The 55,092-nt window shown below is 65.8% G+C and carries 57 protein-coding genes (2 of these 57 cut by a window edge); 36 read left to right on the forward strand and 21 right to left on the reverse strand.

Annotation, left to right across the window (positions count from 1 at the left end; genetic code table 11):
• Positions 1-582, forward strand: the 3' portion of a protein-coding gene (locus FHW83_RS03735) for a nitrate/sulfonate/bicarbonate ABC transporter ATP-binding protein (protein WP_176645029.1). The gene continues 738 nt to the left of window position 1, outside the view; the window shows 582 of its 1,320 coding nt (coding positions 739-1,320); its start codon lies off the left edge, out of view; its stop codon occupies positions 580-582.
• A gap of 73 nt (positions 583-655) precedes the next feature.
• Here FHW83_RS03735 and hemL read toward each other — a convergent pair whose 3' ends face one another.
• Positions 656-1,939, reverse strand: coding sequence for a glutamate-1-semialdehyde 2,1-aminomutase (gene hemL, locus FHW83_RS03740; protein ID WP_176645030.1), 1,284 nt, complete (start codon positions 1,937-1,939; stop codon positions 656-658).
• Positions 1,940-1,958: 19 nt separating this feature from the next.
• A complete protein-coding gene (locus tag FHW83_RS03745; protein ID WP_176645031.1) occupies positions 1,959-2,798 on the reverse strand; it encodes a bifunctional hydroxymethylpyrimidine kinase/phosphomethylpyrimidine kinase in 840 nt (279 codons plus the stop codon).
• Between the two features lie 95 nt (positions 2,799-2,893).
• Here FHW83_RS03745 and FHW83_RS03750 point away from each other — a divergent pair, with 95 nt between their 5' ends.
• Genes FHW83_RS03750 through FHW83_RS03775 form a run of 6 tightly spaced genes read left to right on the forward strand, consistent with a single transcriptional unit; the run spans position 2,894 to position 12,223 of the window.
• On the forward strand, positions 2,894-3,046 hold the full coding sequence (locus tag FHW83_RS03750) for a rubredoxin (protein WP_092275808.1): 153 nt from the start codon (positions 2,894-2,896) through the stop codon (positions 3,044-3,046).
• 26 nt (positions 3,047-3,072) lie between these two features.
• Complete coding sequence (locus FHW83_RS03755; protein ID WP_176645032.1) at positions 3,073-3,468, forward strand: PleD family two-component system response regulator; 396 nt, start codon at positions 3,073-3,075, stop codon at positions 3,466-3,468.
• Positions 3,469-3,487: 19 nt separating this feature from the next.
• Positions 3,488-3,853, forward strand: a complete 366-nt coding sequence (locus FHW83_RS03760) for a response regulator transcription factor (protein ID WP_176645033.1) — start codon at positions 3,488-3,490, stop codon at positions 3,851-3,853.
• On the forward strand, positions 3,853-4,365 hold the full coding sequence (locus FHW83_RS03765; protein ID WP_176645034.1) for a chemotaxis protein CheW: 513 nt from the start codon (positions 3,853-3,855) through the stop codon (positions 4,363-4,365). Before FHW83_RS03760 ends, FHW83_RS03765 begins: the two co-directional genes overlap by 1 nt.
• Positions 4,366-4,390: 25 nt before the next feature.
• Entirely contained in the window at positions 4,391-6,700 is a 2,310-nt protein-coding gene (locus FHW83_RS03770) for a methyl-accepting chemotaxis protein (RefSeq protein WP_176645035.1), read from the forward strand.
• 18 nt (positions 6,701-6,718) lie between these two features.
• Positions 6,719-12,223, forward strand: a complete 5,505-nt coding sequence (locus FHW83_RS03775; protein ID WP_176645036.1) for an Hpt domain-containing protein — start codon at positions 6,719-6,721, stop codon at positions 12,221-12,223.
• Here FHW83_RS03775 and FHW83_RS03780 read toward each other — a convergent pair.
• Entirely contained in the window at positions 12,207-13,643 is a 1,437-nt protein-coding gene (locus FHW83_RS03780) for a deoxyribodipyrimidine photo-lyase (protein ID WP_176645037.1), read from the reverse strand. The genes FHW83_RS03775 and FHW83_RS03780 overlap by 17 nt on opposite strands.
• 152 nt (positions 13,644-13,795) lie before the next feature.
• Between FHW83_RS03780 and FHW83_RS03785 the strand changes: the two genes are divergently transcribed.
• From FHW83_RS03785 to FHW83_RS03810, 6 genes are read left to right on the forward strand one after another with little or no spacing between them, the layout of a single operon-like run.
• A complete protein-coding gene (locus FHW83_RS03785) occupies positions 13,796-14,449 on the forward strand; it encodes a YqgE/AlgH family protein (protein WP_176645038.1) in 654 nt (217 codons plus the stop codon).
• Complete coding sequence (gene ruvX, locus FHW83_RS03790) at positions 14,450-14,839, forward strand: Holliday junction resolvase RuvX (RefSeq protein ID WP_176645039.1); 390 nt, start codon at positions 14,450-14,452, stop codon at positions 14,837-14,839.
• Positions 14,836-15,345 (forward strand): bifunctional pyr operon transcriptional regulator/uracil phosphoribosyltransferase PyrR, encoded by a 510-nt coding sequence (gene pyrR / locus FHW83_RS03795; protein WP_176645040.1) that lies wholly within the window; start codon positions 14,836-14,838, stop codon positions 15,343-15,345. The genes ruvX and pyrR overlap by 4 nt, the downstream gene beginning before the upstream one ends.
• 4 nt (positions 15,346-15,349) lie before the next feature.
• On the forward strand, positions 15,350-16,315 hold the full coding sequence (locus tag FHW83_RS03800; RefSeq protein ID WP_176645041.1) for an aspartate carbamoyltransferase catalytic subunit: 966 nt from the start codon (positions 15,350-15,352) through the stop codon (positions 16,313-16,315).
• Positions 16,312-17,616: a dihydroorotase gene (locus tag FHW83_RS03805; RefSeq protein ID WP_176645042.1), complete on the forward strand. Its 1,305-nt coding sequence runs from the start codon at positions 16,312-16,314 to the stop codon at positions 17,614-17,616. The genes FHW83_RS03800 and FHW83_RS03805 overlap by 4 nt, the downstream gene beginning before the upstream one ends.
• A gap of 10 nt (positions 17,617-17,626) precedes the next feature.
• The gene (locus FHW83_RS03810; protein ID WP_176645043.1) at positions 17,627-18,364 is read left to right on the forward strand and encodes a 1-acyl-sn-glycerol-3-phosphate acyltransferase; all 738 of its coding nucleotides are present in this window, start codon (positions 17,627-17,629) and stop codon (positions 18,362-18,364) included.
• Positions 18,365-18,450: 86 nt separating this feature from the next.
• Here FHW83_RS03810 and FHW83_RS03815 read toward each other — a convergent pair whose 3' ends face one another.
• Positions 18,451-19,308 carry a symmetrical bis(5'-nucleosyl)-tetraphosphatase gene (locus tag FHW83_RS03815; protein ID WP_176645044.1) on the reverse strand — a complete coding sequence of 286 codons (858 nt, stop codon included), beginning with the start codon at positions 19,306-19,308 and terminating at the stop codon, positions 18,451-18,453.
• 120 nt (positions 19,309-19,428) lie between these two features.
• On the opposite strand from FHW83_RS03815, the gene rfbB reads away from it, so the two are divergent.
• The 9 genes from rfbB to FHW83_RS31260 all read left to right on the forward strand — a co-directional run bounded on the left by rfbB (position 19,429) and on the right by FHW83_RS31260 (position 28,239).
• Positions 19,429-20,496: a dTDP-glucose 4,6-dehydratase gene (gene rfbB / locus FHW83_RS03820; RefSeq protein WP_176645045.1), complete on the forward strand. Its 1,068-nt coding sequence runs from the start codon at positions 19,429-19,431 to the stop codon at positions 20,494-20,496.
• Entirely contained in the window at positions 20,496-21,389 is an 894-nt protein-coding gene (rfbA, locus tag FHW83_RS03825) for a glucose-1-phosphate thymidylyltransferase RfbA (protein WP_176645046.1), read from the forward strand. The genes rfbB and rfbA overlap by 1 nt, the downstream gene beginning before the upstream one ends.
• On the forward strand, positions 21,386-21,934 hold the full coding sequence (gene rfbC / locus FHW83_RS03830) for a dTDP-4-dehydrorhamnose 3,5-epimerase (RefSeq protein ID WP_176645047.1): 549 nt from the start codon (positions 21,386-21,388) through the stop codon (positions 21,932-21,934). The genes rfbA and rfbC overlap by 4 nt, the downstream gene beginning before the upstream one ends.
• The gene (gene rfbD, locus FHW83_RS03835; protein WP_176645048.1) at positions 21,931-22,788 is read left to right on the forward strand and encodes a dTDP-4-dehydrorhamnose reductase; all 858 of its coding nucleotides are present in this window, start codon (positions 21,931-21,933) and stop codon (positions 22,786-22,788) included. The genes rfbC and rfbD overlap by 4 nt, the downstream gene beginning before the upstream one ends.
• A 217-nt stretch (positions 22,789-23,005) precedes the next feature.
• Positions 23,006-24,100, forward strand: a complete 1,095-nt coding sequence (locus FHW83_RS03840; RefSeq protein WP_176645049.1) for a glycosyltransferase family 4 protein — start codon at positions 23,006-23,008, stop codon at positions 24,098-24,100.
• Between the two features lie 29 nt (positions 24,101-24,129).
• A complete protein-coding gene (locus tag FHW83_RS03845; RefSeq protein ID WP_176645050.1) occupies positions 24,130-25,512 on the forward strand; it encodes a phosphomannomutase/phosphoglucomutase in 1,383 nt (460 codons plus the stop codon).
• A 4-nt stretch (positions 25,513-25,516) separates the two neighbouring features.
• Positions 25,517-26,503, forward strand: coding sequence for a lipopolysaccharide heptosyltransferase I (waaC, locus tag FHW83_RS03850; protein ID WP_176645051.1), 987 nt, complete (start codon positions 25,517-25,519; stop codon positions 26,501-26,503).
• Positions 26,504-26,505: 2 nt separating this feature from the next.
• Positions 26,506-27,780: a lipid IV(A) 3-deoxy-D-manno-octulosonic acid transferase gene (waaA, locus tag FHW83_RS03855; RefSeq protein WP_176645052.1), complete on the forward strand. Its 1,275-nt coding sequence runs from the start codon at positions 26,506-26,508 to the stop codon at positions 27,778-27,780.
• Positions 27,781-28,071: 291 nt separating this feature from the next.
• Positions 28,072-28,239 carry a hypothetical protein gene (locus tag FHW83_RS31260; protein WP_373997161.1) on the forward strand — a complete coding sequence of 56 codons (168 nt, stop codon included), beginning with the start codon at positions 28,072-28,074 and terminating at the stop codon, positions 28,237-28,239.
• A gap of 192 nt (positions 28,240-28,431) precedes the next feature.
• Here the strand turns inward: FHW83_RS31260 and FHW83_RS03860 are convergent, their stop codons facing one another.
• From FHW83_RS03860 to FHW83_RS03890, 7 genes are all read right to left on the reverse strand, one after another.
• Positions 28,432-29,367: a YgjP-like metallopeptidase domain-containing protein gene (locus FHW83_RS03860; protein ID WP_176645053.1), complete on the reverse strand. Its 936-nt coding sequence runs from the start codon at positions 29,365-29,367 to the stop codon at positions 28,432-28,434.
• Positions 29,368-29,384: 17 nt separating this feature from the next.
• Positions 29,385-30,077, reverse strand: coding sequence for a lysophospholipid acyltransferase family protein (locus tag FHW83_RS03865; RefSeq protein WP_373997170.1), 693 nt, complete (start codon positions 30,075-30,077; stop codon positions 29,385-29,387).
• A 68-nt stretch (positions 30,078-30,145) separates the two neighbouring features.
• Complete coding sequence (gmhB, locus tag FHW83_RS03870; RefSeq protein ID WP_176645055.1) at positions 30,146-30,712, reverse strand: D-glycero-beta-D-manno-heptose 1,7-bisphosphate 7-phosphatase; 567 nt, start codon at positions 30,710-30,712, stop codon at positions 30,146-30,148.
• Positions 30,713-30,727: 15 nt separating this feature from the next.
• Positions 30,728-32,836: a glycine--tRNA ligase subunit beta gene (gene glyS, locus FHW83_RS03875; protein WP_176645056.1), complete on the reverse strand. Its 2,109-nt coding sequence runs from the start codon at positions 32,834-32,836 to the stop codon at positions 30,728-30,730.
• Between the two features lie 14 nt (positions 32,837-32,850).
• Complete coding sequence (gene glyQ / locus FHW83_RS03880) at positions 32,851-33,756, reverse strand: glycine--tRNA ligase subunit alpha (protein ID WP_176645057.1); 906 nt, start codon at positions 33,754-33,756, stop codon at positions 32,851-32,853.
• Positions 33,757-33,837: 81 nt separating this feature from the next.
• Entirely contained in the window at positions 33,838-35,409 is a 1,572-nt protein-coding gene (lnt, locus tag FHW83_RS03885; protein WP_176645058.1) for an apolipoprotein N-acyltransferase, read from the reverse strand.
• A complete protein-coding gene (locus FHW83_RS03890) occupies positions 35,409-36,293 on the reverse strand; it encodes an HlyC/CorC family transporter (protein WP_176645059.1) in 885 nt (294 codons plus the stop codon). Before FHW83_RS03890 ends, lnt begins: the two co-directional genes overlap by 1 nt.
• Before the next feature lie 170 nt (positions 36,294-36,463).
• Here FHW83_RS03890 and FHW83_RS03895 point away from each other — a divergent pair, with 170 nt between their 5' ends.
• Entirely contained in the window at positions 36,464-36,841 is a 378-nt protein-coding gene (locus FHW83_RS03895) for a toxin glutamine deamidase domain-containing protein (RefSeq protein WP_176645060.1), read from the forward strand.
• Entirely contained in the window at positions 36,841-37,143 is a 303-nt protein-coding gene (locus FHW83_RS03900; RefSeq protein WP_176645061.1) for a YrhB domain-containing protein, read from the forward strand. Before FHW83_RS03895 ends, FHW83_RS03900 begins: the two co-directional genes overlap by 1 nt.
• A 2-nt stretch (positions 37,144-37,145) precedes the next feature.
• Here the strand turns inward: FHW83_RS03900 and ybeY are convergent, their stop codons facing one another.
• Both ybeY and FHW83_RS03910 read right to left on the reverse strand, forming a co-directional pair.
• Positions 37,146-37,613: an rRNA maturation RNase YbeY gene (gene ybeY / locus FHW83_RS03905; RefSeq protein WP_176645062.1), complete on the reverse strand. Its 468-nt coding sequence runs from the start codon at positions 37,611-37,613 to the stop codon at positions 37,146-37,148.
• Positions 37,597-38,703, reverse strand: coding sequence for a PhoH family protein (locus tag FHW83_RS03910; RefSeq protein ID WP_176645063.1), 1,107 nt, complete (start codon positions 38,701-38,703; stop codon positions 37,597-37,599). The genes ybeY and FHW83_RS03910 overlap by 17 nt, the downstream gene beginning before the upstream one ends.
• Before the next feature lie 92 nt (positions 38,704-38,795).
• Here FHW83_RS03910 and FHW83_RS03915 point away from each other — a divergent pair, with 92 nt between their 5' ends.
• Positions 38,796-39,119: a hypothetical protein gene (locus FHW83_RS03915; RefSeq protein ID WP_176645064.1), complete on the forward strand. Its 324-nt coding sequence runs from the start codon at positions 38,796-38,798 to the stop codon at positions 39,117-39,119.
• 217 nt (positions 39,120-39,336) lie between these two features.
• Complete coding sequence (locus tag FHW83_RS03920; RefSeq protein WP_176645065.1) at positions 39,337-39,675, forward strand: hypothetical protein; 339 nt, start codon at positions 39,337-39,339, stop codon at positions 39,673-39,675.
• A 60-nt stretch (positions 39,676-39,735) separates the two neighbouring features.
• Here FHW83_RS03920 and FHW83_RS03925 read toward each other — a convergent pair whose 3' ends face one another.
• Positions 39,736-40,581 carry an HDOD domain-containing protein gene (locus FHW83_RS03925; RefSeq protein ID WP_176645066.1) on the reverse strand — a complete coding sequence of 282 codons (846 nt, stop codon included), beginning with the start codon at positions 40,579-40,581 and terminating at the stop codon, positions 39,736-39,738.
• A complete protein-coding gene (locus FHW83_RS03930) occupies positions 40,574-40,921 on the reverse strand; it encodes a hypothetical protein (protein ID WP_176645067.1) in 348 nt (115 codons plus the stop codon). Before FHW83_RS03930 ends, FHW83_RS03925 begins: the two co-directional genes overlap by 8 nt.
• A gap of 120 nt (positions 40,922-41,041) precedes the next feature.
• On the opposite strand from FHW83_RS03930, the gene FHW83_RS03935 reads away from it, so the two are divergent.
• From FHW83_RS03935 to FHW83_RS03945, 3 genes are read left to right on the forward strand one after another with little or no spacing between them, the layout of a single operon-like run.
• Positions 41,042-42,622: a sensor histidine kinase gene (locus FHW83_RS03935; RefSeq protein WP_176645068.1), complete on the forward strand. Its 1,581-nt coding sequence runs from the start codon at positions 41,042-41,044 to the stop codon at positions 42,620-42,622.
• Positions 42,623-42,646: 24 nt separating this feature from the next.
• Positions 42,647-43,051: a DUF3224 domain-containing protein gene (locus FHW83_RS03940; RefSeq protein ID WP_176645069.1), complete on the forward strand. Its 405-nt coding sequence runs from the start codon at positions 42,647-42,649 to the stop codon at positions 43,049-43,051.
• The gene (locus FHW83_RS03945; RefSeq protein ID WP_176645070.1) at positions 43,044-43,211 is read left to right on the forward strand and encodes a hypothetical protein; all 168 of its coding nucleotides are present in this window, start codon (positions 43,044-43,046) and stop codon (positions 43,209-43,211) included. Before FHW83_RS03940 ends, FHW83_RS03945 begins: the two co-directional genes overlap by 8 nt.
• Before the next feature lie 48 nt (positions 43,212-43,259).
• Here FHW83_RS03945 and FHW83_RS03950 read toward each other — a convergent pair whose 3' ends face one another.
• Positions 43,260-43,610, reverse strand: a complete 351-nt coding sequence (locus FHW83_RS03950) for a PEP-CTERM sorting domain-containing protein (RefSeq protein WP_176645071.1) — start codon at positions 43,608-43,610, stop codon at positions 43,260-43,262.
• 283 nt (positions 43,611-43,893) lie between these two features.
• Here FHW83_RS03950 and FHW83_RS03955 point away from each other — a divergent pair, with 283 nt between their 5' ends.
• The 6 genes from FHW83_RS03955 (at position 43,894) to FHW83_RS03980 (ending at position 50,034) form a co-directional block, all read left to right on the forward strand.
• Positions 43,894-44,712, forward strand: a complete 819-nt coding sequence (locus FHW83_RS03955; RefSeq protein ID WP_229224010.1) for a ChaN family lipoprotein — start codon at positions 43,894-43,896, stop codon at positions 44,710-44,712.
• Positions 44,709-45,029 (forward strand): thioredoxin family protein, encoded by a 321-nt coding sequence (locus FHW83_RS03960; RefSeq protein ID WP_176645073.1) that lies wholly within the window; start codon positions 44,709-44,711, stop codon positions 45,027-45,029. The genes FHW83_RS03955 and FHW83_RS03960 overlap by 4 nt, the downstream gene beginning before the upstream one ends.
• 70 nt (positions 45,030-45,099) lie before the next feature.
• Positions 45,100-46,359, forward strand: a complete 1,260-nt coding sequence (locus tag FHW83_RS03965; protein WP_176645074.1) for an MFS transporter — start codon at positions 45,100-45,102, stop codon at positions 46,357-46,359.
• Positions 46,360-46,498: 139 nt separating this feature from the next.
• Positions 46,499-47,884 carry an MFS transporter gene (locus FHW83_RS03970; RefSeq protein ID WP_176645075.1) on the forward strand — a complete coding sequence of 462 codons (1,386 nt, stop codon included), beginning with the start codon at positions 46,499-46,501 and terminating at the stop codon, positions 47,882-47,884.
• The gene (locus FHW83_RS03975) at positions 47,884-48,972 is read left to right on the forward strand and encodes an aldose epimerase family protein (RefSeq protein ID WP_176645076.1); all 1,089 of its coding nucleotides are present in this window, start codon (positions 47,884-47,886) and stop codon (positions 48,970-48,972) included. The genes FHW83_RS03970 and FHW83_RS03975 overlap by 1 nt, the downstream gene beginning before the upstream one ends.
• Positions 48,973-49,041: 69 nt before the next feature.
• Positions 49,042-50,034: a LacI family DNA-binding transcriptional regulator gene (locus tag FHW83_RS03980; protein ID WP_176645077.1), complete on the forward strand. Its 993-nt coding sequence runs from the start codon at positions 49,042-49,044 to the stop codon at positions 50,032-50,034.
• On the opposite strand, the gene FHW83_RS03985 is transcribed toward FHW83_RS03980, so the two are convergent.
• From FHW83_RS03985 to FHW83_RS04000, 4 genes are read right to left on the reverse strand one after another with little or no spacing between them, the layout of a single operon-like run.
• The gene (locus FHW83_RS03985; RefSeq protein WP_176645078.1) at positions 50,031-51,296 is read right to left on the reverse strand and encodes an FAD/NAD(P)-binding oxidoreductase; all 1,266 of its coding nucleotides are present in this window, start codon (positions 51,294-51,296) and stop codon (positions 50,031-50,033) included. The genes FHW83_RS03980 and FHW83_RS03985 overlap by 4 nt on opposite strands.
• A complete protein-coding gene (locus tag FHW83_RS03990; RefSeq protein ID WP_176645079.1) occupies positions 51,293-51,556 on the reverse strand; it encodes a 2Fe-2S iron-sulfur cluster-binding protein in 264 nt (87 codons plus the stop codon). Before FHW83_RS03990 ends, FHW83_RS03985 begins: the two co-directional genes overlap by 4 nt.
• Positions 51,549-52,655, reverse strand: coding sequence for an FAD-binding oxidoreductase (locus FHW83_RS03995; RefSeq protein ID WP_176645080.1), 1,107 nt, complete (start codon positions 52,653-52,655; stop codon positions 51,549-51,551). Before FHW83_RS03995 ends, FHW83_RS03990 begins: the two co-directional genes overlap by 8 nt.
• Positions 52,652-53,584: a 4-hydroxyproline epimerase gene (locus FHW83_RS04000; RefSeq protein WP_218106087.1), complete on the reverse strand. Its 933-nt coding sequence runs from the start codon at positions 53,582-53,584 to the stop codon at positions 52,652-52,654. The genes FHW83_RS03995 and FHW83_RS04000 overlap by 4 nt, the downstream gene beginning before the upstream one ends.
• A gap of 92 nt (positions 53,585-53,676) precedes the next feature.
• Between FHW83_RS04000 and FHW83_RS04005 the strand changes: the two genes are divergently transcribed.
• Positions 53,677-54,438, forward strand: coding sequence for an AraC family transcriptional regulator (locus FHW83_RS04005; protein ID WP_229224011.1), 762 nt, complete (start codon positions 53,677-53,679; stop codon positions 54,436-54,438).
• Here the strand turns inward: FHW83_RS04005 and FHW83_RS04010 are convergent.
• A protein-coding gene (locus FHW83_RS04010) for a beta-galactosidase (RefSeq protein ID WP_176645082.1) crosses the window boundary here: on the reverse strand, positions 54,435-55,092 show its end. It continues 1,703 nt past the right edge of the window; the window shows 658 of its 2,361 coding nt (coding positions 1,704-2,361); its start codon lies off the right edge, out of view; it ends in the stop codon at positions 54,435-54,437. The genes FHW83_RS04005 and FHW83_RS04010 overlap by 4 nt on opposite strands.

Below are 55,092 nucleotides of genomic sequence, written 5' to 3' on the forward strand. Positions count from 1 at the left end.
GTGTATGAGCTGATGACCGCCAGTTCGGGACGGCGCGGCGCAGGCGGCGGGGGCTTGATCAGCGAGCGTGAGGTCAAGCTGCAGCTGGGCGACCGTCTGCCGCAGGCCGACATCGCGCACATGGAGGGCATCCTGGAGCTGCTGGCCGAGGAGCCGTTCCACGGCCGCGCCGATCTGCCCAAGCTGGCCGAGGAGACCGAGCTGACCGACGCCGAACTGCTGGAGGTGCTGAACGCCTTGATCCTGCTGGGCTTCGCCTACCTGACCAACGGCGACATCTTGCTGACCGAGCTGGGTGGGCGCTATGTGAAATCGGGCGAGCGGCAGCAAATGTTCGCCCGGCAGCTGCTGGAGCATGTGCCGCTGATCGCCTACATCTGCCACGGCCTGGCGCAGGACAAGTCGGGCGATTTGCCGGAAGACCTGTTCCTCAAGCTGCTGCGCTTCACGCTCAGCGAGGAGGAGGCCGAGCGCGCGCTGCGCGTGGCCATCGAGTGGGGCCGCTACGGCGACCTGTTCGAATACAACTTCAACACCGGCGTGATCCAGCGCTCCGAGGAGGACAAACAGGACGCCAGCTAACCGTCATTCCGGCGAAAGCCGGAATCCATGCTGAGCATGCGTTCCATAGATTCCCGCCTACGCGGGAATGACGTCAGAGTTTGGCGAACACGCGGCGGGCGGCGGCGATGGTTTCGTCGATGACGTCGTCGCTGTGCTGCGCCGAAACGAATCCCGCCTCGAACGCCGCCGGCGCGAAATACACGCCTTCATCCAGCATGGCATGGAAGAAGACGTTGAAGCGCTCGCGGTTCCCCGCCATCATCTCGGCGTAGTTGTTCGGCGGCGTCTCGCTGAAGTACAGACCGAACATGCCGCCCACCGCATCGGCGCAGAACGGAATGCCGGCTTCCTTGGCCGCCGCCGTCAGCCCGTCCGCCAGGCGTCTGGCCGATGCGGCCAACTTGTCGTAGAAGCCCGGCTGCTGGATCAGCTTCAACGTAGTCATGCCGGCCGCCACCGCCACCGGATTGCCCGACAGCGTGCCAGCCTGATACACCGCGCCCACCGGCGACATCTTGCTCATCAACGCCGTGCTGCCGCCGAACGCCGCCACCGGCAGGCCGCCGCCTATCACCTTGCCCAGCGCCGTCAGATCCGGCCTGATGCCATACAGCTCCTGCGCGCCGCCCAGCGCCACGCGGAAGCCGCACATCACCTCATCGAAGATCAGCAACGCGCCGTGTTGGGTGCACAGGTCGCGCAGCGCCTGCAGGAACTCGCGCGTGCCCTTGATCAGGTTCATATTGCCGGCCACCGGCTCCACGATCACGCAGGCGATCTCGCTGCCGAAGTTGGCGAAGGCCTCTTCGATCTGCGCCACGTTGTTATAGTCCAGCACCAGCGTGTGCTTGACGAAGTCCTCCGGCACGCCGGCCGACGTCGGATTGCCGAAGGTGAGCAGGCCGCTGCCCGCCTTCACCAGCAGCGAGTCGGCGTGGCCGTGATAGCAGCCTTCGAACTTGACGATCTTGTCACGGCCGGTGGCGCCGCGCGCCAGGCGCAGGGCGCTCATGGTGGCCTCGGTGCCGGACGATACCAGGCGCACCTGCTCCAGCGACGGCACCAGCTTGACGATTTCCTCCGCCATCTCGATCTCGCCCTCGGTCGGCGCGCCGAACGACAGGCCGCGCGCGGCCGCTTCCTGCACCGCCTTCACCACTTCCGGATGCGCGTGGCCGACGATCGCCGGCCCCCAGGAGCCGATGTAGTCGATGTAGCGCTTGCCGTCCGCGTCCCAGAAGTACGGGCCTTCGGCGCGGGTGATGAAGCGCGGCGTGCCGCCCACCGAACGGAAGGCGCGCACCGGCGAGTTGACGCCGCCCGGGGTGGTTTTCTGGGCGCGTTCGAACAGCTGGTCGTTCTTGGAAGTAGTCATGATGGCATCTTCAGTATTTTTATTGCATGTCCTGTGCGGACTGCAGATGGAAAAATCGGTTCGGCACGAACTTGCCCATGCCGTAGCGCTGCGCATGCGCCAGCGCGCCGACAGTGTACTCCTGCGCCGCCGCCACCGCCTCAGGCACGTCGGCGCCGCGCGCCATGAAGGCCGTCAGCGCCGCCGACAGGGTGTTGCCGGCGCCGATGAACGGCCCGGCCAGATGCTGCCAGGCGTCGTGGCTGATGACGCCATCGGCCCCATACAGGGTGTTGGCCAGCGCGCCGCTGGACGAGGCGGTGCCGGTCACCAACACGAATTCGCAGCCCAGGGCCAGCAGATGCTCGACGTCCGATTGCAGCATGTCCTCGCCCTCGCTGCCGTCGCCGCTCTCGCGCCAGGTCTCGGCCATGCGGCCCAGCTCCACCTGCGACAGCATCAGCAGCGTGGCCTGCGGCACCAGCAGCTGGCGGATCGCGGTCATCAGCTCCTCGGCATCGTCATCAGGCAGCGCCGGCAGGCGGGAGCTGAAGGGATCGAGGATCAGCGGCGCGTCCGGGTAGTCGGACAGGATCTCGGCCACCGCCGCCACCTGCTCAAGGTTGGTGATGGCGCCGACCTTGAAGGCGGCCATGGTCATGTCTTCCAGGATCACGCGGGCCTGGTCGGCCACCCAGTCAGGGTCGATGTCCTGCAGGTCTTCGACGCGGGCGCTGTCGCTGATCAGCAACGCGGTGGTGACGGCCAGTCCGGTACAGGAGAGGGCCGAAAAAGCCGCCAGGTCGGCCTGGACGCCGGTGGCGCCAGCCGGATCGGCAGCGCCGAAGCTCAATATAAGTGGAGAAGTTTGGTTTTGCACGGCGGGTAGATTAAGATACCTAATTCGGCATTTTACTAGATTGAGGGTGGCAAAACGTGAGTAGCAACGAAACAACGCAGGAGTTCCAGACCTGGATGTGCCTGATCTGCGGCTGGATTTACGATGAAGAAGCCGGTTTGCCGGACGAAGGCATCGCTCCGGGCACGCGCTGGGCCGACGTCCCGATGAACTGGAGCTGCCCGGAATGCGGCGCCCGCAAGGACGATTTCGAGATGGTAGCGATTTAAATCAGGCGCCAAACCGGCCAGCGACTATGACGACAACTGCTCTGAAAATCATGGTGATCGACGACAGCAGCACCATACGTCGCTCGGCCGAGATCTTTTTGTCGCAGGCCGGCTACCAGGTGGTGCTGGCCGAAGACGGCTTCGACGCCCTCGCCAAGATCAACGACCACCATCCGGCGCTGATCTTCTGCGACATCCTGATGCCGCGCCTGGACGGCTATCAAACCTGCGCCCTGATCAAAAAAAGCGCAAAATTCCATGCCACGCCGGTGTTGATGCTGTCCTCCAAGGACGGTCTGTTCGACCGCGCACGTGGCGGCATGGTGGGCGCCGTTGCCTATCTGACCAAACCTTTTACCAAGGACAGCCTGCTGGCCGCCGTTCGCGAGCACACCGGCGGCGCTGTCGCCACACCAGAATAAGCGAGCCGCAGGGGGAAATATGGCCATACAAAGAATTCTCATCGTCGACGATTCGGCCACGGAGCGCTACTATCTGAGCGACATCCTGACCCGCGGCGGCTACAGCGTGTCGGTGGCCGAAAGCGGCGAGGAGGCGCTGGTCAAGCTCAAGGAGAGCAAGCCGGAACTGATCCTGATGGATGTGGTGATGCCGGGCGCGAACGGCTTCCAGGTCACGCGCTCGATCGCCCGCGACCCGGAGCTGAAGGACGTCCCGATCATCATCTGCTCCAGCAAGAGCCAGGAGACCGACCGTATCTGGGCGCTGCGCCAGGGCGCCAGGGATTACCTGGTCAAGCCGGTGGATCCGGCCGAACTGCTGGCCAAGATCGCGGCCCTCGGCTGATGAGCGGCACGGCGCCCACCGAACGCCGCAGCCGCCTGCGCCAGTATCAGGTGCAGCTGCTGGAGCGCATGCAGGCCGCCAAGAGCGGCGCCACCGAGAGCGGGCGTGAGCTGGGCGTGTTGATCGGCGGGCGTCCGTGCCTGCTGGACCTGACCCAGATCAGCGAGATCGTGCCGCCGCAGCCGGTCACGCCGGTGCCGCTGACGCACGACTGGTATCTGGGGCTGGCCAATATCCGCGGCCACCTGACCGGCGTCATCGACCTGGCGCGCTACCGCCAGCAGGCGCCCGGCGACGCCGCGCCGTCCGAGCGCCGCCTGATCACCTTCGCGCCGGGTCTGGGCTTTAACTGCGCGCTGCGGGTCGAGCGTGTGCTGGGTCTGCGCAAGCTGGCCGGCATGGAGGCCGTGGCGGGCGACGAATTCCGCGACGGCGAAGGACAATCATGGCTGCGCCTCGACCTGGCGCAGCTGGTGCGGGAACCCCGTTTCGTGCAGGTAGGGCTGGTATAGCAAACACTTAATCCGGAGAGGGTGTATGGCTTTTAAGATTTTCTCGCGCGGCAGCCGGAATGCCGCACCAGACGCGGCGTCCAATTCAGAGTTTGGCGACTCGCAGTTTCTGGGCGCCGCCGAAGGCACGCCCGCCGCCGCGTCATCGCCCGCCGTCGCCGATGATGCCGATGCCGCCCCGCTGCGCCTGCGCGACGCGCTGGGCGGCCGTCGCGCCGGCGCCGATGCCGCCGATGCCGGCCCCGGTTTCAAACTGCCCCTGATCGGCCATTTGCCGCCGCAGCGCCAACTGAGCGTGTTGTCGACCGCGCTGGCGGTCAGCATCGGCATGAGCGTGGTGTTCGTGGCGATGAATAACATCCACAGCGCCAACCGCTCGGCCCAAACCCAGGTGGCCAGCGACGCGCTGATGCACTCGCAGCGCATCGGCAAGGCCGCGCCCAACGCGGTGCAGGGCAGCGCCGAGGGCTTCCGCCAGCTGGAGGAAAGCCGCAAGGAACTCAATAACGACATCAAGCTGATGACCAGCGGCGGCCAGTATCAGGGCCGCGCGATTGGCGAGCCGCCGTCGGACATCGCCACCGTGGTGGCGGCGGCGCGCAAGCAGTGGAGCGCGACCGACCTCGCGGCCGGCACCATCCTGCAGCTGAAGGCGGACCTGAGCGGCATGGACAAGACGCTGCAAAAGCTGAACGAGATGTCGCCCGACCTGCTGGTCCGCACCGAGGACATCATCGGCCTGAAGGTGCAGCGCGGCGCCCCGGCGCGCGAGATCGCGGCGCTCGGCAAGCTCACCATGCTGACCCAGCGCATGAACCGCAGCGCCGGCGAATTCCTCACGGCCGGCGGCATCAGCGCGGACACGGCCTTCCAGCTGGGGCGCGACACCACCGTGTTCCGCAACACCCTCGACGGCTTCCTCAATGGCAGCCCGCAGCAAGGCCTGGCCGCCGTGCGCGAGCCGGACCTGCGCGCCAAGTTCACCGAGCTGCAGGCAGCGTTCGAGGCCTATCAGAAGCTGGTGGCGATGGTGCTGGAGCGGCTGGACAAATTCCACGCCGCCAAGGCCGCCGAGCAGCTGATCTTCAACGACAACGAGGCGCTGCGCCAGCGCCTGACCGTGCTGCAGCAGGCTTACCGTGAGAATCAGGATTCGCTCGACATCACGTTCTGGCTGATGGTGGTGGGCGGCATGCTGACGCTGATGACGGCGGCCGCCATCGGCCGCGTGCTGCTGATGGATTCGCACAACCGCACGCGCGGCGCGGAACGCCGCCGCCAGGAGGCGGACGCGATGCGCCAGCAGGCGCAGAAGAAGGAAGAGGAAGCCAAGGCGATGAACGATCAGAATCAGGCCGCGATCCTGCGCCTGATGAACGAGCTGCAGGAAGTGGCGGACGGCGACCTGACCGTGCAGGCCACGGTGTCCGAGGACATCACCGGCGCGATCGCCGATTCGGTCAATTACACGGTGGAGGAGCTGCGCGGCCTGGTGGGCCGGGTGACGGTGACGGCGGAGCAGGTGACCAAGGCGTCCACCCACGCGCAAAGCATTTCCAGCGACCTGCTGCAGGCGTCGCAGCAGCAGTCGCGCGAAATCCAGGACGCGTCGGCCACGGTGGTGAAGATGGCCAACGAGATTACCGACGTGTCTCGCTCGGCCAGCGAGTCGGCCGACGTGGCGCTGCAATCGGTGGCGGCGGCGCGGCAAGGCTCGACGGCGGTGGAAAACGCAATCAAGGGCATGCACGAGATCCGGGAGCAGATTCAGGACACCTCCAAGCGTATCAAGCGGCTGGGCGAGTCGTCGCAGGAGATCGGCGAGATCACCGAGCTGATTTCGGATATTACCGAGCAGACCAACGTGCTGGCGCTGAACGCGGCGATCCAGGCCGCGTCGGCCGGCGAGGCGGGGCGCGGCTTCTCGGTGGTGGCGGAGGAGGTGCAGCGGCTGGCGGAGCGTTCGGCCGAGGCGGCCAAGCAGATCGGCGCGCTGGTGCGCGCGATTCAGACCGACACGCACGATGCGGTGGCGGCGATGGAGAAGTCGACCCAGGGCGTGGTGGAAGGCGCGCGCCTGTCCGATGCGGCGGGAGCGGCGCTGCACGATATTTCGCAGGTGTCCAATCGCCTGGCCGAGCTGATTTCCGGGATCGCGCAGGCGACCGGGCAGCAGGCCACGTCCGCGTCCGGCGTGGCGCAGAACATTCAGCATATCCTGGCGGTGACGGAGCAGACGCAGGACGGTACGCAGCAAACCGCGCAATCGATTCACAAGTTATCGGTGCTGGCGCAGGAGTTGAAGAACTCCGTGGCGCGCTTCCGCATAACTTAATGAAAGGCCCAGACCAGCATGAGCAAGACTGATTTTTCGATTCCACGGCAACCGCAATTGGACACCGGGCCCCTGTCGTGGGTGATGGTGGAGATCCGCGAGTCGCTGGCACGTTCGCGCACCGCCTTGTTCGAGGCGGGCGGACGGGAGCCGGAAGATCAGGCCACCCAGCTGCAGCATGCCAAATCGCATTTGCATCAGGCGCATGGGGCGTTGCAGATGGTGGACGTGGATGGCGTCAGCCTGATGACCGAGGTGGCCGAGGCGGCGCTGGACCGCTTCAAGGCCGGCACGCTGAAATGCAGCACCGATCATGCGCAGGCGGTGGCGCAGCTGTATCAGGCCTTGGTGGAGTATCTGGAGGAGCTGCTGGAAGGCGCGCCGTCGCAGCCGGCCAAGCTGTTCCCGTACTATCGCGCGGTGCAGGAGATGATGGGCGCGGAGCGCGTCCATCCGGCCGATTTGTTCTATCCTGATTTGTCGCAGCCAGTGAGCCTGCCGCTGGCCGCCAGCGCCGCCGATGGCGAGGGCGCGCCGGACTACGCCGCGTTCCGCCAGCGCTTCGAGCGCGCGTTGCTGCCTTACATGAAGGGCACCGGCGATGCCGGCGCGCTGTTGGAGGCCATCAGGCTGGTGGCCGACGCGCAGCGGGACGGGCAGGCGCGTGCCTTCTGGCTGGCGATGCAAGCCTTCGCCGAACTGGTGGCCGGGGGCGCGCTGCCCGGCGGCCTGTACGTCAAGCAGCTGTTTGGCTTGATCAACCTGCAAATCCGCCGCCTGAGCCAGGGCACGGCCGCGCAGCCGGAAACCATGCTGCGCGACGCACTGTTCTTCATCGCCACCGCCGGCACGGAATCCGACTCGCCCATCGTTCAGCAGGTACGCGCCGCCTATGCGCTGGATGGCCTGGCGCCGGCCGACTATGAAACCCGCCGCTACGGCCAGATCGACACCGAGGCGCTGGAGCGCGCCAAGGCCGGCATCGCGCAGGCCAAGGCCAACTGGGATCGTCTGGCCAACGCCGAAATCGATCCCGATCTGGATGCCGCGTTCGACACCGCGCTGCAGGACGTCGCCGCCGAATGCGAGAAACTGAATCTGCCGGCGCTCGGCGCCTTGCTGCGCCAGCTGGCCGACGTCGCGCGCAAGGCGGTTTCCGCCGGCCGCAGCGAGGAGCTGGCGCTGGAGATGGCCACCGCCTTGCTGTTTGCCGAACATGGTCTGCAACACATCCGCCATCTGCCGGACGATTTCGCCGCGCATGCGGACACCATCGGCGCGCGCTTGCTGGCGCTGGTCGCCGGCGAAACGCCGCCCGAACCGGCGCAATGGCAAAGCGGCCTGGCGCACCAGATGCAGCAGGACGATACGGTGGTCGCGCTGGCGATGGAGATGAAAACCGGCTTGCGCCAGGTCGAGAAGGTATTGGACGACTACTACGCCGATCCCTCCAGGCGTCCGTCGCTGCTGGAGCTGGACCCGGTGCTGCATCAGCTGCAAGGCGCGCTGGCGGTGCTGGATCAGGATGATGCGATGCACGCCGCGCGGCATGTGAAATCGGCGGTGCAGGCGCTGGCGCGCGGAGACGACGATCCGGCGCAGGAGTCGAAAGCGCTGGACGATATCGCGCAGAACGTCGGTGCGCTGGGCTTCTTTGTCGACATGCTGGCGCAGAACGCGGCCGGTGCGCGCGAGCGCTTTGCGTTCGATGCGGCGCAGGGCAGTTTCCGGTCGGTGCCGTTCAAGAAAATCGCGGAGTCCGCGTCGATACCGGTGCTGGAGGAGCAGGTGCCGGCACCGGCGCCTGTGGCCATGCCTGCCGAGGCGCCGCCCGCCGCCAGCGACGCGGCGGTGGAGGCGGAGCTGCTGGAGATCTTCATCTCCGAAGCGCGGGAAGTGCTGGCGTTTGTCGGCGAGGCCTTGCCCTTGCCTCGCACGGAAGAGAATCTGACCATGTTGCGGCGCTCCTTCCATACGCTGAAGGGCAGCGGACGCATGGTGGGCCTGAACCAGTTTGCCGACGCGGCGTATGCCATCGAGAAGGTGATGAATGTGTGGCTGGCGGAGCAGCGTCCCGCCACCGATGCGCTATATGATTTGTTGAGTGGTGCGGAGCAGGAAATGAGCGCTTGGGTGGCGGAGCTGATCGCCAACGGCGTCTCCGCCCGCAACGGCGATGCCCTGGTCGCCGCCGCCGCGCGCATGCAGGAGGGCGGCGAGCCTGATCTTGCCGCCACTCCGGCCGCGCCCGCGCCGGCCGATGCGACCACGGACGCGCCGACCGACGATATCGCCGCGCCCAGCGCGTCCGCACCGGCCTTGCCGCCGCTGGTCGCCCACGGCAACGTCATCGAATTCCCGACCATCGCGCCGCCCACGCCGCCGCGCGACGACAACGTCAAGCTTATCGGCGGCATGGAAATCCCTCTGCCGCTGTACAACATCTACCTGCACGAATCCGATGACCTGGTGCGCAAGCTGGAGCAGGATTTCGGTGAATGGCGCCACGAGCCGCGCCGCCCGGTGAATCCTGAGGCGCTGGCGGCCTCGCACACGCTGGCCGGCACCTCGGGCACGGTCGGCTTCAAGGCGCTGCGCGAACTGGCGCTGGCGCTGGAAAGCACGCTGGAGGTATTGGTGCCGCCGGCGCCGCATCTGGACCAGGTACAGCACGACCTGCTGGACTTCACCATGCAGCGCATCCGCCAGATGCTGCAGAACTTCGCCGCCGGCGAGATGCCGCCGGCGCAGCCGGAACTGATCAGCGCATTGCAGGGACTGCGCGATGAATTGGCGGTCACGCCGCCGGCGGCCAGCAATGAAATCGAGTCGCGCCTGGATGACCTGGTGGCGGAGACCATGGATGGCCTGAACGCCCCGCCGGAGGTGCAGGAATCGCCGCTGGATCAGCTGTTCCGCGAGACCTACAACGCCATCAGCGGCACCGTGCCGGAGTCGGATGCGCCGACCGCGCCACCGCTGAAGAAAAAGCCGGAAGTGCACGCCGATGATGGCATCGACGGTTTGTTCAATGCGGCCTTTGACGACGCCTTCGCGGAACCGCCACTAAAGATCGCCGCCCCGCTGGCCTCCGAGCCGCCGCGGCAGGCCGAAGCCGAGCCGCCGCAGCCGCCCGCCGCGGTCGAAGCGCCGGTCGAGGAACCCGCGCCGCAGGTCGAAGCCGTAGCCGACGCGCCGCCGCCTGCCGCCGAGCCGGAAGCGGAAGTCATTCCCCTGGCGCCCGCCGCACCGGAAATCCTGGCCGCCGCCCCGGCCATCTTCCACGACGAACTGGACGCCGACCTGCTGCCGGTCTTCCTGGAAGAAGGCGCCGACCTGCTGCCGCAAGTCGGCGAGGCCCTGCGCGCATGGCAGCACACGCCGACCGATAGCATTCACGCCCAAAGCCTGCTGCGGCTCCTGCACACCGTGAAGGGCAGCGCGCGCATGGCAGGCGCCATGCGCCTGGGCCAGCACTGCCACGAGATCGAAACCCATATCGAGAACATGGTGCACGCCGGCTCCGCCACGCCGCATGCCTTCGAAGAACTGCTGGCCCACTACGACCATGCGCTGCTGCTGTTCGAACAACTGCAAAAACCGGACGCCGCGCAGCCAGCCGCCGTGGCCGATCTTGCCGACGACGTCACCACCCTGATCGACGAGGTCCCGGCTGCGCCGGCGACGCAAGCCGCCGCGCCAACCGCCGAAGACGCGCCGGCCGGCGCCAGGTCGCCACTGGTGCGCGTGCGCGCCGACATCCTCGACCGCCTGGTCAACCAGGCCGGCGAAGTCTCGATCTCGCGCTCCAAGCTGGAAAACGAAGTCGAGACCCTGCGCTCCTCGCTGGCCGATTTCTCCGACAACCTGGCCCGTCTGCGCCGCCAGTTGCGCGAAATCGAAATGCAGGCGGAATCGCAGATCGCCTCGCGCATGGCCATCTCCAGCGACCGCGAATTCGACCCGCTCGAATTCGACCGCTTCACGCGGCTGCAGGAACTCACCCGCATGATGGCCGAAAGCGTCAACGATGTGGCCAGCTTCCACGAGAGCCTGACCCGCAGCGTCGACAACGCCCACACCGACCTGACGCAGCAAGCGCGCCTCACGCGCGACCTGCAGCGCGACCTGATGCGCGTACGCATGGTGCCCTTCGCCAGCATCTCCGAACGCCTGTTCCGCGTCGCCCGCCAAAGCGCGAAGGACGTCGACAAGCGCGTCAACCTCGACATCCGGGGCGGCGGCGTGGAGCTGGACCGCAGCGTGCTCGAACGCATGTCCGCGCCATTCGAGCACCTGCTGCGCAACGCCATCGCCCACGGCGTCGAGTCGCGCGACGGCCGCGCCGCCGCCGGCAAGAACGAAACCGGCGAACTGCTGGTGCAGGTGGCGCAGGAGGGCAACGAAGTCGTGATCGACTTCAGCGACGACGGCGGCGGCCTCGATCTGGAGCGCATCAAGGCCAAGGCCATCAGCGTCGGTTTGCTGGACGCGGATGAACAGGTCACCGACGCGCAAATCGCCGACCTGATTTTCGAACCCGGCTTCTCCACCGCCGAAGCGTTGACCGAACTGTCGGGACGCGGCGTCGGCATGGACGTGGTGCAGTCGGAAGCGCAGTCGCTGGGCGGCCGGGTCGACCTGTATTCGGTGCCGGGCAAGGGGACGCGCTTCACCATCCGCCTGCCGTTGACGCTGGCCGTCACGCAGGTGGTGCTGCTGGCCGCCGGCGGCAAGACCTACGCGCTGCCGGCCATCCTGGTCGAGCAAGTGCTGCAAATGAAGGAAGCCGCGTTGGCGGAGGCGCGCGCCGGCGGCATGCAGTACCTGCCCACGCTGCTGGGCGATGCGGCGCAGCCGCCGGCGCAACGTTCGTCGCCGGTGATGATGCTCAAGAACGGCAATGAACGCCTCGCCCTGCAAGTGGATGAAGTGCTGGGCAACCGCGAGGTGGTGATCAAGAACATCGGCCCGCAGCTGGCGCGCATGGTCGGCATCGCCGGCGCCACGGTGCTGGGGACGGGCGACATTGTGCTGATCCTGAATCCGGTGGCGCTGGCGCAGCATCTCGCCCATCACCCGGAAGTGAAAGAGCGCTACGCGCAAGCGGCGGCGGACAGTCCCGCCACGAATGTGGCAAACCCCGCGCTGGGCCGCACCATCATGGTGGTGGACGATTCGCTGACCGTGCGCCGCGTGACCCAGCGCCTGCTGGAGCGCGAAGGCTACCGCGTGCTGCTGGCCAAGGACGGCGTGGACGCGCTGGAACAGCTGCAGGAAACCCCGCCGGACTTGATGCTGGTCGATATCGAGATGCCGCGCATGGACGGTTTCGACCTCACGCGCAATGTGCGCGGCGACGAGCGCACGCGCGGCATCCCCATCATCATGATCACCTCGCGCAGCGCGGACAAGCACCGCAACGTCGCGCTGGAGCTGGGCGTGAACGCCTACTTCGGCAAGCCGTATCAGGAGGACGTGCTGCTGGAGGCGATCAGCGGCTTGCTCACGCAGGCTTCTTGACCACCTCGTAGCGCTCCAGCGTGCGCTTGCGCGCTTCGTCGTGCATGACGATTGGCGGCCAGTAGTCCGGCGCCAGCATGCGCGGCGCCAGCCACGAGGCGTGGATCTCCTTGTCGCTCAGCGCCTTCAGCTGCGGCAGGTAGCGGCGGATGAATTTGCCCTGCGCGTCAAATTTCTCCGACTGCGTGATCGGATTGAAGATGCGGAAGTAAGGCTGCGCGTCGCAGCCCGAGGACGAGGCCCACTGCCAGCCGCCGTTGTTGGACGCCAGGTCGAAGTCGTTCAGGTGCAGCGCGAAGTATGCCTCGCCGCGCCGCCAGTCGATGCCCAGGTCCTTGATCAGGAAGCAGGCCGTCACCATGCGCAGGCGGTTGTGCATATAACCGGTCTGGTTCAACTGCAGCATGGCCGCGTCCACCAGCGGGTAGCCGGTGCGGCCCTCGCACCAGGCGGCGAACAACTCGTCGGCTTCCGGCCCCGTTTCCCATTCGATCGCATCGTAGGCCGGCTTGAAGGCGCCGCCCACCACGTGCGGATTGTGATACAGGATCATGGCGTAGAACTCTCGCCAGATCAATTCCGACAGCCACACGGCCGCGCCTTCGCCGCCGGCGCCGCGCTCCTGCAAGTCCAGCACCGTGCGCACCAGGTGGCGCACCGACAGCGTGCCGAAACGGAAGTGCACCGACAGGTAGGACGGCCCCTTCACGGACGGGAAATCGCGCGCCACGTTGTAATCCGCGATGCGCGACAGGAAATCCTCAAACAGCTGCGCCGCCCCCGACATGCCGGTCGGAATCTTCAGCTCGGCCAGATTGCTCGGCTCGAAGCCCAGCTCGGCCAGCGTCGGCAGCGCCGGGGCGGGCGAGGGCGGCGGCGCCAGACGGGCCGCGTGCGGCTCGATGTGGTACGGCGCCAGCACCGAGGGATCGGCCGCCAGTTTTTTCAGCCAGGCGTTTTTATAGGGTGTGAACACCGAGAACACGCCGCCGGTCTGCGACAGCACCTCGCTCTTTTCAAAGATCACCTGATCCTTGTAGCTGTGGAACTGGCGGCCGGCCGCTTGCAGCGCGCGATCCACCGTGGCGTCACGGGCGATGGCTTGCGGTTCATAATCGTGGTTGCAGAACACCGCATCCACGCCCAGTTGCGCCGCCAGCGCCGGAATCTCGTGCGCCGGATCGCCATGGCGGACGATCAGGTGCCCGCCCAGCTGTTCCAGCTCGGCCGCCACCTCGGCAATGCTGGCGTGGATGAAGTCGACCCGGCGGTCGCGCCGCGGCAGGGTGTCCAGGATGGTGGTGTCGTAGACAAAAACACAATACACCTTTTCGCTGGACAGCAGGGCCTGGTGCAGGGCCACATGGTCGAAAACGCGCAGGTCGCGGCGCAGCCATACGAGGGAAGAAGTCAGTTTCATTCGGTCTGTGTCAATCTTGTGAGGGACGCAATCGTGGCTGTGCCCTCAATTCAGTGTAAACTACGGTTTAGACAGAGTTGCTAGCCGCGCGATACTACAGTAATTGTCAGCAGCACAGAGAGAACACGCACACAGCAGAGAGAGCAACTTGTATGAAGAAGAGCAAAATAGGCAAAACTCTACCTGTTCCCGGCCTGATGCAAGACGCCGGCGACCCCCTGGAACCAGCCGGCGCGCCGACCAGCACGCTGAATCTGGCGAATCATTTCCTTATTGCAATGCCATCCATGCAAGATCCGGTGTTCGGCGGCACGGTGGTGTATGTTTGCGAACACAATGAAAACGGCGTGCTGGGCGTGGTGATCAACAAGCCCACCGACATGACCATGCACACGCTGTTCGAGCGCATCGACCTCAAGGTCGACCACGGCCTCGAGGGCCATGACGACGAGCCCATCATGTTCGGCGGCCCGGTGCAGGACGACCGCGGCTTCGTGCTGCACACGCCGGGCCACCGTTATTCGTCCTCGCTGACGGTGACCAAGGACGTGGCCTTCACCACCTCGATCGACGTGCTGGAGGCGGTGGCGGCCGGCGAAGGGCCGCCGCGCATGCTGGTGTCGATCGGCTACTCGGGCTGGAGCCCGGGGCAGCTGGAGGAGGAAATCAGCCGCAACGGCTGGCTGACGGTGGGCGCCGATCCGGAAATCCTGTTCAACATGCCGATCGAGGAACGCTACACCGCCGCCATGCGCCTGCTGGGCATCGACCCGCTGATGCTCACCTCCGAGGCGGGCCACGCGTAAATGAGCGGTATCGACACCATTTTTGCGTTCGACTTCGGTGTGAAAAGAATCGGCGTGGCCATGGGCAACACCATGCTGCGCCAGGCGGAGCCTCTGAAAGTCATCCAGGCCGAGGACAACGCCACCCGCTTTGCCGATATCCAGAAGCTGCTCGATGAATGGAAGCCGGCCCGGCTGGTGGTCGGGCTGCCCATGCATCCGGACGGCAATGAACATGAAATGACGGCGCGGGCGCGCCGTTTTGCCAATCAACTGAACGGCCGCTTCAACCTGCCGGTGGAACTGGTCGATGAGCGCTATTCCTCGGCCGTGATTTCGGCCAAGCGCGGCGAGGTGATCGACGACCGCGCCGCCGCCATCATCTTGCAACAATACTTCGATTCCCTATGACTCTCAATCCCAACCAACTCGACGCCGAGCAGCTGTACGCCACGCTGCTGGCCGATGTGAAAGCCGGCCTGGCCGGCGTGCCGGATGTCGCCATCGTCGGCATCCACTCCGGCGGCGCCTGGATCGCCGAGCGCCTCGCGGCCGATCTCGGCCTGTCGGCCCGCTGCGGCGTGCTGGACGTGTCCTTCTACCGCGACGACTACGCCAAGAAGGGCCTGCCCGCCGAGGTCAAGCCGACGAATATCGGCTTCGAGGTGGCGGCGGCCAACATCCTGCTGGTCGACGACGTGCTGTACACCGGCCGCACCACGCGCGCCGCCATCAACGAGTTGTTCGACTACGGCCGCCCGGCGCGCATCATGCTGGCCGCGCTGGTCGACCGCGGCGAACGCCAGCTGCCGGTGGCGGCCGACTTCGTGGCCGGCCACGTCGCGGTGCCGAAGGGGCAGGCGCTGGTGCTGCAAAAGCGCGCCGACGATGGAAAATTTACGCTAACTATCGAATAAAACCATGCTTAATCCGCAACTGAACAAACACGGCGAGCTGCAGCACTTGCTGTCGATCGAGGGGCTGCCGAAGGCGATCCTCAATCACATCCTGGACACCGCGTCGTCGTTCGTCGGCATCTCCGACCGCGACGTCAAGAAAGTGCCGCTGATGCGCGGCAAATCGGTGTTCAACCTGTTTTTCGAGAACTCCACCCGCACCCGCACCACGTTTGAGATCGCCGCCAAGCGTTTGTCGGCCGACGTCATCAACCTCAACATCCAGGCCTCCTCGACCAGCAAGGGCGAATCGCTGCTGGACACCATCGACAACCTGGCGGCCATGCACGCCGATATGTTCGTGGTGCGCCACGCGCAGTCGGGCGCGCCCTACCTGATCGCCAAGCACCTGATGGAGACCAAGCAGAACCACGTGCACGTGGTGAACGCGGGCGATGGCCGCCACGCGCACCCGACCCAGGGCCTGCTGGACATGTACACCATCCGCCACTACAAGAAGGACTTCACCAACCTGCGCGTGGCCATCGTCGGCGACATCCTGCACAGCCGCGTGGCGCGCTCCGACATCCACGCGCTGACCACGCTGGGCGTGCCGGAAGTGCGCGCCATCGGCCCGCACACCCTGCTGCCGGGCGGCCTGGAGCAGATGGGCGTGCGCACCTTCACCAACATGGATGAAGGCCTGAAGGACGTCGACGTGATCATCATGCTGCGCCTGCAGAACGAACGCATGAGCGGCGCGCTGCTGCCCTCGGCCGGCGAATACTTCAAGAGCTATGGCCTGACGCCGGAGCGCCTGGCGCTGGCCAGGCCGGACGCCATCGTGATGCACCCGGGGCCGATGAACCGCGGCGTGGAAATCGATTCCGCCGTGGCGGATGGCGCGCAGGCGGTGATCCTGCCGCAGGTGACGTTTGGTATCGCCGTACGCATGGCGGTGATGAGTATCGTGGCAGGAACGCAAGCATGAAGAAGAATATTCACATTAAAAACGGCCATGTGATCGATCCGGCCAACGGCATCGACGGCCTCAACGACGTTTATCTGGCGGACGGCAAGGTGCTGGCGGTGGGCGCGGCGCCAGCCGGCTTCACGGCCGACGAAACCATCGACGCCATCGGCCTGATCGTGGCGCCCGGCTTTGTCGACCTGTCCGCGCGCCTGCGCGAGCCGGGCTTTGAATACAAGGCCACGCTGGAATCGGAAATGCAGGCCGCCGTGCAAGGCGGCGTCACCTCGCTGGTGTGCCCGCCGGACACCGATCCGGTGCTGGACGAGCCGGGCCTGGTGGAGATGCTGAAACACCGCGCGCAAAAGCTGAACCAGGCGCACGTGCACCCGCTGGGCGCGCTGACCACCGGCTTGAAAGGCCTGGCGCTGACCGAGATGTCGGCCCTGACCGAATCGGGCTGCATCGGCTTCTCGCACGCGGAACAGCCGATCGCCGACACCAACGTGCTGCTGCGCGCGCTGCAATACGCCAAGACCTTCGGCTACACCGTGTGGCTGCGTCCGCAGGACGCGCACATCGGCCGTGGCGGCGTGGCCGCTTCCGGCCCGCTGGCCTCGCGCCTTGGCCTGTCGGGCGTGCCGGTGATGTCGGAAACCATCGCCCTGCACACCATCTTCGAGCTGATGCGCGCCACCGGCGCGCGCGTGCACCTGTGCCGCATTTCGTCGGCGGCCGGCTTGGAACTGATCCGCAAGGCCAAGGCAGAGGGCTTGCCGGTCACCTGCGACGTTGGCGCCCACCACGTGCACATGACCGACGCCGATATCGGCTTCTTCGATTCTAACGCGCGCATGGACCCGCCATTCCGCAGCCAGCGCGACCGCGATGCCATCCGTCTGGGCCTGCTGGACGGCACCATCGATGCGCTGTGCTCGGACCACACGCCGGTGGATGACGATGAAAAGCTGCTGCCGTTTGGTGAGGCCTCGCCGGGCGCCACCGGCCTGGAACTGCTGCTGTCGCTGACCCTGAAGTGGGCCGAGGATTACGCCGCCACCCAGGACACAGGTTCGCAGCGCCCGCTGTCGCGCGCGCTGGCACGCATCACCTCGGAAGCGGCGCGCGTGGCGGGTCTGGATGCCGGCACGCTGTCGGTGGGCGCGGTGGCGGACGTGGTCCTGTTCGACGCCGGCGCACACTGGACGGTGGAAGCGTCGGCGCTGGCCAGCCAGGGCAAGCACACGCCGTTCCTCGGCTACAACCTGGCAGGTCAGGTGAAAACCACCATCGTGGCCGGCCACGTCGCCTACCAACGCTGAACCGCCTTGCATGAAACTGTCGACGATATTCCGCCTCGCGCGGGTGATGCTGCACGTGTTCAAGGGCATGGCGATTTGCGCCACGGTGTTTCCGTGGATTGGTCAGGAACAGCGTAACGGCCACATCCGTCGCTGGTCGACCAGGCTGCTGGCGCTGTGCAATGTGACGGTGGAGCAGGCGGCCGGCAGCGCGCCGGCGCTGGAGCATTGCGTGGTGGTGGCCAATCACGTGTCGTGGCTGGACATCTTCGTGGTGCACAGCCTGTATCCGAGCCACTTCGTGGCCAAGGCCGAGATCCGCTCGTGGCCGCTGGCGGGCTGGCTGGCGGAGAAGGCCGGCACCGTGTTCATCGCGCGCGGCAACCGGCGCGACCTGCGCCACATCTTCAAAGGGCTGGTGCACAGCCTGGAGAAGGGCGAGCGCGTGGCTTTCTTCCCGGAGGGGACCACGGCGGCGCAGGGGCAGCTGCTGCCGTTCCATGCGAATCTGTTCGAGGCGGCCATCGACGCGAAAGTGCCGGTGCAGCCGTTCGCGCTGACCTACAGGGATGCCAGCGGCGCGTCGCATCCGTCGGTGGATTTCATCGGCGAGACCAGTTTCGCGGAAAGCATCATGCTGATCCTGAACGGCCCGCCGGTGAAGGCGCGGCTGGCCATTTTGCCGCCGCTGGACAGCGTCGGCGCGCACCGGCGCGAACTGGCCGAAGCGTCGCACAAGGCGGTCGCCGCGGCGCTCGGCGTCAGCTGACACCCGTCATTCCGGCGGAAGCCGGAATCCATGCTGAGTTCGCGGTAAGGCACACGGGTTATGGATTCCGGCCTGCGCCGGAATGACTACGCCTGCTTTTTCGGCGACTGGAATTCCGGGCACTGCACCTGCAGCAGACTGCGGTCTTCCAGGCACACGGCGGACAGCTGCCCGCCCCACACGCAACCGCTATCGAGCCCGATCAGGTTCGGCTCCAGCTTCAGCCCCAGCGCCGACCAGTGGCCAAACACCACGGTCTCCTGCGCGCTACGCCGTCCCGGCACCTCAAACCACGGCATCAGCCCGGTCGATGGATCGGCGGTGCCGCTCTCCTTCATCTTGAAATCCATCACCCCATCGGCGCTGCAGAAGCGCAGGCGCGTCATGGCGTTGATAATGCAGCGCAGCCGATCGGCGCCCTGCAACTCATCCGACCACTGCGCCGGCTCATTGCCATACATCTCGGCCAGAAATTCGGCAATGCCATCGCTGCGCAGCATGGCCTGCACCTCGCCGGCCAGCGCCATCGCCTGCGCGCCGGTCCATTGCGGCAGCAGGCCGGCGTGCACCAGCACATGGCCCTGCACCTGAATGGCCAGCGGCCGCTGGCGCACCCAGTCGATCAATTCATCGCGGTCCGGCGCGTGCAGGATCTCGGCCAGCGTGTCGGACTTGTGCTCGGGGCGGATGCCATAAGCCACCGCCAGCAAATGCAGGTCATGATTGCCCAGCACGCTGTCGATCAGCCCGCCGCTGGCCATGGCCAGCTTGCGCACGTGGCGCAGGGTGGCCAGCGAATCCGGGCCGCGGTTGATCAGGTCGCCTGCGAACAGGATGGCGGGCTCGGCCGCGCCGGCGGCCGCCGCGTGCGCGCGTATGCGCTCGAGAATGGCCAGCGCCTGCTCATGGCAGCCCTGCAAATCCCCGATTACATAGGTTTTCATATGGATACTCACTTGTTCGTTGCTTTGGGGTCTGAATTACCCTGTTTTTTTGCCCTGATACGGGGCACATCACATAAAATCATGCTTACGACTAATTTGACGCTTGCTGCGGGATACTAAATGATTTTTGTAACGGGTGGTGCTGGTTTTATCGGTTCGAATTTCGTTCTGGACTGGCTGGCTCAGTCGGATGAACCGGTACTCAACTACGACAAGCTGACTTACGCCGGCAATCTCAACAACCTGGCCTCGCTGAAGCAGGATGCGCGCCATATCTTCGTGCGCGGCGACATCTGCGACCAGGCCCAGGTGCTGGCGCTGTTCCAGCAGCATAAGCCGCGCGCGGTGGTGCACTTCGCGGCGGAAAGCCACGTCGACCGTTCCATCCTCGGTCCTGGCGAATTCATCAACACCAACATCAACGGCACCTTCAGCCTGCTGGAGGCCGCGCGCGCCTATTGGTCCGGCATGCCGGACGATGAGAAGGCCGCCTTCCGCTTCCTGCACGTGTCGACCGACGAGGTGTACGGCACGCTGGGCCCGAACGATCCGCCGTTCAGCGAAACCACCGCGTTCGCGCCGAACAGCCCGTACTCGGCGTCGAAGGCGGCGTCCGACCATCTGGTGCGCTCGTACTTCCACACCTACGGCTTGCCGGTGCTGACCACCAACTGCTCCAACAACTACGGGCCGTACCACTTCCCGGAAAAACTGATCCCGCTGATCATCGCCAACGCGCAAGCGGGCAAGCCGCTGCCGATCTACGGCGACGGCCAGCAGGTGCGCGACTGGCTGTACGTCAGCGACCACTGCGCCGCCATCCGCCGCGTGCTGGAGGCGGGCCGCCTGGGCGAAACCTACAACGTCGGCGGCTGGAACGAGATGGCCAACCTGGACGTGGTGCACACCCTGTGCGACATGCTGGACCAGCTCAAGCCGAAGGCGCAAGGCAGCTACCGCGACCAGATCACCTTCGTCAAGGACCGGCCGGGCCACGACCGCCGCTACGCCATCGACGCGCGCAAGCTGGAGCGCGAGCTGGGCTGGAAGCCGGCCGAGACCTTCCAGACCGGCATCGCCAAGACCGTGCAATGGTACCTGGACAACCAGGCCTGGGTGGCGGACGTGCAGTCGGGCAGCTACGCCAAGTGGGTGGAAACCAATTACTTCAATCGCGAGGGGCAGTGATGAGCAACAAGCGTAAGGGCATCATTCTGGCGGGCGGTTCCGGCACCCGCCTGTACCCGGTGACGATGAGCGTCTCCAAGCAGCTGCTGCCGATCTACGACAAGCCGATGATCTACCACCCGCTGACGGTGCTGATGCTGGCCGGCATGACCGACATCCTGCTGATCTCGACACCGCAGGACACCCCGCGCTTCAAGGACCTGCTGGGCGACGGCAGCCAGTGGGGCATCAACATCAGCTACGCGGTGCAGCCGTCGCCGGACGGCCTGGCGCAGGCCTTCATCATCGGCAAGGAGTTCGTCGGCGATTCGCCGTCGGCGCTGATTTTGGGCGACAACATCTACTACGGCAACGACCTGGACGCGCTGCTGCGTCATGCCACCGAGCAGACCGACGGCGCCACCGTGTTCGCCTACCACGTGCAGGATCCGGAGCGCTATGGCGTGGTCGAGTTCGACGCCCAGCGCACCGCCGTGTCGATCGAGGAAAAGCCGAAGCAGCCGAAGTCGAACTACGCCGTCACCGGCCTGTATTTCTACGACAACCAGGTGTGCGACATCGCCGCCAGCATCAAGCCGTCCGCGCGCGGCGAGCTCGAGATCACCGACGTCAACAAGGTTTACCTCGACAAGGGGCAGCTGAATGTGGAAGTGATGGGGCGCGGCATGGCCTGGCTGGACACCGGCACCCACGAGTCGCTGCTGGAGGCGGGCCAGTTCATCGCCACCATCGAGAAGCGCCAGGGCCTGAAGGTGGCGTGCCCGGAGGAGATCGCCTACCGCAAGGGTTACATCAACGCCGAACAGCTGCGCAAGCTGGCCGAGCCGCTGAAGAAGAACCAGTACGGCCAGTACCTGCTGCAAATCCTGGAAGACAAGGTCGTGCCACGATGAACGTCATTACCACGCCGCTGGAAGGCTTGCTGGTGTTGGAGCCACGGGTATTCGGCGATGACCGCGGATTTTTCTTTGAAAGCTATAACGCCCAGCGCTTTGCCGAGTTGACCGGGGTGAAGGCCGAGTTCGTGCAGGATAATCATTCCCGCTCGTCCAAGGGCGTGCTGCGCGGGCTGCATTACCAGATCCAGCAGGCGCAAGGCAAGCTGGTGCGCGCCACCAGCGGTGCCGTATTTGACGTGGCGGTGGATATTCGCAAGAGCTCGGCGACTTTCGGCCAATGGTATGGCTGCGAGCTGTCGGCCGAGAACAAGCGGCAGATGTGGATACCGCCGGGCTTTGCGCATGGCTTCGTGGTCATCTCGGACACCGCCGATTTCCTGTACAAGACCACCGATTACTGGGCGCCGGCGCATGAGCGCGCCATCCTGTGGAACGACCCGGCGATCGGCATCCAGTGGCCGGCGCTGGACACTGCGCCGCTGCTGTCGGGCAAGGACCAGGCGGCGCTGCTGCTGGCGGATGCCGAGGTGTTCGCATGAAAGTGCTGCTGACTGGCGGCAGCGGCCAGGTGGGCTACGAGCTGGCGCGCAGCCTGCAGGGCGTGGGCGAGGTGGTGGCGGTGGACCGCGATGTGATGGACCTGTCGGATCTGGACCAGGTGCGGGCGGTGATCCGCCGCGTCAAGCCGCAACTGATCGTCAACCCGGCCGCCTACACGGCGGTGGACAAGGCGGAGAGCGAGCCTGAACTGGCGCACCGCATCAACGCCGAGGCGCCGGCCGTCATGGCCGAGGAGGCCAGGGCGCTGGGCGCGGCGCTGGTGCATTACTCCACCGACTACGTGTTCGACGGTTCGCAGGCGGCGCCTAGGGTCGAGGACGACCCGGTCGGCCCGCTCAACGTTTACGGCGCCAGCAAGCTGGCCGGCGAGCGGGCGATCGCGGCGGCCGGCATCCCGCACCTGATCTTCCGCACCAGCTGGGTGTACGGCATGCGCGGCAAGAACTTCCTGCTGACCATGCTGCGGCTGGCAAAAGAGCGCGACGAACTGCGGGTGGTGGCCGACCAGCACGGCGCGCCGACGTGGAGCCGCACCATTGCCGACGTCACGGCGCAGGTGTTGTCGCAGGCGCACGCGGGCGGGCGCGAGTGGTGGGTGCAGAACAGCGGCGTCTATCACCTGAGCGCGCAGGGCCAGACCACCTGGCACGCGTTCACCGAGGCCATCATCGAAGAAGCGGGCCTGTCGTGCAAAGTGCTGCCGATCACCACGGCCGACTATCCCACCCCGGCGCGCCGCCCGCAATACTCGGTGATGTCGTCCGAGCGCCTGATGGCGCGCTTCTGCCACCTGCCTGACTGGAAAGAAGCGCTCCGCCTCTGCATGCGCTAACTCCGGGGTCAGGTCCTCCATTTCTACACGAGCTCTGCCGTAGCCGAGGGCTACGGCAGAGCTCGTGTAGAAATGGAGGACCTGACCCCGGAGTTGTATCGATTGGTAAGCAGGCGAGCTTGGGCAAGTCTCTGCTGGTATCATGCCGGCGGCCTGATTTCCGGGCCGCCGTGTTTAATCAGGTACAATCAGCAGTTGGCATGCTGATAATGATAATATGTTTTCCTTCCTACTGAGCTTTATCGCTTCGGCGCTGCTGACCCTGTTGGTGATTAAAGAAGCGAGATTGCACGGTCCGGCGCTCGATTCCGATTTCAACGGCGTGCAAAAAGTGCACGTTCATAACGTGGCCCGCATCGGCGGCCTGTCCATCTTCCTGTCGGTGGCACTGAGCTCGGCGATCTCCATCTGGCGCGTGCCGGTGATGAGTGAGTGGTTGCTCTCGCTGCTGGCCTGCTCGGCGGTGGCGTTTATCGGCGGCATCGTTGAAGACTATACCGGCCGCGTCAGCCCGCTGCGCCGCCTGCTGCTGACCATGGCCGCCGCCACGCTCGGCTATTTCCTGCTGGACGCCCGCATCGACCGCCTCGACTGGGCGTTCTCGGCCTGGACCCTGCCGTATATGTGGGTGACATTGCCCCTCACCGTGCTGGCGGTGGCCGGGATTGCCAATGCCGTCAACATCATTGACGGCTTTAACGGCCTGGCCAGCGTGGTGTGCATCTGCATGCTGCTGTCGCTCGGCTACGTGGCCTTGCAGGTCAACGATATGTTCGTGCTGATCGCCGCGCTGATGGTGGCCGGCGCCACCGCCGGCTTCCTGATCTGGAATTATCCGGTCGGCCTGATTTTCCTCGGCGACGGCGGCGCCTATTTCATCGGCTTCATGCTGGGCGAGCTGGCCTTGCTGCTGGTGATGCGCAATCCTCAGGTGTCCACCTGGTATGCCGCGTTGCTGCTGATCTACCCGGCGTTTGAAACCCTGTTTTCCGTATATCGCCGCATGTTTGTGCGCGGTAAGTCGCCGGCCATGCCGGACGGCATCCACCTGCACAGCCTGATCTTCCGCCGCGTGGTGCAGTGGGCCGTGGGCCGCAAGGAGGCGCGCGCCCTGATCCGCCGCAACTCGCTGACCTCGCCCTACCTGTGGCTGTTCTCGCTGATGGCGGTGATCCCGGCCACCGTGTTCTGGCGCCACACCTGGGTGTTGATGCTGTCCTGTATCATGTTTATCGGCAGCTACATCTGGATTTACGTGCGCATCGTGCGCTTCAAGGCGCCGCGCTGGATGATCAGGCACAAGAAACACTGATATACACTAACCCTCCGCTCTTACACACTATGGTTACTCTATCCAAGACGATTTTCAAAGCTTACGACATCCGCGGCATCATCGATAAAACCCTGGACGCCGGCGTGGCGTACCAGATCGGCGCCGCGTTTGGCCGTGCCGCGCTGGCCAAGGGCGAGAAGAAAGTGGTGATCGGCCGCGACGGCCGCCTGTCCGGCCCGGCGCTGATCAAGGCGCTGGCCGAAGGCCTGCAGTCGTCCGGCGTGGACGTGATCGACCTGGGCGTGGTGGCCACCCCGATGGTGTACTTCGGCACCAATGTGCTGGGCGCGGCCTCGGGCATCATGGTCACCGGCAGCCACAATCCGCCGGACTACAACGGCTTCAAGATGGTGCTGGCCGGCGAGGCGATCCACGGCGAGGCCATCACCGGCCTGTATGACAGCATCCTGGCGCACGACGGCTCCTCGGCGGCCACGCCGGGCGCCTACAGCACCCATGACATCCGCGCGCAGTACCTGCAACGCATCATCGGCGACGTGAAGATCGCGCGCCCGATCAAGATCGCCGTCGATTGCGGCAACGGCGTGGCCGGCGCGTTTGCCGGCGACCTGTATCGCGGCATGGGCTGCGAGGTGATCGAGCTGTTCTGCGAAGTGGATGGCAATTTCCCGAACCACCACCCGGACCCCGCGCATCCGGAAAACCTGCAGGACCTGATCCGCTGCCTGCGGGAGAGCGACGCCGAGATCGGCCTGGCCTTCGACGGCGACGGCGACCGCCTCGGCCTGGTCACCAAGGACGGCCAGATCATCTTCCCGGACCGCCAGATGATGCTGTTCGCCGGCGACGTCCTGTCGCGCAACCCGGGCGCGGAGATCCTGTACGACGTGAAGTGCACGCGCCACCTCGCGCCTTACATCGAAAAGGCCGGCGGCAAGCCGCTGATGTACAAGACCGGCCACTCGCTGGTCAAGGCCAAGCTGAAGGAAACCGGTTCGCCGCTGGGCGGCGAGATGAGCGGCCATATCTTCTTCAAGGACCGCTGGTACGGCTTCGACGACGGCCTGTACGCCGGCGCCCGCATGCTGGAAATCCTGACCAGGGAAAAAGATCCGTCGGCGCTGCTGAACGCCCTGCCGCAGTCGGACAGCACGCCCGAGCTGCACCTGCACCTGAAGGAAGGCGAGAACTTCGCGCTGATGGACAAGCTGCGCGCCGACGCCACGTTCCCCGGCAATGAGCGCATCATCACCATCGACGGCCTGCGTGTGGAATACGCCGACGGTTTCGGCCTGGCGCGTTCGTCCAACACCACGCCGGTGATCGTGATGCGTTTTGAAGCCGAGACGCCGGCCGCGCTGGCGCGCATCCAGGGCCAGTTCCGCGACGTGATCCTGGCCGCCAAGCCGGACGCGGAACTGCCGTTCTAAGGTCATGACGCGGCCCCTGAACATCCTGCTGGTGCGCGTCTCCTCGCTGGGAGACGTGCTGCACAACATGCCCATGGTGGCCGACATCGCCCGCCACTTCCCGAACGCGAACATCGACTGGGTGGTGGAGGAGGGCTTTGTCAGCCTGGTGCGCCTGAACGCGCGCGTGCGCAACGTGATTCCGTTCGCGCTGCGGCGCTGGCGCAAGAGTCTCGGCAAGGCGGAGACGCGGGCCGAGATCAAGACCTTCTTCCGCACCCTGCGCCAACAGGAGTACGACTACGTGTTCGACACCCAGGGTCTGCTCAAGACCGGCATCATCATGGGCGCCGCGCGCGTGGTGAAGGGCGGGCGCAAGGTGGGCCTGGCCAACGGCAGCGAGGGTTCCGGCTACGAGGGCATCTCGCGCATTTTCCATAACCTGAGCATTCCGACCGATCCGCGCACGCACGCGGTGGCGCGCGGCCGCATCGTGGCCGGCGCGGCGCTCGGCTACGCGGTCGATACGCCGGCCGATTTCGGCCTGCCCGCTGTGCCGGATGATACGCCGCGCCCGGAGTGGATGCCAGAGACGTACGCGGTCTACTTCCACGGCACGGCGCGCGACGCCAAGAAGTGGTCGATTGAAAACTGGATCGCCCTGGGGCGCGAGCTGGCGCCGATGCCGATCCTGCTGCCATGGGGCTCGCCGAAAGAAAAGGCGGAGGCGGAGCGGATCGCCGCCGGCCTGCCGAATGCGCGCGTGCTGCCCAAGCTGTCGATGGCCGATGCCATCATGGTGGCGCGCCGCGCATCGCTGGTGATCGGCGTGGACACGGGGCTGGTGCACATCGCGGCCGCCTTCGTGCGGCCGACGGTGGAGATCTATGCCGATTCGCCGCGCTGGAAGACCGAGGGCAACTGGTCGCCGCGCATCATCAACCTGGGCGATCAGGGCACGCCGCCATCGGTGGCGGAGGTGCTGACGGCGGCCCGGAGTCTGCTGGGCTGACCATGCGAGCGCTTTATTCCCTGATGTGGTGGCTGGCCTTGCCGCTGGTGCTCACGCGCCTGTGGCTGCGCGGCCGCCAGGAGCCGGGCTACCGCCAGCACTGGGCCGAGCGTCTCGGCTTCTACGGCCGCGCCACACCCGCCTCCGGCCCGGTGCTGTGGGTGCACGCGGTGTCGGTGGGCGAAACGCGCGCCGCCGAGCCGCTGGTCGACGCCTTGCTGGCCGCCTATCCCGACAGCCGTATCGTCCTCACCCACATGACGCCCACCGGCCGCGCCACCGGCAAGGCCTTGTTTGCCAGGCATGGCGAGCGCCTGCGGCAATCGTACCTGCCTTACGACACGGCCGGCATGGTGGCGCGCTTCATCCGCCACTTCCAGCCGCGTGTGTGCATCCTGATGGAGACCGAGGTCTGGCCCAACCTGATCGCGGTCTGCGGCGCCCACAAGGTGCCGGTGGTGCTGGCCAACGCCCGCCTGTCGGAGCGCTCGCTGCGCAAGGCGACGCGCTTTGGCGCCTTGCTGACCGACGCCGCGCGCGGCATCTCGCTGGTGGCGGCCCAGACCGAGGCCGACGCCCAGCGCGTCCGCTCGCTGGGCGTGCGGCGTGTGGAAGTCACGGGCAGCATCAAATTCGACGTGGTGGTGCCGGAAGCCGCGCTGGCCATCGGCGCCGCGCTGCGCGCCGCCATCGGCCCCCGTCCGGTGCTGCTGTGCGCCTCGACGCGTGAAGGCGAGGAGGATCTCATCCTGCCGGCCTTCACGGCCGCCCGCGCCACGCTGCCGGCCGACATCCTGCTGCTGATCGTCCCGCGTCACCCGCAGCGTTTCGATGAGGTGGAAAAGATGATCGTCGCCCAAGGCCTCGTGGTCGAGCGCCGCAGCAAACTGGCGCTGGACGGCGGCAAGCTGCAAGCCGACGTGCTGCTGGGTGACTCCATGGGGGAAATGTTCGCCTACTACGCCGCCTGCGACGTCGCCTTCGTCGGCGGCAGCCTGATGCCGCTGGGCGGCCAGAACCTGATTGAACCGGCAGCGTTGGGCAAGCCGGTCCTGATCGGCCAGCACACCTTCAATTTCGAACTGGTCACGGAAGACGCGCTGGCCGCCGGCGGCGCTCAGCGCGTTGCCGACGCCGACGCGTTGATGGCGGCCGCGGCCCGCTTGCTGAGCGACGCGGCCGCCCGCGAAACCATGGGCTTGAACGCCCAGTCGTTCGCCAACCAGCACCGCGGCGCCACGCGCCGCACGCTGGCCCTGCTGCGAGACCTGATCTAAGAAGGCGTCAGCCGCCGCCGATGCCTTCCGTCACCACGCCGGTACCGCCGCAGTTGGGGCACGGGGCGCCGTCACCGTCGTCCTCATCAAGCAGGCGCCCTGTACCTTGGCAGACAGGGCAGACATCTTCGCCAGTGCCCGGCGTGCCGGGCTCAGCTTCATCACCAGGATTCATGGCAACCTCGCAGTACAGGAATGTGCAGCCATTCTGACACGAGCGGGGCACCAACCCGCGCGCGTTACGGCGCGGAATGAATCCCTTGCGCTTGATGTAGATCGCCCCTTGTACCCATGGAGCGACTGCGCGAAGCAAAACAAGCAGCAGAGTATGACGCTTGGGTTCGCCAGCAAATACAAGAAGCACTGGACGAACCTCGCCCCGGCATCCCCCACTCCGCGGTAAAGAAAAAGTTCGCAGCACGGCGGGCGGCACTTTTGAAGAAGCTGGCCAAGGCATGAGCCATGAATGCCCGCTGGACGCGCCGTGCAGAGCGTGACCGGGCGCAGATATTTGACTATATCGACACCTCATCCACACACGACGTAACTTCCCTTGAGATTTTCTGTGGCCGCGAGTCTTATCATCTAAGCCAGAGTGTTTGTTTTCTCCAACGATCGTCGTCAACAATTCCTGTGCAGCTCTCCTCAGATTTATGGGAACAGCACAGGGAGTTCCTGAGAGCGCTTGCGGAGGAGGTTTTTGGCTTCTTCGTATTCGGGGTAGATCAGGCCGACCGTGTCCCAGAATTGCTGGCTGTGGTTCATTTCCAGGATGTGCGACAGCTCGTGCGCCACCACGTAGTCGATCAGCGGCAGCGAGAAGTAGATCAGTTTCCAGTTCAGGCGGATCTTGCGGTCCACCGTGCACGAGCCCCAGCGGGTGCCGGCCGACGACAGGCCGAACGAGTGATAGCGCACGCCCAGCCGTCCGGCATATAAATCCAGCCGTTCCTCGAACAGGGTTTTGGCCTGCTGCTGATACCACGTCTGCACGCGGTTTTTCAGCAGTTCCTCGCTGGCGCCCGGCACCAGCGTCACCCACAGCTCGCGCGTGTTCGGGTTGTAGATGCTGCGATTACGTCCGCCGACCAGCAGCCGCAGGGTGATGTCGGCGCCCAGATACGGCAGCTGCGCGCCGTCCACCCATTCCACCGGCGGCTTCTCCAGCCGCGCCGCGCGGCGTTCGCGCCGCTCCTTCAGCTTGCTCAGTATCCAGTGCTGCTTGGTGCGGATCGCTTCGTCGATTTCGGCGATGCTGACGCGCTTCGGCGCCGTCACGCGCAGGCCATCGTCGTCGATCATGAAGCCGATCGAACGCCGCGTCGAGCGGCGCAGTTCATATTCCAGGATGAATTCACCGACCATCAATTGCCGGCGCGGCGGCTGGTCGCTTGGCGGTGTGACGAGAGGACGTGTCTTGACTGGGACTGCCGTTTCCGGCGGCGTGACGTAGGGGGAAACGGGTGGTGGGTTTTTCGCGCTGGCCGGCGTGGGTGGAACGGACCATACCGGCGTGGTGTACACCGGCTTGGGCCCCTCCCGTGCGAACAGGTCCGGCTGATTCGGATCTGGCGACGCCGGTTTCACGGCGGTCGCCAGGTCGTCTAGCCAGCGTTGTAAGCGTGGGGCGAAATGACGCGCATTTCTGATTCGATCCAATTTTCCACCTGTTGCATCATGCCGTCCGGCGTCTGGCCTTCGGGCGAAATCGGCTTACCTATCGATACTGTAACAAGACCGGGGCGTTTGATGAAAGAGTTTTTTGGCCAGCATTCGCCGGAATTGTGCGCGATCGGCACCACCACCGACCCGGTCTCGATCGCCAGGCGCGTGCCGCCGCTTTTGTACTTGCCCGCTTTGCCGACCGGGATGCGCGTCCCTTCCGGGAACATGATAATCCAAAGGCCCTGGGCCAGCCGGCGCTTGCCGTGGCGGACCACTTCCTGGAAGGCGTTCTTGCCCTGTTTGCGGTCGATCGGAATCATGCGCAGCAGCGCCATCGCCCAGCCGAAGAAGGGAATGTACAGGATCTCCCGCTTAAACACGAATACCAATGGACGCGGCATGTTCGGCAGCAGGAAGATGGTTTCCCACGCCGACTGGTGCTTGGACAGCAGGATGGCCTGCGCATCCGGCAGGTTTTCGCGGCCGCGTACTTCATAGCGGATTCCGCAGATCACCTTCAGGCACCAGATGATGAAGACGTTCCAGCGTGAGGTGATGAAGAAACGCTGGCGGTAAGGCAGCGGCGACGCCGCGAAGCAGACGAGGGACCACAAGACGGTCGACACCACCATCACGATGGTGAAGATCAGGGAACGCAGGAACAAAATGGGATGACCCAATGCAGACTCCAAAAAACTGTTTAGCTGACGATGTGCAGCGCCGGCGGGGTGCTGGTTTTCAGCAGGTGGGTGACCATCGCCGCCAGATCCGGGAACACCATGGTGCCCGGCGGCAGGCCGCCGGTGGCCTGGGTCTTTTCCCCTTTGCCGGTCAGGACCAGGTACGGCACGCAGCCGCTCACATAGCCCGCCTGCAGGTCGCGCAGCGAATCGCCGACCACCGGCACGCCTTTCAGGCTGATTTTATAGCGCTGCGAGATTTCTGTGAACATGCCCGGCTTGGGCTTGCGGCAGTCGCAGTTGTCGGCCGCCGCGTGCGGGCAGAAAAACACCGCGTCGATGTCCGCGCCCACTTGCTGCGCCAGGTTGTGCATCTTCTGGTGGATGGCGTTGAGGATGGTCATGTCGAACAACTCGCGGGCGATGCCCGACTGGTTCGACGCCACCACCACCCGGTAGCCGGCCTGGTTCAGACGGGCGATGGCCTCCATCGAGCCGGGGATGGGGATCCACTCCGCCGGCGATTTGATGAAGTCCGGCGAGTCGTGGTTGATCACGCCGTCCCGATCCAGGATGACCAGCTTCATGGACGGCGCGCCCATTTATACCGCCAGCTTGGAGATGTCGGCCACGCGGTTCATCATCCCGTGCAGGGACGACAGCAGCGCCAGACGGTTGTTGCGCAGGGCGACATCTTCGGCCATGACCATGACGTCGTTGAAGAAGGCGTCGACCTCGTTCTTCAGCTGGGCCAGCGTTTTTAGCGTGCCGGCGAAGTCGCCCTGGTTGAAGGCGGCGTCGATTTCCGGCAGCACGCGCACCACGGCGGCGTTCAGGTTCACCTCCGCCGCGTCCTTCAGCAGCGCCACGTTGACGCCATGTTCGCCAACGGCGGCCAGGGCTTCCTCGTTCTTCTTCAGGATGTTGGTGATGCGCTTGTTGGCGGCGGCCAGCGAGGCCGATTCCGGCAGCGCGGCGAAGGCTTGCACGGCTTCCAGGCGCTGCACGATGTCGTCCAGGCGGTCCGGGTTCTGCGCCACCACGGCTTCGATCTCGTTGACCGAGAAGCCGCGCTCGCGCAGGATGCCGCGCAGGCGGTCGAACATGAAGGCGGCGACGTCGGCGCTCGGGTCCTTGAAGCCGGCGACGTTGGTGAACTGTTTGGCCGCATCGGCCAGCAGGCCGGAGATCGACAGCGACAGGCGCTTCTCGATCAGCATGCGCAGCACGCCCAGCGCGTGGCGGCGCAGCGCGAACGGGTCTTTGTCGCCGGTCGGCTGCAGGCCGATGGCCCAGATGCCGACCAGCGTTTCCAGCTTGTCGGCCAGCGCCACGGCGGTGCCGGTGACGGTCGATGGCAGGGCGTCGCCGGCGAAACGCGGCTGGTAGTGCTCCGAGGCCGCCAGCGCGACGTCTTCCTTCTCGCCGTCGTTGCGGGCGTAATAGGTGCCCATGATGCCTTGCAGCTCAGGGAACTCGCCCACCATGTCGGTCAGCAGGTCGGCCTTCGACAGGCGCGCGGCGCGCTCGGTCAGCGCAACGTCGGCGCCCAGCTTGGCGGCGATGGCGCCGGCCAGCGCGGTCACACGCTCGCTGCGTTCGGCCTGGGTGCCCAGCTTGTTGTGGTACACGACGTTCTTCAACAGCGGCAGACGCGATTCCAGGGTTTTCTTCTTGTCTTGCTCGAAGAAGAACTTGGCGTCGGACAGGCGCGGACGCACCACGCGCTCGTTGCCGTCGATGATGGCGGCCGGCGTGTCGGTGGCGATGTTGGAGACGATCAGGAAGCGCGAGCGCAGCTTGCCGTTGGTGTCGGTCAGCGCGAAGTATTTCTGGTTGGTCTGCATGGTGAGGATCAGGCATTCCTGCGGCACGGCCAGGAATTCCTCCTCGAACTTGCATTCGTAGACCACCGGCCATTCGACCAGCGCGGCCACTTCGTCCAGCAGGGCTTCCGGCATCAGCACCTTGTCGGCGCCGGCCTTGGCCAGCAGCTCGGCGCGGATCTGTTCCTTGCGCTCTTCCACCGAGGCCAGCACCTTGCCTTGCTCTTTCAGCGTGGCGGCGTAGGCGTCGGCGTCGGCGATGGTGACGGCGCGCTTGCCCGGCGCGGTCAGGAAGCGGTGGCCCTCGGTGACGTTGGTGCCGGTCAGGCCGAGCAGGGTCAGCGGCAGCACGGCGTCGCCATGCAGGGCGACTAGCGCGTGGGCCGGGCGCACGAATTGCACGGTGGCGCCATCCGGACGCTGGTAGCTCATCACTTTAGGAATCGGCAGCTTGGCGACCGAGTCTTCCAGCGCGGCTTGCAGGCCGGCTTGCAGCGCGCTGCCGGCTGCCGTGTAGGTGTAGAAGAAGCTTTCGGCCTTGCCGTCCTGCGCGCGTTCCAGATCGGCCACGGTCAGGTTGGGGAAGCCCAGTGCGGCCAGCTTTTTAGCCAGCGGCGGCGTGCCGTTGCCGTTGGCGTCCAGCGCCACGGAAACCGGCAGCACTTTTTCGCGGATCGATTTGTCCGGCGAGGTGGCGCGCACCTTGGTGATGGACACGGCCAGGCGGCGCGGCGTGGCGTAGGCGGTGGCGACGCTGTCGGCTTCCAGGAAGTCGCGCGATTTCAGGCCGTTGACGATGCCGTCCGCGAAAGCCTTGCCCAGTTTGGCGAGCGCCTTCGGCGGCAGTTCTTCGGTCAGCAGTTCGATGAGCAGAGTTTGAGTCATATCGTTTATATCGTTTATTCAGCTGCGGCGGGGGCCATCGGGAAACCGAGGCGCTCACGCGAGTCGTAGTAGGCTTGGGCGACAAGGCGCGACAGCGCGCGCACACGGCCGATGTAGGCGGCGCGCTCGGTCACGGAGATGGCGCCGCGCGCGTCCAGCAGGTTGAAGCTGTGCGAGGCCTTCATGATCTGCTCATAGGCCGGCAGCGTCAGCTGCGCTTCGATCAGGCGCTTGGCTTCCGATTCGTGGTTGTTAAACTGCGAGAACAGCAGCTCGGTGTTCGAATGCTCGAAGTTGTAGGCCGATTGCTCGACTTCGTTCTGGTGGAATACGTCGCCGTATTTCAGGACTTTAGTCTCTCCGTTTTCTTCCCAGGTGGTCCACACCAGGTCGTACATGTTTTCCACACCCTGCAGGTACATGGCCAGACGCTCGACGCCGTAGGTGATCTCGCCCAGCACCGGCTTGCAATCGAGGCCGCCGACTTGCTGGAAGTAGGTGAACTGCGTCACTTCCATGCCGTTCAGCCAGACTTCCCAACCGAGGCCCCAGGCGCCCAGCGTCGGCGATTCCCAGTCGTCTTCCACGAAGCGGACGTCGTTTTGCTTCAGGTCCAGGCCCAGCGCCTCCAGCGAACCCAGATACAGGTCGAGGATGTTTTCCGGCGCCGGCTTCATCACCACCTGGTACTGGTAGTAGTGCTGGCCGCGGTTCGGGTTCTCGCCGTAACGGCCGTCTTTCGGGCGGCGCGACGGCTGGACGTAGGCGGCGCGCCAAGGCTCAGGGCCGATCGCGCGCAGGAATGTGCCGGTGTGGAAGGTGCCGGCGCCCACTTCCATGTCGTATGGCTGGAGCAGGGCGCAGCCTTGCTTGTCCCAGTAGGTTTGCAAGGTCAGGATAATTTGTTGAAATGTCAGCATCTTTTGTCAGTCGGTGGCGCGCCCGGGCAAGGGCCGGCGGGCGCGCGGTTGCAGTTTCGCTAAAGCGATGATTTTAGCGGGTTAAGCGGCTTTTGGCTGGTTTTTTGAGCGCTTTGCCCAAAACCACGCGCCCGCCAGGGATAGGGCGGTCAGGGCCAGGAACAGCTTGTTGCCCCAGATGATGTAGGGCGTGCTGCCGGCCATGCCCTGCACGGTGGCGGCCAGCGTGCCGAAGGTGTTTACCGGCAGCTGTTGCACCACCTTGCCCTCGCCATTGATGATGGCGGTGGCCCCGGTATTGGTCGCCCGCAGCATGGGGCGGCCGGTTTCCAGGCTGCGCATCTGCGAGATCTGCAGATGCTGCGGAATGGCGATGGTGTCGCCAAACCAGGCCAGGTTGGAGGTATTCAGCAGCATGGTGGCCGGCTTCTGGTCCAGCGCCGGGCGGTTCAGCTGGGCGGCGATTTCCTCACCAAACAAGTCTTCGTAGCAGATATTCGGCAGCACGCGCTGGTCCTTGATGGGGAACGCCGGCTGGATCTCGCGGCCGCTGGTCATGTCGCCCAGCGGGATCGACATCAGGTTGACGAACCAGCGGAAGCCGTAGGGGATGAATTCGCCATACGGCACCAGGTGGTGCTTGTCGTAGCGGTAGTAGCCCGAGCCCAGCTTGGCCGGGATGCCGATCACGCTGTTGAAATAGGCGGTCTGGCTGTCGGCGGTGAAGATGCCGAGGATCAGGTTGCTGTTCGTTTTATTTAAGAACTGCGCGATGCCGGGCAGGTAGTCCGGCGGCAGTTGCTGCGGCAAGGTGATGATGGCGGTTTCCGGGGTGGCGATCAGGTCGGCGGGGGCGGCGGTGATGGCGTCCTGGTACAGCTTCATGGTGGTGACGATCTTGGCGCCGTTGAACTTCTCGTCCTGCGGGATATTCCCTTGCAGCAGGCGCACCGAGATCGGCTTGCCTTCCGGGTAGGTCCATTGCAGGAAGCCCAGGCCCGCACCGGCCACGCAGATGGTCACCGCCAGGGCGGCCGCGCGCAGGCGCGAGCGGTGCAGCAGCAACAGCAGGGCGCCTGCGATCACGGCGGCCAACCAGCCGAGGCCGTACACCCCGATGACGGGCGCGAACCCGGCCAGCGGGCTGTGATTGTGGGCGTAGCCCGACGACAGCCACGGGAAGCCGGTAAACAGCCAGCCGCGCACCCATTCGAACAGCGCCCACACGGCCGGGAACACCAGCAGGTTGGCGGCCGGCAGCGGCAGCGTCCAGCGCTGGCGCAGCCACCATGCGGTGCCCATGGCCAGCGCGCCGTACACGCCCATGGCGGCGCCCAGCAGCAGCACGGCCAGCGCGGCCAGCGGCGCCGGCATGCCGCCATAGGTATGCATGGAAACGTACAGCCAATGCACGCCGGCGGCGGTCCAGCCGGCCACGAAGGCCCAGCCGATCAGCGCGGCGGACTTGACGCTGGTGCTGCGCAGCACCTGATAGAACAGCGTGGCGAGGCCGAGGATCTCCAGCGGCCACCAGCCGAACGGCGCGAACGCGAACACGCACAGCGCGCCGGCCAGGCCGGTGATGAGCATGCGTCCTCGGGTCGAGCGTTGCGGCTTGGGTGGATCGTTGGGGTTGGTGCGGCGAAAACGCATTATGCGTCGTCGCCGTGGTCGGGGGCGGGCGGCAGTTTTTCCACCGTCAGCACATGGATCTGGCGGGCGTCGGCGCGCAGCACTTCGAAGCGCAGGCCTTCGTAGTCGAACACGTCGCCCTTGTGGGCCATGCGGCCCAGGTGCTTGGCGACCAGGCCGCCGATGGTGTCGGCGTCGTCCTCGGGCAGCGCGGTGTCCAGTTCCTCGTTGAATTGCTCGATCTCGGTCAGCGCCTTGATGCGCCAGCGCGGGCCGTGCTGACCTTCGCGGATGGACAGGATGTTGTCTTCTTCCTCGTCGAAATCGTACTCGTCCTCGATGTCGCCGACGATTTGTTCCAGCACGTCCTCGATGGTGATCAGGCCGGCCACGCCGCTGTATTCATCGACCACGATGGCCATGTGGTTGTGGTTGGCGCGGAAATCGCGCAGCAGCACGTTCAGGCGTTTCGATTCCGGGATGAAGATGGCCGGGCGCAGCATGTCGCGCACGTCGAACGATTCCTCGGCGTAGTAGCGCAGCAGGTCCTTGGCCAGCAGGATGCCGATCACCTTGTCGCGCTCGCCCTCGATGGCGGGGAAGCGCGAGTGGGCGGTGGCCAGCACCAGCGGCAGCCAGTCCTCGATCGGCTTGGAAATGTCGATCACGTCCATCTGCGAGCGCGGGATCATGATGTCGCGGGCGGACAGGTCGGAGACCTGGAACACGCCCTCGATCATCGACAGGGCGTCGGCATCGATCAGATTGCGTTCGTGGGCGTCGTGCAGAACTTCGAGCAGCTCCGAGCGGTTCTCGGGCTCAGGGGAAATCAGGGCGGTCAGTCGTTCAAACAATGACCTGTGGGGTTTAGCGTCAGTCTTGACGCTACTAGAGTGCTCTTGCATGGCAGGCGTAAAGCCGTTGTTTCGAAGGGGTATAGCATACACCAAATGGCAGGGCGGGGCCGTTTTTGTCAAAAAGACAGCTTCAAGGTGGCGCGGTTTGCGGCAGCTCAGAGCCCGTAGTTCGCTCGCGGTGGATAGTAGGGAGATTCCTTTTGCATGGCGGATTGCCTATGTTCGCGGGATCTATTCGAAGCATCAATCGCCGTCGTGGCACCATGAACTGCGTCAACTGCGCTGTGGCAACTGACGCCATGTTGGCAGGCAGGCCGGCAAGTGCGTTGCTCGGAGACTATGCGCGGATCTCTATCCTTGAACAGATTTTTGGCGCAAAATTCAGTCAACCTTGCGATATTCTCAGCGTGTCGCAGGCTTTGTTAGCGGCAGGCACCGGTAGTCGTGCGATCGTATTTGGTGCGAGAAGCGGAGATATCGGTCACGTTTTTAACGCGATGAATCAGGCCGGCGTCATTCGCTTCTTGGATGGACAAACAGGTGCCGCCGCAGTATTGGATGACTTTGTCGATTTTCGTTTTTTGAGGACAGGGTAATGGACACGATTAGCCGTAGTGCTGCGCTGCAGATTGCACAAGCGAAAGTGCATGAACTTGCCTCCGCTGCCGGTGATGATTTTGCGCTCCAGCCGAATCACACGCGGGAAATTGAACAGGGATGGGTGTTTTTCTTTAATTCTGCGGAATATGTCCGAACTGGAAATTATATCCATGCATTAGCGGGAAATGGTCCGTTGCTCGTGCTGCGAAATGGCAATGTCGTTATGCTGCCGAGCGCGGTGCCGTGGGAGGGCGTTGTCAGTGAAATGGCTCGCCCGGCCGGGGGGCGGGCGGCCTGAAGTTATTCGGCGTAGGGATCGGCGTAGCCGAGTTCGGCCAGGATCTCGGTTTCGATGCCTTCCATCTCGGCCGCTTCCTCGTCGTCCTCGTGGTCGTAGCCCTGGGCGTGCAGCACGCCGTGGACGATCAGGTGGGCGGTGTGCTCTTCCACCGTTTTCTTTTGCTCGGCCGCCTCCTTCTCCAGCACGTCGGTGCACAGGATGATGTCGGCCTGGGTCGGCGCGTCTTCCGGCAGTTCTTCCTCGCCTTCGTTGTAGGCGAAGGTCAGCACGTTGGTGGCGTAGTCCTTGCCGCGGTATTCGCGGTTCAGGGTCTGGCCTTCCTCGGCGTCGACGAAGCGGATGGTCAGCTCGGCCGGCGCGAACAGGGCGGCTTGCACCCATTTGCGGATTTTCGGACGGGTAATCGTTTCTTGCAGGCGGGGATCGGCGTATTGCACCGACAGCGTCAATTTATTTTTTGCGGACATTTTTGAGAGCCGTGGCTTTGAGGAGGGGGGCGATTTCCGCCTCGTGGTTGTGGGCGGTTTCGTAGGCGTCGACGATGCGCGCCACCAGCGGATGGCGCACCACGTCCTCGCTGGTGAAGTGGCTGAAGGCCATGCCGCGCACCTCCTTCAGCACCTGGATGGCGTCCACCAGGCCGCTTTTCTGGCTCTTGTGCAGGTCGACCTGGGTGACGTCGCCCGTCACCACGGCCTTGCTGCCGAAGCCGATGCGGGTCAGGAACATCTTCATCTGCTCGACCGTGGTGTTTTGCGCCTCGTCGAGGATGACGAAGGCGTGGTTCAGGGTGCGCCCGCGCATATAGGCCAGCGGGGCGATCTCGATCACCTGCTTCTCGAACATCTTCTGGGTGCGGTCGAAGCCCAGCAGGTCGTACAGGGCGTCGTACAGCGGGCGCAGGTAGGGATCGACCTTTTGCGACAGATCGCCCGGCAGGAAGCCCAGGCGCTCGCCGGCCTCCACCGCCGGACGGGTCAGGATGATGCGCTTGACGGCGTCGCGCTCCAGCGCGTCGACCGCGCAGGCCACCGCCAGGTAGGTCTTGCCGGTGCCGGCCGGGCCGACGCCGAAGCTGATGTCGTGTTCGAGGATGTTGCGCAGGTAGCGGATCTGGTGCGGCGTGCGGCCGCGCAGGTCGGCGCGGCGGGTTTTCAGCACCGGGCTGTTGATGTCGATCTCGACCGCCGGCACGGTCTCCACCTTGCGCGGCTTGGCCGGGCGGCCGGCCGGCGCCTCGTCCTCGGCGTCCGGCGCCAGCGCGGCGATATTGCCGGCGTGCATGCTGGCGCGCTGCTCGACCAGCGCCAGCTGCACCTCCTCGATCGGCACGATCTTGTTGGCGATGGCGTAGAAGTGGTCGAGGATCTCGACCGCGCGTTCGGCGTTGTGGCCGCTGACGATGAATTTCTCGCCGCGGCGGAAGATGGTGACGTCCAGCGCGGCGGAAATCTGGCGCAGGTTTTCGTCGAGCGGGCCGCACAAATGGGCCAGGCGCGCGTTATCGAGCGGCTCGGGGATGAAATAGTGCGGCTGGACGGGGGTTTTGGTTTTCAATGGCATGCTTTTAGGAGAAGGCCGCGGCAACGGCACAGGCGATAGTTTATCGTAATTTGCCAGCGCCGGCGCCTTTGCACTACAGTAGAGGTATGGCTATCAACGTCACCAACGCGCCGCGGCCCGACCCGGTGCAAACCAATCTGCGCGAAACCCGCGCCAACCGTGCCGAGCAGCGCAGCGAGCAGGCCACGGAGACCCGGCGCGCCCAGCAGGACAACCGCGCCGGCAAGGACGAGGCCGCCACCCGGCGGCGCGTCGAGCAAAACAATGAGGCCACGCGCAGCCAGGCGCGCGCCAACGACGAGGCCGCCGCCGCCGAGCGCCGCGCCGCCCAGCAGGCCGACAAAAAAGCCGACAGCCAGCGCCGCGACAGCGAAAAAACGCTGGGCCGCAACATCGACACCACCGCCTGACTTCCCCGGTTTTGTTTGCGGAAATTTCTTGCGTGCGACACTCTCCGGTCCCATGTGATGAAATAGCATTGTTGCTAAGGTTTCTAGCTTCTGATTGATGCCGAACAATCTTAGCGCGGTGCGCGCTGGTATCTTGCACAAACAGCAAGGCGCAAGTCTAAGTTTTGCTTAAGTTCAGACCAGCACTATCTGTTCACCCCAACCAATGAGGAAAATCATGGCACATCATGCTCTCGCATCACAGGAAAGCTACAACCCCAACCATCTGCTGGATATCTTGCTGGGCAAGATGCAGCTGAAAAACGATGCCGCGCTGTCGCGCCTGCTGGAAGTCGCGCCGCCGGTCATCAGCAAGATCCGCCACCACCGCCTGCCGGTCGGCGCCTCGCTGCTGATCCGCATGCACGAAGTGACCGGCATGAGCATCCGCGACCTGCGCGACCTGATGGGCGACCGCCGCACCAAGTATCGCCTGTCCGACGCCCAGGGCCGCCCAAAGCCGGAAGACCGTCCAGCCACCGACAAGGCCCAGGCCGGAAGCGCGGCACATCATTGATGCGCGCGCCGCGCGAGCGCCTGCCGTGCCGGGCATGACCCCGGACGGCAGGCCGCCACTTCAGGTCAGCAGCACCATCGAGATTTCTTCGTATTGCAGTTCCGTCTCGCGGAACAGTTGCAGATAAATTTCCTCATCGAGGCCGAGCGCCGTCCAGGCCACGGTCGAGACCGGCGGAACCAGATCGTCCTTCACCTGCGCCAGATCGAGCGCGTGCACGATGGCGTCGGCCACGTGGATGATGGCCGCCAAAAAGCCCGCGCCCGGCGCCTCCGGGTCGTGGTGGCCGCCGATGGCCAGCCGCATGGTGTCCGAAAAATTCCAGTGTTCCGCCAGCGCCAGGCCGGCCTCGACGTGATCGACGCCCAGCACCGCCCGTTCCGCCTCCAGCAGGTAGCAGTCCTGTCGCGCGCGCCAGGCGATGGTCTGCGCGTACTGCTCCGGGAAGCAGGACACCAGCACCAGCCGGCCGATGTCGTGCAGCAGCCCGGCCGTGAAGGCGTAGTCCTGGTTGAAGCGCATCTGGCGCGCCAGCACCTTGGCGCAGGCCGCGGTGGCGATCGAATGGCGCCAGAACGCCTTGTGGTCGAAGCCGGGGCAGTGGCCCTCCGTGAAGCAGCCGGTCACGGCCGCCGCCGTGATCAGGTTGCGCGTGGTCTGGAAGCCCAGATAGGTGATCGCCTGCTGGATGGTGGTGACCTTGACCTGCAGGCCGTACAGCGAGGAATTGGCCAGGCGCAGGGTCTTGGCGGTCAGCGCCTGGTCGTGCGAGACCTTTTTGGCCAGCACCGAGATATCGACGTCGTCCTGGTCTATGCTGTTGAGCAGCTCCATCACCACCGCCGGCAGCGAGGGCAAATCGTCCAGCGTGCGCACCACGTCGTCGTAGCTAAGGGTATTACTCATGTTCCGGCGTCTCCTCTACGCCCAGGCGGAAGTCGGTGACGAAGCGGCGCAGCGTGGCGGTGGCCCAGTCGCTGCCGCTGTCGGGATCGTTCTTGCGGAACAGCTGGGCCAGGCGCGCCTCGTGGTGGTGCAGCGTGGCCGCCACCGCCTCCGGCGTCACCTCCTCCTTCACGATGGGCAGCACGGCGATGCCGTGGCGCGGCATCAGCGCCAGCATGGCCTCGGTCAGCACCGTGCCTTGCGGCAGCAGCACATTGCCCTGCACATCGAGCAGCACGTCGGACAGGACCATGCCCGGCCGCACCTCCGCCAGCGCCAGATGATGATAATTGCCTGTCATACCGCCTCCTGCTTGCTTCCTGATCTATATTTCCTGATATTACCATTGTCTTGCCAAGACGCAGCCCATACCGTACATTGGGGCGTTGCCGTCAAATCCATGTTGTCGGGAGATTGCTGAATGTTTGGTATTCAAGGCCGCTTGACGCTGCTGTTCGTGGTCATCGTGACGCTGGTGCTGGGGATTTCCGGCACCTACGCGCAGTACAGCCTCGGCCATGAACTCGAGGTCAGCAGCCAGCGCCTGCGCCAGGGCGTGCTGACGCGCCTGCAAACCAGCCTGCCGTCGGCGCTGTGGGACCTCGACAAGGCCAAGGTCGACAACATCGTGGCGGCCGAGATGATGCCGCCCGAGCTGGTCTCGATCCGCGTCTACGACACCTCGGTCGGCCTGTTCTCGGGCAAGCTGCGCAACGAGAACGGCACCATCACCTCGATCGAGAACGACGCCGCCGTCGGCGGCACGCCGGTGGTGGCCGACCTGGCCTACCGCGATTCCGGCGCGGCCGGCGCCTCGCTCAAGCCGGTGATCGTGGGCCGCGTGGTGGTCAACTTCAGCCGCGCGCAGATCGACGCCACCCTGGCCGCCGAGGTGCGCCGCAAGGTGACCGAGGTGCTGCTGCTGGACCTGATCCTGGTGGCGGCGCTGGCGCTGTCGCTGCGCATCGTGTTCGATCCGCTCAAGCGCCTGCGCGACGGCCTGTTCGACCTGGCCACGCGCGGCAGCGACGAGGTGGAGGAATTGCCGGACAACCGTCACGACGAGCTGGGCGAGGTGATCCGCGGCTTCAACGCCATCCAGCGCAAGATCAAGTCCAACATCCAGCGCATCCGCGAGGCCGAGGACGAGGCGCGCAAGTCGGCCCAGGCCACCGCCAAGGCCATGGACGATCTGCGCCGCACCCAGGAATCGTTGCTGCAGGCCGAGCGCCTGGCCTCGCTGGGCGGGCTGGTGGCCGGCGTCGCGCACGAGATCAACACCCCGGTCGGCATCGCCCTGACCAGCGCCTCGGTGCTGATGGAGGCCACCGAGAAGGTGCAGGCCTCGGTCGAGGGCGGCAACATCAAGAAATCCGACATCACGCGCTACCTGGAGACGGCCTCCGAAAGCACGCGCCTGATCATGAACAACGCCTACCGCGCGGCGCACCTGATCCACAGCTTCAAGCAGATCGCGGTCGACCAGGTCAGCGAGGCGCGCCGCCGCTTCGAATTGCGCGATTATATTAACGAGGTGGTGTCCAGCCTGCAGCCCAAGCTGAAGAAGACCCGCATCACGGTCAGCATCGCCTGCCCGCCGGACATCATGCTCGACAGCTATCCGGGCGCGCTGGCGCAGGTGATCACCAACCTGACCCTGAACTGCGTCGAGCACGCGTTCGAGCCGGACGACGAGGGCCGCATCGTCATCGGCGTGGCCCAGCAGGGCGACTGGATCGAAATGCAGGTGACCGACAACGGCAAGGGCATCCCGCCCGACATGCTGGACAAGGTGTTCGACCCGTTCGTCACCACGCGGCGCGGCCAGGGCGGCACCGGCCTCGGGCTGAACATCGTGTTCAACCTGATCGCCAAGCAGTTCGGCGGCAGCATCACCGTCTCCAGCGTGCTGGGGCAGGGCGCCAGTTTCGTGCTGCGCATGCCGTGCGTGACGCCGACCGACGACAACGGCCTGCACGCCGACACCCGGCTGCACGCCTGAACCAGACACCAGAGGAGGGGAATCATGCCCACCATCACCGGCGAATTCACCGTGACCATGCAGCCGGAGGCCATGTCGGCGGTGGCGGCCGACAGCGGCATCGGCCGCATGTCACTGGACAAACACTACCAGGGCGCGCTGCAGGCCCATGGCAAGGGCGAGATGCTGGCGTACATGGACCGCGCGCTCGGTTCCGGCGTGTACGTGGCGGTCGAACGCGTGACTGGGCAGGTGGAGGGCCGTGACGGCAGCTTCCTGTTCCACCACACCGGCGTCATGACGCGCGGCGCGCCCGGCCTGGACGTGGCGGTGGTGCCGGACTCCGGCACCGGCCAGCTGGCCGGCATCAGCGGCAGGCTGAACATCCGCATCGAGGGCGGCAAGCATTACTACGACTTCGACTACACGCTGCCTGCAGGGCATGAATAAGGACACGCTCAAGGGGGTGCTGATCCTGCTGGGCGTGGCGCTGGCGGTGGCCTTGTTTTGCGTGGTGGCCACCGACAACGGCTGGCAAAAGCTGTGGTGCGTGCTGCGCGCGCTGGCGCATGGGGTATCGCTCAGCAATATCCGCGCCGTGTGCCTGTAAAAAAAAATCCAGCGCGCGGCTGGATTTTTGATGGGCTGGGCTTGCTGCTCAGTCCGAGAATTTTTCTGAGCCCTGGCGGCGGCGCGAGGCAAAGCCGAGTACGACCAAACCGAGCATCAGCATGACGAAGGTTTGTGGTTCCGGCACCGGCGTGGCCGGTTCGGTTTGAGGCTGCTGTTTCGGATCGGCCGGCGGCAAGCCGTTTTGTTCGGCTTCGTTAGGCTTGGCGGCAGGCGCGGAGATGCCACACGGCGTAGGGTCGTTGGCTTCGCAATGCGCGAGTACAATTGTTGCAGGCGCAACATTGTCCTGCGCCACCGGTGCAGCAGGCTTGGCCTGCACGGCGCCGGCAAGGCTAATGGCAAGTAATGCGGTCGAGATCAAAGAGAAAACTTTCACGATTACACTCCTGGCGTTGTTTTGAACAGAAGTTAAGGTCGGTTTAATGCGGTAACTGTAAAATCCCGGCGCAGGCGTCTAACACTTGCTACCGTTCTGATATTAAATCATATCCCGTAACATATTGCCATCTCTTTTTCTCCCGGAACAACGATTTTTTGCGCCGCAACAACACCCGCCGGCCGATAGCCAGTGGCGCAGATGATTTACAACTTTTCAACAATTAAATTCTATGCACACGCGCGCTTATCAGATGATTTGCACATATACAGCGAAAATTCGATTGACTTCCGGCTTGGCCGCCGCCGTGCTGCTGGCCGGCTGCGCCAGTGGCGGCAAACCCGCCGGCACGCTTTCCACGGGCCTGCTGGAGGCGGACAACCCGCAAGTCCTGCTGCTGGGCGAGGTGCATGATAACGCCGAAGGCCACAAGCTGCGCTACGAATTGCTGCGCCAGCGTGTGGAGGCCGGCTGGCGGCCGGTCCTGGTCATGGAGCAATTCGACCGCGAGAACCAGGACCTGCTCACCAAGGCGCAAAAAGGCTGCCTGGACGCCCAGTGCGTGATCCGCGTGGCCGGCGGTGCGCGCTGGGATTGGCAACTGTATTATCCTGTGATCCAGCTGGCGCTGGACCACCAGTTGGCGCTGGTGGCCGGCAACCTGTCGCGCGCCGATGCCTCGCGCGTGGTGCGCGACGGCGTGGCCTCGAGTTTCGACCCGCAAAGCGTCAAGGAGTACAAGCTGGACCAGCCATTGCCGGCGGCGGTGGTCGGCGCGCAGCAACAGGAAATCATGGCCGGGCATTGCAATATGCTGCCGGAGATGATGGCGGGCGGCATGGTCAACGCCCAGGTGGCGCGCGACGTCTGGATGGCCAGGATCATCCGCGACCAGTTGCCCAGGGACGTGGTGCTCATCGCCGGCAACGGCCACGTGCGCAAGGACATCGGCGTGGGCTACTGGCTGCGCCAGGTGGCGCCCGCGCTCAAGGTGCGCAGCGTCGGCTTTATCGAGGGCGGCGGCAACGGCGGCCGCTATGACAGCATCCAGACCGTGGCGCCGCAAACGCGCGACGATCCCTGCAAACAGGTTAAGAAATGAAGACACGCTACATCCCCGAGGCGCCGCGGCGCGCCGAGATCGACGCCCTGCCGGGCGCGGTGTTGCTGGAGTTTGGCGCCAACTGGTGCGGCCACTGCATGGCGGCGCAGGCGCCGCTGGAGCAGGCTTTCCAGGGCCACGACGGCGTCGTCCACTACAAGGTGGAGGACGGCCCCGGCCGGCCGCTGGGGCGCTCGTTCCGCGTCAAGCTGTGGCCGACGCTGATCTTCCTGCGCGACGGCCAGGAGGTGGCGCGCCTGGTGCGGCCGTTGAAAGCGGACGACATCTCCGCGGCGTTTGCGCAAATCGACGCCTAGACAAGCTTGGCAATCCTGCAAGGTGGTGTGTATGATGGCCCGCACACCACAATCAGCAGGAGCGTCCAGCATGAGTCAGCCCAAGACCAATTCGGCGGCCACGGTATTGTTTGCCAGCCTGATCGGCACCACCATCGAGTTCTTCGACTTCTACATCTACGCCACCGCCGCCGTGCTGGTGTTCCCCAAGCTGTTCTTCCCCGCCAGCGATCCCGCCGCCGCCACCCTGCAGTCGCTGGCCACGTTCGCCATCGCCTTCTTCGCGCGCCCGGTCGGCTCGGCCGTGTTCGGCCACTTCGGCGACCGCATCGGCCGCAAGGCCACGCTGGTGGCGGCGCTGCTGACCATGGGGATTTCCACCGTGGTGATCGGCCTGCTGCCGACCTACGCCGCGATCGGCACGCTGGCGCCGGCGCTGCTGGCGCTGTGCCGCTTCGGCCAGGGCCTGGGCCTGGGCGGCGAGTGGGGCGGGGCGGTGCTGCTGGCCACCGAGAACGCGCCGCCGGGCAAGCGCGCCTGGTACGGCATGTTCCCGCAGCTGGGCGCGCCGATCGGCTTCTTCCTGTCGGGCGGCATCTTCCTGCTGCTGAGCCAGGTGCTGAGCGACGCCGAGTTCTTCAGCTACGGCTGGCGCATCCCGTTCCTGGCCAGCTCGCTGCTGGTGATCGTCGGCCTGTACATCCGTCTGAAAATCCATGAGACGCCGGACTTCCAGAAGGTGCTGGACAAGAACGAGCGCGTCAAGGTGCCGGTGCTCACCGTGTGGAACCAGCACGGCCGCGCGCTGGTGCTGGGCACGCTGATCGCGCTGGCCACCTTCGTGCTGTTCTACCTGATGACGGTGTTCGCGCTGAGCTGGGGCACCAGCGCGCTGAAATTCTCGCGCAAGGACTTCCTGATCCTGCAGCTGTTCGCGGTGCTGTTCTTCGCGCTGACGATTCCGTTCTCGGCCATCTGGGCCGACCGCAAGGGCCGCCGCACCACCCTGATCTGGGTCTCGGCCGCGATCGCCGTGTTCGGCCTGGCGATGGCGCCGATGTTCGGCTCGGGCGACGCCACCCAGGTGACCATCTTCCTGTCGGTGGGCCTGGGCCTGATGGGCCTGACCTACGGCCCGCTGGGCACCATCCTGTCCGAGCTGTTCCCGGCCGAGGTGCGCTACACCGGCGCCTCGCTGACCTTCAACCTGGCCGGCATCCTGGGCGCCTCGCTGGCGCCGTACGCCGCCACCTGGCTGGCGACCAACCTCGGTTTGCAGTACGTGGGCTATTATCTGTCGGGCGCCGCGCTGATCAGCCTGGTGGCCCTGCTTTTGGTGAAAACCAAATAAGTCATCGTACAACAATGGCGGGGCAAGCGGTTGATTCTGCTTGCCTCCGCCGTTTTATGGTTGTACGATGACATACGACTAAAGCATGATCTCGTGGAGACCGAGAGATCATCACCATAACCACACAATAAGTGATGCCATGAACCTGAGCGAGCCCGTCAATGCGCAAGCGGTGGCCCAATCCGTCGGTAAATACCGCTGGACCATCTGCGCCCTGTTGTTTTTTGCCACCACCGTCAACTACCTGGACCGCCAGGTCCTGAGCCTGCTGGCGCCGGCGCTGTCGACCGAATTCGGCTGGAGTAACACCGACTACGCCAACATCGCCGCCGCCTTCCAGTTCGTCTACGCCATCTCGATGCTGTTCGCCGGCCGCGTGGTCGACAAGATCGGCACCAAGGCCGCCTACGTGGTGGCGATCACCGTCTGGTCGCTGGGCGCGCTGCTGCACGCGGCCTCGGTGCCGGTGGGCGAGATGACGGTGGCCCTGTTCGGGCTGGCGGTGGCGCCATCCATCGTCGGCTTCATGATTTCGCGCGCGGTGCTGGCGGTGGGCGAGGCCGGCAACTTCCCGGCCGCCATCAAGGCCACCGCCGAATACTTCCCGAAGAAGGAGCGCTCCTTCGCCACCGGCATCTTCAACTCCGGCGCCAACGTCGGCGCCATCCTGGCGCCGATCACGGTGCCGGTGCTGGCCGCGATCTGGGGCTGGCAGGCGGCCTTCATCATGATCGGCATGCTGGGCTTCATCTGGATGGCCGTGTGGCTGTGGCTGTACGACAAGCCGGAACAGCAAACCCGCCTGTCGGCCGCCGAGCTGGCCTACATCCGCAGCGACGCCCCGGCCCCGGCGCCGGCCAGCGCGGGCGCGCCGGAGAACAAGGTGTCGTGGTTCCAGCTGTTGAAGTATCGCCAGACCTGGGCCTTCGCCTTCGGCAAATTCATGACCGACGGCGTGTGGTGGTTCTTCCTGTTCTGGCTGCCGACCTATCTGTCGGCGCAGTACGGCATGAAGGGCGAGGCCATCGTGATCCCGCTGGCCGTGCTGTACAGCATGACCATGATCGGCTCCATCGGCGGCGGCTGGTTCCCCAGCTACTTCATGTCGCGCGGCTACGCGCCGTATGACGGCCGCATGAAAGCCATGCTGATGATCGCCTTCTTCCCGCTGGTGGTGCTGCTGGCGCAGCCGCTGGGCGCGATCAGCTACTGGGTGCCGGTGCTGCTGATCGGCGTGGGCGCGTCGGCGCACCAGGCCTGGTCGGCCAACATCTTCACCACCGTGTCCGACATGTTCCCGCAAAAGTCGGTGGCGTCGGTGATCGGCATCGGCGGCATGGCCGGCGGCATCGGCGGCGTGGCGCTGACCAAGCTCGGTGGCTGGGTGTTCGACTACTACAAAAAGCTCAACGATATCGGCACCGGCTACATGATCATGTTCGGCATCTGCGCGCTGGCCTACCTGGCCGCCTGGCTGGTGATGAAGGCGCTGGTGCCGCGCCACAAGGAAATCACCGACCTGTGATGCGCCCGACACTCCTGGCCGCGCTGCTCGCGGCCTGCGCCCCCGCCTGCGCCGGCATTCAGGTGGAGGCCTATGGCGTCACGCAGGCCGGCCAGCCGGTGCAAAAGGTGACGCTGGAGAACGCGCGCGGCATGCGGCTGGCTTACATCGACTACGGCGCCACGCTGGTGCGGGCCGAGGTGGCCGACAGCAAGGGCCGGCGCCGTAACGTCATCCTCAGCCTGCCGGACCTGGCCGCGTTCGAGAAAACGCGCGGCCGTTATGGCGCCATCCTCGGCCGCTATGCGGGCCGCATCGGCGGCGCCAGCTACACGCTGGATGGCAAGACCGTGCGGCTGACCGCCAACTACCGCGGCGTGTTCCTGCACGGCGACCCCGATCCTTACGACAAGCGCGTATGGCGGCGCGAGGATTTCAGCGACGCCGAGTCGCTCGGCTCCATCTACCGCCTGCACAGCCCCGACGGCGACCAGAACTTCCCCGGCGCGATGGACATCAGCGTCACCTACCGGCTGCTGCGCGACAGCGACGAATTCCGCATCGAGTACGAGGCGCGCACCAGCGCGCCCACGGTGCATAACCTGACCAATCACGTCTACTTTAACCTGGCGGGCGCCGCCGCCAACACGCTGCAAGAGCACCGCTTCCAGATCGCGGCCGACCGCTATCTGGAGACCGACGCGCTGCGCGTGCCGACCGGCACGGTGTTGCCGGTCGAGGGCACGCCGTTCGACTTCCGCGCGGCGGCCAGCGTGCATGAGCGCCTGCCGGCCGTTCCCGGCGGCTATGACCACAGCCTGCTGTTCTCCAAGCCCGTGGGCGCGTATGCGCCGGTGGCGACGGTGTGGGGCGGCGGCATCCGCATGGAGGTCAGCACCAGCGAGCCGTCGGTGCAGCTGTACACCGTCAACGGCTTTGACGGCAAGGAGATCGGCGGCGAGGGCGTGGGTTACCAGCGCCACGGCGCGTTTGCCTTTGAAACCCAGCATTTGCCGGACAGTCCCAACCACGCCAACTTCCCCAGCACCGCCCTGTACCCGGGCCAGGTGTTCCATTCCCGCACCAGCTTCCGGTTTGCGGCTGACTAGTCAGTCATGCCGTCATGATAAGATTGTCGCTTTGGCGCAGCAGCCGCCACGCATTCCGACCGTCTCAACATGAAAAAAAACGTAGCAACCATCCGTGACGTGGCCGCCGCCGCCGGGGTCTCGACTGCCACCGTGTCCAAGTTCGTCAACGGCGCGCAGCGGTTCTCGCCGGCCGTCGAGGCGACCATCACGGAAGTGATTGCCAGGCTGGGCTACCGTTCCAATCCGCTGGCCGCGTCGATGATCACCGGCCGCACCAAGAGCATCGGCCTGTCGGTGCTGGACGTCAGCAACCCGCACTTCACCAGCATCGTCAAGGGCGCCAACCGGGTGGCGCTGGCGCACGGCTACACGCTGCTGCTGGTCGACACGGAGGAGAACCCGGGGCGCGAGCGCCCGCTGCTGGAGGCTCTGAGCCGCAGGGTGGACGGCATGATCGTGTTCTCGCGCATGCTGGAAGCGGAAATGGACTGGATGACGGAACTGGGCAAGCCGCTGGTGTTCTTCGGCCGCCTGAACCGGCTGGAGATCCCGTGGGTGATCAGCGACGACCATCGCGGCGCCTACATGCTGACGCGCCACCTGGTGTCGCTGGGCCACAAGCGCATCGCCTACCTGAGCTTCCCGCGCTCGCGGCGCGACGAGGAGCGGCTGGGCGGGATCCGCGAATGCCTGGCGGCGCACGGGCTGGAACTGGCCATCCACGAGGGCGAGGCGCCGACCTCGGCCGAGGGCGAGCGGGTGTGCTCGGCGATCATGCTGGGCGCCGAGCACCCGGACGCGCTGATCTGCTACAACGACCTGATGGCGCTCGGCTTCATGAAGGCGGCGCAGACGCTGGGCTTCAAGCTGCCGGAGGATATCTCGGTGGCCGGCTTCGACAATATCCAATACGGCTTGTACACGTCGCCGCCGCTGACCACGGTCGACCTGCAGAGCGAGCGCATGGGCGCGGCGGCGATGGAAAAGCTGATCGCCACCATCGACGGCAAGGCGCCGTCGACCACCACCATGATCGAGCCGCAGCTGATCCTGCGCGGCTCTACCCTCAAGCGCAACTAAGACTCGATAAGGCTGGAGACGCGCGTGGGCGAGATCGGCAGGCGCACCGCGTCCGGGCGCCAGCCGTAAAGGATTTCGGTGGCGCCGCCGCAGATGCGGCCCTGGCATGGCCCCATGCCGCAGCGCGTTTGCAGCTTGGCGCTGCGCCAGCCGGTGTGCGTGCGCAGGTCGCCGTGGCAGACGTCCTCGCAGCGGCAGACGATGGTGTCGTCGCCGGCCAGTGTGCGCAGTTCCGCGCGCAGCGCGAACGCGCGCGCCAGGCGCGCGGCAAACTTGCGCCAGCGCGCGCGCGCGCCGAAGCCTTCCTGCGCCAGCTGCTGGTAGCCGCTGGCGGCCAGCCCGGCGATGCGGCCCTCGGCCAGCGACAGGTCGACGCCGCCCACGCCGGTGCCCTCGCCGGCGCAATAGACGTCAGCCACCGAAGTCTGCTGCCACTGGTCGACCGTCACCGCGATCTGGCCGTCGACCGCGCGGGTGGCGCAGCCCAGCGCCTGCGCCAGCTCCACGTTGGGCAGCAGGCCGTAGCCGCAGGCCAGGAAGTCGCACTGCAGGGTTTCCTGGTCGCGCTCGCCGCCGCGCTGGATCTGCACCGACTGCAGCGTGCCGTCGCCGTGCGCGGAATGCACGTAGCTGTCGCGCAGATAGGGCACGCCGCTCAGCTGTGACGCCAGTTGCAGCGCTTGGGTGATTTTGGACGGCGTCGCCAGCAGCCCGAGGCCGAAGCGCAGCAGCGCCGGCGTGCCGGCTTGTTCGACGATGGCGACGATGTGCGCGCCTTTGGCCCTCAGCGTGGCGGCGGCGGCCAGCAGCAGCGGGCCGGTGCCCGCCACCACCACGCGCTTGTCGCGCAGCGGATAGCCGCCCTTGGACAGCGCCTGCAGGCCGCCGGCGCCGGTCACGCCGGGCAGCGTCCAGCCGGGGAAGGGCAGCAGGCGCTCGCGCGCCCCGGTGGCCAGCACCAGTTTTCGGTAGTAGAGCGTGAGCGCCGCGCCGGACGTCTGCACCAGCAGATGGTTGGGCTGCGGCGCGTACATCACCCGCGTTTGCGGCATGAATTCGACGTTGTCCTCGGCGCGCAAGGCGTTCCACAGCCGCGGCGCGCGCGGGTCGGTCTGCAGGTCCGGACCGCCGCGCCAGATCTGGCCGCCGGCCAGCGGGTTGTCGTCGATGATGCCGACCTGCGCGCCTTGCGCGGCCGCCGCGTGCGCCGCCGCCAGGCCGGCGGGGCCGGCGCCGACGATCAATACGTCGTAGTGTTTCATGGCGCGCCCTCGCTGGCGGTGACCACGTGCATGCCGTCGGCGCACAGGGTCTGGCACGAGAGCTGGTGCGCGCGGCCGTCGATGGTGACGCGGCATTCCTGGCACACGCCCATGCCGCACAGGGGGGCGCGCGCGGCGCCGCCGACCGAGCGGCGGGTGACGCCTCCCCCGGCCAGCGCGATCGCGGCGGCCACGGTGAGGCCGGCTTCGACGGCGACGCTGCGCGCGTCGATGCTGAGGGTGATCAGGGTGTCAGGCATGGAAGCGTCCCGGCAGATAAGGCGCAAACGGGATGCGCGTGTTTTCTTGCTGGATCTGGCCCGCCAGCAGTTGCGCCGTCGCCAGCGAGGTGGTGATGCCCAGTCCCTCGTGGCCGGTGGCCAGCCACAGGCCGCGCCGGGCGGCGGTGGGGCCGATCAGCGGCAGGCCGTCCGGCGTGGCGGCGCGGAAGCCGGTCCAGGTGCGGATGATGTTCAGCTCCGCCAATTGCGGAGTAAAGCTGGTGGCATGGCGCAGCATACGCTGCAGCATGGCCGGCTCCACCGCCGGATCGATTGTGTCGAACTGGCGGGAGGAGCCGATCAAGATTTGCCCGGTAGGGCGGGGCTGCAAATTGAAGGCCACCGAGTCGCCGCTGGCGGCGTGCGCGCTCTTGATGTAGCCCAGCTCCACCAGTTGGTGCTTGACGAAGCCGGGGTAGCGGTCGGTGATGGCCAGGTGTCCTTTTTTCGGTTGTATCGGTAGTTCGGGCAGCAGCGCGCTGGAACGCGCGCCGGCCGCCAGCACGATGTATTGCGCCTGGTGGCGGCTGCCGTCGGCCAGCACCACGGCGTGATCCTCGATCGCCGTGACGGTGGCGCGCTGGGTGAGGGCGCCGCGCCGCATGGCGCGATCCAGCAGGATGCGGGTGGTCTTGGGTGGATACACCAGCCCGTCGCCGCGCACCAGCAGGCCGCCCGCCAGGCCGGCGCGCAGCTGCGGCTCGCGCGCGTACAGCGCGGCGGGCGTCAGCACCTCGCACAGCAGGCCATGGCCGGCCAGGGTTTGCGCCTTGGCCAGCGCGGCCTGCATTTCTTCCTCGTCGGCGGCCACCCAGATGGTGCCGCAGCCGCTGTATTCGTGGCGCTGCGGGCGGTCGCCCACCAGGTCGCGCCACAGCGACAGCGAGTAGGCCGACAGCGCCAGTTCGGCCGCGTTGTCGTCCATGACCACCAGGTGGCCCATGCCGGCCGCGGTGGCGCCGCCGCCGGCGATGTCCTGCTCGATGACCGCCACGCGCAGCCCGCGCTCACTGAGCGCGTCCGCACATGCGGCGCCGACGATGCCGGCGCCGATCACGATCACGTCGGCATTGATCAACGTATGCCCCAGACGAATGGGTCGGTCGGGTCGAGGATCAGCTGCGCTTGCGCGTTGACCCACGCCTTGCCGCGTATGCTCGGCAGCAGCTGACCGTCGCGCACGCGGTAGGAGGCTTCGAACACGCTGCCGATCACGCTTTCCTGCTTCCACAGCTCGCCCTCGGCCAGCTTGCCGTCGGCGGCCAGGCAGGCCAGCTTGGCGCTGGTGCCGGTGCCGCATGGCGAGCGGTCGTAGGCCTTGCCGGGACAGAGCACGAAACTCTGGCTGTCGGCGCCGGTGCGGGAATCGGCAAACAGCTCGACGTGGTCGATGACCGCGCCGTGGTCGCCGGTGATGCCGTTGTCGGCCAGCGCCTGCGCCACCGCCACGGTGTAGCTGGTCAGCGCCTCGATGTTATGCACGCCCAGCTCCAGCCCATGATCGGCCACCAGGAAGAACCAGTTGCCGCCGTAGGCGATGTCGCCGGTGACCGGGCCGTATCCCGGCACCTCGACGGTGACGGCGGCGCGGCTGCGGTAGGAGGCCACGTTATCGACGGTGACGCTGCCATCCGCGTGCAGTTCCGCCTCCACCACGCCGACCGGGGTGTCGATGCGGTGACGCCCGGCCGAAATGCGGCCCTTGAAGGCCAGCGAAGCCACCAGGCCGATGGTACCGTGGCCGCACATGCCCAGATAGCCGACGTTGTTAAAGAAGATCACCCCGGCCACGCAATCGGCGGCGTGCGGTTCGCACAGCAGCGCGCCCACCAGCACGTCCGAGCCGCGCGGCTCGCACACCACGGCGGAACGGAAGTTGTCGTGCGCGGCGCGCAGCAAGGCGACGCGCTCGCTGAGCGGGCCGTTGCCCAGTTCCGGGCCGCCGTCGATCACCAGGCGGGTAGGTTCGCCGCCGGTGTGGGAGTCGATGATGGAGATGGTTTTCATGCCATGAATCTTAGGCCGGACGGCCTGCCGTGTCTTGCACCGGCTGCGCACGATGGGTGACGAAATCTGCATAATGGTGCACAATGGGGCGCATGCGGAACGACCATGACAGCGCGCGCCACGCGATCGGCGCACAGATTGCCGACCCCTTCTTCGCGGAGGGGCTGTTCGACGCCCTGCCGGACGTGGTGTTCTTCGTCAAGGACCTCGGGGGGCGCTACGTGGTGGTCAACCAGACGCTGGTCCAGCGTTGCGGCCAGCGGCACAAGTCGGCGCTGATCGGGCGCACCCCGGCCGAGGTGTTTGCCCATCCCTTCGGCCAGACCTACCAGGCGCAGGACATGGCGGTGCTGGCGGGCGACGCCGACATCGAGGACCAGCTGGAGCTGCACCTGTATCCCAACCGCGATCCCGGCTGGTGCCTGACGCGCAAGAGCGCGCTGCGCGATGCGCAGGGCCGCATCATCGGCCTGACCGGCATCTCGCGCGACCTGGCGATGGCGGATAAAAAGAATCCTGCCTACCGCAAGGTGGCGGCGGCGGTGAACGTGATTCATGAGCAGTACGGCCAGCCCCTGCAACTGCCGGAGCTGGCGCGCATCGCGAACATGTCGGTGGCGCAGATCGAGCGCTACTTCCTGCGCATCTTCCACCTGACGCCGCGCCAGATGATCATCCAGACGCGGGTGGACGCCGCCTCGCGCATGCTGAACGGCGGCGCCAGCGTGGCCGAAATCGCCCAGGCCTGCGGCTACGGCGATCACTCCGCCTTCACCCGCCAGTTCAAGGCCACCACCGGCCTCACGCCCAGCCAGTACCGTCAGCTGGCGGCCGGGCGCAAGAGCGAGGGTTAGCCCTTCGCCAGTTGCTGGCCGACGTAGAGGCGGTAGTGCCTGATGCGGCCGGTGACGCCTTCCGGCCCCTGACGCGGGGTGTAGCGCAGGCCGGCCACCACGTCCTCCTTGCCAAGGTCGATGATCAGGCGGTGCGGGTGCTTGGCGCCCGGCGCGGTCGCCGCCTTGCCGCTGTAGGCGGTGTGCCAGAAGTCCGAGGCCTGGCCGTTGATGGCGTTGAGCGCGCCGCCGTCCTCCTTGGTGAACTCCTCGCTGCTGACGTAGGCGATGGTCCAGTTGGACTGGTTGAGCGGCTTGCCGTCGGTGCCCAGCAGCGCCAGTTCGGCCACGGCGGCGTACTGCTTGCCGTCGAAGGCGTCCAGCGATTCGAGGCAGAACTGGCGGCCCTTCACCGGCTGCGCGAACAGCACGTCCTGCACGGCGGAGCCTTGCGCGAACTCGCCTTCGTGGGCCGGCTTGACGCCTTCCAGCGCCGGCTTCACCTTGCTCGGCGGGCGCGCCAGGTCCAGCTCCGGACGCAGCTTGTCGAGGATGGGCGCTTTAAGACCCTCGATGCGCGCCGTGCGCGGGCCGGTCAGGTCCAGCACCACCACCTCGTTGCGGCCTTGTTTGATCCACGGGCCGGGCAGGTACATGGTCTGGGTCGGGCCGATG

Origin of the sequence: Duganella sp. SG902 (assembly GCF_013376005.1) — a bacterium.
In the GTDB taxonomy this organism is placed as follows: Bacteria; Pseudomonadota; Gammaproteobacteria; order Burkholderiales; family Burkholderiaceae_D; genus Rugamonas.

Bases quoted from the DNA above. Each gene is read 5' to 3' on its own strand.
- FHW83_RS03755 (WP_176645032.1), top strand. From the start codon at position 3,073: ATGACGACAACTGCTCTGAAAATCATGGTGATCGACGACAGCAGCACC.
- rfbA (WP_176645046.1), top strand. From the start codon at position 20,496: ATGAGCAACAAGCGTAAGGGCATCATTCTGGCGGGCGGTTCCGGCACC.
- pyrR (WP_176645040.1), top strand. From the start codon at position 14,836: ATGACTCTCAATCCCAACCAACTCGACGCCGAGCAGCTGTACGCCACG.
- FHW83_RS03810 (WP_176645043.1), top strand. From the start codon at position 17,627: ATGAAACTGTCGACGATATTCCGCCTCGCGCGGGTGATGCTGCACGTG.
- rfbD (WP_176645048.1), top strand. From the start codon at position 21,931: ATGAAAGTGCTGCTGACTGGCGGCAGCGGCCAGGTGGGCTACGAGCTG.
- FHW83_RS04005 (WP_229224011.1), top strand. From the start codon at position 53,677: ATGCGGAACGACCATGACAGCGCGCGCCACGCGATCGGCGCACAGATT.
- gmhB (WP_176645055.1), bottom strand. From the start codon at position 30,712: ATGAAGCTGGTCATCCTGGATCGGGACGGCGTGATCAACCACGACTCG.
- FHW83_RS03765 (WP_176645034.1), top strand. From the start codon at position 3,853: ATGAGCGGCACGGCGCCCACCGAACGCCGCAGCCGCCTGCGCCAGTAT.
- FHW83_RS03990 (WP_176645079.1), bottom strand. From the start codon at position 51,556: ATGCCTGACACCCTGATCACCCTCAGCATCGACGCGCGCAGCGTCGCC.
- glyQ (WP_176645057.1), bottom strand. From the start codon at position 33,756: ATGCTGACATTTCAACAAATTATCCTGACCTTGCAAACCTACTGGGAC.
- FHW83_RS04000 (WP_218106087.1), bottom strand. From the start codon at position 53,584: ATGAAAACCATCTCCATCATCGACTCCCACACCGGCGGCGAACCTACC.
- FHW83_RS03925 (WP_176645066.1), bottom strand. From the start codon at position 40,581: ATGAGTAATACCCTTAGCTACGACGACGTGGTGCGCACGCTGGACGAT.
- FHW83_RS03900 (WP_176645061.1), top strand. From the start codon at position 36,841: ATGGACACGATTAGCCGTAGTGCTGCGCTGCAGATTGCACAAGCGAAA.
- FHW83_RS03865 (WP_373997170.1), bottom strand. From the start codon at position 30,077: ATGGTGGTGTCGACCGTCTTGTGGTCCCTCGTCTGCTTCGCGGCGTCG.
- FHW83_RS03780 (WP_176645037.1), bottom strand. From the start codon at position 13,643: ATGAAACTGACTTCTTCCCTCGTATGGCTGCGCCGCGACCTGCGCGTT.
- FHW83_RS03800 (WP_176645041.1), top strand. From the start codon at position 15,350: ATGCTTAATCCGCAACTGAACAAACACGGCGAGCTGCAGCACTTGCTG.
- FHW83_RS03965 (WP_176645074.1), top strand. From the start codon at position 45,100: ATGAGTCAGCCCAAGACCAATTCGGCGGCCACGGTATTGTTTGCCAGC.
- FHW83_RS03890 (WP_176645059.1), bottom strand. From the start codon at position 36,293: ATGCAAGAGCACTCTAGTAGCGTCAAGACTGACGCTAAACCCCACAGG.
- FHW83_RS03970 (WP_176645075.1), top strand. From the start codon at position 46,499: ATGAACCTGAGCGAGCCCGTCAATGCGCAAGCGGTGGCCCAATCCGTC.
- hemL (WP_176645030.1), bottom strand. From the start codon at position 1,939: ATGACTACTTCCAAGAACGACCAGCTGTTCGAACGCGCCCAGAAAACC.
- FHW83_RS03775 (WP_176645036.1), top strand. From the start codon at position 6,719: ATGAGCAAGACTGATTTTTCGATTCCACGGCAACCGCAATTGGACACC.
- rfbB (WP_176645045.1), top strand. From the start codon at position 19,429: ATGATTTTTGTAACGGGTGGTGCTGGTTTTATCGGTTCGAATTTCGTT.
- FHW83_RS03770 (WP_176645035.1), top strand. From the start codon at position 4,391: ATGGCTTTTAAGATTTTCTCGCGCGGCAGCCGGAATGCCGCACCAGAC.
- FHW83_RS03785 (WP_176645038.1), top strand. From the start codon at position 13,796: ATGAAGAAGAGCAAAATAGGCAAAACTCTACCTGTTCCCGGCCTGATG.
- rfbC (WP_176645047.1), top strand. From the start codon at position 21,386: ATGAACGTCATTACCACGCCGCTGGAAGGCTTGCTGGTGTTGGAGCCA.
- FHW83_RS03750 (WP_092275808.1), top strand. From the start codon at position 2,894: ATGTGCCTGATCTGCGGCTGGATTTACGATGAAGAAGCCGGTTTGCCG.
- FHW83_RS03935 (WP_176645068.1), top strand. From the start codon at position 41,042: ATGTTTGGTATTCAAGGCCGCTTGACGCTGCTGTTCGTGGTCATCGTG.
- FHW83_RS03975 (WP_176645076.1), top strand. From the start codon at position 47,884: ATGCGCCCGACACTCCTGGCCGCGCTGCTCGCGGCCTGCGCCCCCGCC.
- FHW83_RS03760 (WP_176645033.1), top strand. From the start codon at position 3,488: ATGGCCATACAAAGAATTCTCATCGTCGACGATTCGGCCACGGAGCGC.
- lnt (WP_176645058.1), bottom strand. From the start codon at position 35,409: ATGCGTTTTCGCCGCACCAACCCCAACGATCCACCCAAGCCGCAACGC.
- FHW83_RS03930 (WP_176645067.1), bottom strand. From the start codon at position 40,921: ATGACAGGCAATTATCATCATCTGGCGCTGGCGGAGGTGCGGCCGGGC.
- waaA (WP_176645052.1), top strand. From the start codon at position 26,506: ATGCGAGCGCTTTATTCCCTGATGTGGTGGCTGGCCTTGCCGCTGGTG.
- ruvX (WP_176645039.1), top strand. From the start codon at position 14,450: ATGAGCGGTATCGACACCATTTTTGCGTTCGACTTCGGTGTGAAAAGA.
- FHW83_RS03845 (WP_176645050.1), top strand. From the start codon at position 24,130: ATGGTTACTCTATCCAAGACGATTTTCAAAGCTTACGACATCCGCGGC.
- FHW83_RS03815 (WP_176645044.1), bottom strand. From the start codon at position 19,308: ATGAAAACCTATGTAATCGGGGATTTGCAGGGCTGCCATGAGCAGGCG.
- glyS (WP_176645056.1), bottom strand. From the start codon at position 32,836: ATGACTCAAACTCTGCTCATCGAACTGCTGACCGAAGAACTGCCGCCG.
- FHW83_RS03915 (WP_176645064.1), top strand. From the start codon at position 38,796: ATGGCTATCAACGTCACCAACGCGCCGCGGCCCGACCCGGTGCAAACC.
- FHW83_RS03980 (WP_176645077.1), top strand. From the start codon at position 49,042: ATGAAAAAAAACGTAGCAACCATCCGTGACGTGGCCGCCGCCGCCGGG.
- FHW83_RS03895 (WP_176645060.1), top strand. From the start codon at position 36,464: ATGTTCGCGGGATCTATTCGAAGCATCAATCGCCGTCGTGGCACCATG.
- FHW83_RS03985 (WP_176645078.1), bottom strand. From the start codon at position 51,296: ATGAAACACTACGACGTATTGATCGTCGGCGCCGGCCCCGCCGGCCTG.
- FHW83_RS03945 (WP_176645070.1), top strand. From the start codon at position 43,044: ATGAATAAGGACACGCTCAAGGGGGTGCTGATCCTGCTGGGCGTGGCG.
- FHW83_RS31260 (WP_373997161.1), top strand. From the start codon at position 28,072: ATGGAGCGACTGCGCGAAGCAAAACAAGCAGCAGAGTATGACGCTTGG.
- FHW83_RS03840 (WP_176645049.1), top strand. From the start codon at position 23,006: ATGTTTTCCTTCCTACTGAGCTTTATCGCTTCGGCGCTGCTGACCCTG.
- FHW83_RS03805 (WP_176645042.1), top strand. From the start codon at position 16,312: ATGAAGAAGAATATTCACATTAAAAACGGCCATGTGATCGATCCGGCC.
- FHW83_RS03920 (WP_176645065.1), top strand. From the start codon at position 39,337: ATGGCACATCATGCTCTCGCATCACAGGAAAGCTACAACCCCAACCAT.
- waaC (WP_176645051.1), top strand. From the start codon at position 25,517: ATGACGCGGCCCCTGAACATCCTGCTGGTGCGCGTCTCCTCGCTGGGA.
- ybeY (WP_176645062.1), bottom strand. From the start codon at position 37,613: ATGTCCGCAAAAAATAAATTGACGCTGTCGGTGCAATACGCCGATCCC.
- FHW83_RS03960 (WP_176645073.1), top strand. From the start codon at position 44,709: ATGAAGACACGCTACATCCCCGAGGCGCCGCGGCGCGCCGAGATCGAC.
- FHW83_RS03940 (WP_176645069.1), top strand. From the start codon at position 42,647: ATGCCCACCATCACCGGCGAATTCACCGTGACCATGCAGCCGGAGGCC.